55 protein-coding genes (1 of these 55 only partly in view) are annotated in these 57183 nt (G+C 55.4%); 11 read left to right on the forward strand and 44 right to left on the reverse strand.

What is annotated here, in order from left to right; translation table 11 throughout:
• Positions 1-125, reverse strand: the start of a protein-coding gene (locus tag ACR0B3_RS10440) for a LacI family DNA-binding transcriptional regulator (protein ID WP_480809000.1). The gene continues 913 nt to the left of window position 1, outside the view; only the first 125 of its 1038 coding nucleotides appear in the window; the start codon lies at positions 123-125; its stop codon lies off the left edge, out of view.
• Positions 126-573: 448 nt separating this feature from the next.
• On the opposite strand from ACR0B3_RS10440, the gene ACR0B3_RS10445 reads away from it, so the two are divergent.
• The 3 genes from ACR0B3_RS10445 to ACR0B3_RS10455 all read left to right on the forward strand — a co-directional run bounded on the left by ACR0B3_RS10445 (position 574) and on the right by ACR0B3_RS10455 (position 3033).
• On the forward strand, positions 574-1560 hold the full coding sequence (locus tag ACR0B3_RS10445; RefSeq protein WP_480809001.1) for a fatty acid desaturase family protein: 987 nt from the start codon (positions 574-576) through the stop codon (positions 1558-1560).
• Positions 1561-1584: 24 nt separating this feature from the next.
• A complete protein-coding gene (locus ACR0B3_RS10450) occupies positions 1585-1893 on the forward strand; it encodes a MocE family 2Fe-2S type ferredoxin (RefSeq protein WP_480809002.1) in 309 nt (102 codons plus the stop codon).
• Between the two features lie 87 nt (positions 1894-1980).
• On the forward strand, positions 1981-3033 hold the full coding sequence (locus ACR0B3_RS10455) for a hypothetical protein (protein WP_480809003.1): 1053 nt from the start codon (positions 1981-1983) through the stop codon (positions 3031-3033).
• Between the two features lie 21 nt (positions 3034-3054).
• On the opposite strand, the gene ACR0B3_RS10460 is transcribed toward ACR0B3_RS10455, so the two are convergent.
• The 29 genes from ACR0B3_RS10460 to ACR0B3_RS10600 all read right to left on the reverse strand — a co-directional run bounded on the left by ACR0B3_RS10460 (position 3055) and on the right by ACR0B3_RS10600 (position 35378).
• Positions 3055-6552: a sialidase family protein gene (locus ACR0B3_RS10460; RefSeq protein WP_480809004.1), complete on the reverse strand. Its 3498-nt coding sequence runs from the start codon at positions 6550-6552 to the stop codon at positions 3055-3057.
• Positions 6553-6599: 47 nt separating this feature from the next.
• Positions 6600-6911 carry a hypothetical protein gene (locus ACR0B3_RS10465; RefSeq protein WP_170686334.1) on the reverse strand — a complete coding sequence of 104 codons (312 nt, stop codon included), beginning with the start codon at positions 6909-6911 and terminating at the stop codon, positions 6600-6602.
• 244 nt (positions 6912-7155) lie between these two features.
• Positions 7156-8382, reverse strand: coding sequence for an MFS transporter (locus ACR0B3_RS10470; RefSeq protein WP_480809005.1), 1227 nt, complete (start codon positions 8380-8382; stop codon positions 7156-7158).
• A 366-nt stretch (positions 8383-8748) separates the two neighbouring features.
• Complete coding sequence (locus tag ACR0B3_RS10475) at positions 8749-10041, reverse strand: TAXI family TRAP transporter solute-binding subunit (RefSeq protein ID WP_480809006.1); 1293 nt, start codon at positions 10039-10041, stop codon at positions 8749-8751.
• Positions 10042-10160: 119 nt separating this feature from the next.
• The gene (locus tag ACR0B3_RS10480; RefSeq protein WP_480809007.1) at positions 10161-11177 is read right to left on the reverse strand and encodes a LacI family DNA-binding transcriptional regulator; all 1017 of its coding nucleotides are present in this window, start codon (positions 11175-11177) and stop codon (positions 10161-10163) included.
• A 5-nt stretch (positions 11178-11182) separates the two neighbouring features.
• The gene (locus ACR0B3_RS10485; RefSeq protein ID WP_480809008.1) at positions 11183-12352 is read right to left on the reverse strand and encodes a dihydrodipicolinate synthase family protein; all 1170 of its coding nucleotides are present in this window, start codon (positions 12350-12352) and stop codon (positions 11183-11185) included.
• Between the two features lie 4 nt (positions 12353-12356).
• Positions 12357-12665 carry a Dabb family protein gene (locus tag ACR0B3_RS10490; protein ID WP_480809009.1) on the reverse strand — a complete coding sequence of 103 codons (309 nt, stop codon included), beginning with the start codon at positions 12663-12665 and terminating at the stop codon, positions 12357-12359.
• Between the two features lie 2 nt (positions 12666-12667).
• Positions 12668-14254: a GMC family oxidoreductase gene (locus ACR0B3_RS10495; protein WP_480809010.1), complete on the reverse strand. Its 1587-nt coding sequence runs from the start codon at positions 14252-14254 to the stop codon at positions 12668-12670.
• Between the two features lie 16 nt (positions 14255-14270).
• Complete coding sequence (locus ACR0B3_RS10500) at positions 14271-15029, reverse strand: 3-ketoacyl-ACP reductase (protein WP_480809011.1); 759 nt, start codon at positions 15027-15029, stop codon at positions 14271-14273.
• Positions 15026-16516, reverse strand: coding sequence for an FAD-dependent oxidoreductase (locus tag ACR0B3_RS10505; protein ID WP_480809012.1), 1491 nt, complete (start codon positions 16514-16516; stop codon positions 15026-15028). The genes ACR0B3_RS10500 and ACR0B3_RS10505 overlap by 4 nt, the downstream gene beginning before the upstream one ends.
• Positions 16513-17625 (reverse strand): ABC transporter ATP-binding protein, encoded by a 1113-nt coding sequence (locus ACR0B3_RS10510; protein ID WP_480809013.1) that lies wholly within the window; start codon positions 17623-17625, stop codon positions 16513-16515. The genes ACR0B3_RS10505 and ACR0B3_RS10510 overlap by 4 nt, the downstream gene beginning before the upstream one ends.
• Before the next feature lie 6 nt (positions 17626-17631).
• Positions 17632-18513: a carbohydrate ABC transporter permease gene (locus ACR0B3_RS10515; protein ID WP_170614506.1), complete on the reverse strand. Its 882-nt coding sequence runs from the start codon at positions 18511-18513 to the stop codon at positions 17632-17634.
• Complete coding sequence (locus tag ACR0B3_RS10520) at positions 18513-19406, reverse strand: carbohydrate ABC transporter permease (protein ID WP_170686349.1); 894 nt, start codon at positions 19404-19406, stop codon at positions 18513-18515. Before ACR0B3_RS10520 ends, ACR0B3_RS10515 begins: the two co-directional genes overlap by 1 nt.
• Positions 19407-19506: 100 nt before the next feature.
• Positions 19507-20757, reverse strand: a complete 1251-nt coding sequence (locus ACR0B3_RS10525) for an ABC transporter substrate-binding protein (protein ID WP_480809014.1) — start codon at positions 20755-20757, stop codon at positions 19507-19509.
• 56 nt (positions 20758-20813) lie between these two features.
• Positions 20814-22337 carry an aldehyde dehydrogenase family protein gene (locus ACR0B3_RS10530; RefSeq protein ID WP_480809015.1) on the reverse strand — a complete coding sequence of 508 codons (1524 nt, stop codon included), beginning with the start codon at positions 22335-22337 and terminating at the stop codon, positions 20814-20816.
• A gap of 4 nt (positions 22338-22341) precedes the next feature.
• On the reverse strand, positions 22342-23109 hold the full coding sequence (locus ACR0B3_RS10535) for an enoyl-CoA hydratase/isomerase family protein (protein WP_480809016.1): 768 nt from the start codon (positions 23107-23109) through the stop codon (positions 22342-22344).
• The gene (locus tag ACR0B3_RS10540) at positions 23106-24677 is read right to left on the reverse strand and encodes an acyl CoA:acetate/3-ketoacid CoA transferase (protein WP_480809017.1); all 1572 of its coding nucleotides are present in this window, start codon (positions 24675-24677) and stop codon (positions 23106-23108) included. The genes ACR0B3_RS10535 and ACR0B3_RS10540 overlap by 4 nt, the downstream gene beginning before the upstream one ends.
• A complete protein-coding gene (locus ACR0B3_RS10545; RefSeq protein WP_480809018.1) occupies positions 24677-25678 on the reverse strand; it encodes a Gfo/Idh/MocA family protein in 1002 nt (333 codons plus the stop codon). The genes ACR0B3_RS10540 and ACR0B3_RS10545 overlap by 1 nt, the downstream gene beginning before the upstream one ends.
• A 206-nt stretch (positions 25679-25884) precedes the next feature.
• Positions 25885-26706: a TauD/TfdA dioxygenase family protein gene (locus ACR0B3_RS10550; RefSeq protein WP_480809019.1), complete on the reverse strand. Its 822-nt coding sequence runs from the start codon at positions 26704-26706 to the stop codon at positions 25885-25887.
• Positions 26707-26923: 217 nt separating this feature from the next.
• Positions 26924-27340: a universal stress protein gene (locus ACR0B3_RS10555; protein WP_170758712.1), complete on the reverse strand. Its 417-nt coding sequence runs from the start codon at positions 27338-27340 to the stop codon at positions 26924-26926.
• A gap of 119 nt (positions 27341-27459) precedes the next feature.
• Complete coding sequence (locus ACR0B3_RS10560) at positions 27460-28638, reverse strand: UxaA family hydrolase (RefSeq protein ID WP_480809020.1); 1179 nt, start codon at positions 28636-28638, stop codon at positions 27460-27462.
• A 12-nt stretch (positions 28639-28650) separates the two neighbouring features.
• Positions 28651-28956, reverse strand: a complete 306-nt coding sequence (locus ACR0B3_RS10565) for a UxaA family hydrolase (RefSeq protein WP_170758714.1) — start codon at positions 28954-28956, stop codon at positions 28651-28653.
• A gap of 18 nt (positions 28957-28974) precedes the next feature.
• Positions 28975-29937 (reverse strand): zinc-dependent alcohol dehydrogenase, encoded by a 963-nt coding sequence (locus ACR0B3_RS10570; RefSeq protein ID WP_480809021.1) that lies wholly within the window; start codon positions 29935-29937, stop codon positions 28975-28977.
• Positions 29934-30671, reverse strand: a complete 738-nt coding sequence (locus ACR0B3_RS10575) for an SDR family NAD(P)-dependent oxidoreductase (protein ID WP_480809022.1) — start codon at positions 30669-30671, stop codon at positions 29934-29936. The genes ACR0B3_RS10570 and ACR0B3_RS10575 overlap by 4 nt, the downstream gene beginning before the upstream one ends.
• An 8-nt stretch (positions 30672-30679) precedes the next feature.
• The gene (gene hisD, locus ACR0B3_RS10580) at positions 30680-31987 is read right to left on the reverse strand and encodes a histidinol dehydrogenase (protein ID WP_480809023.1); all 1308 of its coding nucleotides are present in this window, start codon (positions 31985-31987) and stop codon (positions 30680-30682) included.
• A 36-nt stretch (positions 31988-32023) separates the two neighbouring features.
• Positions 32024-33355, reverse strand: coding sequence for a TRAP transporter large permease (locus ACR0B3_RS10585; RefSeq protein WP_170686360.1), 1332 nt, complete (start codon positions 33353-33355; stop codon positions 32024-32026).
• Positions 33356-33370: 15 nt separating this feature from the next.
• A complete protein-coding gene (locus ACR0B3_RS10590; protein WP_480809024.1) occupies positions 33371-33886 on the reverse strand; it encodes a TRAP transporter small permease in 516 nt (171 codons plus the stop codon).
• A 103-nt stretch (positions 33887-33989) separates the two neighbouring features.
• Positions 33990-35135, reverse strand: coding sequence for a TRAP transporter substrate-binding protein (locus ACR0B3_RS10595; RefSeq protein WP_480809025.1), 1146 nt, complete (start codon positions 35133-35135; stop codon positions 33990-33992).
• Positions 35136-35168: 33 nt separating this feature from the next.
• Positions 35169-35378, reverse strand: a complete 210-nt coding sequence (locus tag ACR0B3_RS10600) for a hypothetical protein (RefSeq protein WP_480809026.1) — start codon at positions 35376-35378, stop codon at positions 35169-35171.
• A gap of 153 nt (positions 35379-35531) precedes the next feature.
• On the opposite strand from ACR0B3_RS10600, the gene ACR0B3_RS10605 reads away from it, so the two are divergent.
• On the forward strand, positions 35532-36566 hold the full coding sequence (locus tag ACR0B3_RS10605) for a LacI family DNA-binding transcriptional regulator (RefSeq protein WP_480809027.1): 1035 nt from the start codon (positions 35532-35534) through the stop codon (positions 36564-36566).
• A gap of 231 nt (positions 36567-36797) precedes the next feature.
• Here ACR0B3_RS10605 and ACR0B3_RS10610 read toward each other — a convergent pair whose 3' ends face one another.
• The 8 genes from ACR0B3_RS10610 to ACR0B3_RS10645 all read right to left on the reverse strand — a co-directional run bounded on the left by ACR0B3_RS10610 (position 36798) and on the right by ACR0B3_RS10645 (position 43617).
• A complete protein-coding gene (locus tag ACR0B3_RS10610) occupies positions 36798-38726 on the reverse strand; it encodes an amidohydrolase (protein WP_480809028.1) in 1929 nt (642 codons plus the stop codon).
• 361 nt (positions 38727-39087) lie between these two features.
• A complete protein-coding gene (locus ACR0B3_RS10615) occupies positions 39088-39747 on the reverse strand; it encodes a DUF2461 domain-containing protein (protein WP_480809029.1) in 660 nt (219 codons plus the stop codon).
• A gap of 12 nt (positions 39748-39759) precedes the next feature.
• Positions 39760-40104, reverse strand: coding sequence for a TfoX/Sxy family protein (locus ACR0B3_RS10620; RefSeq protein ID WP_480809030.1), 345 nt, complete (start codon positions 40102-40104; stop codon positions 39760-39762).
• The gene (locus ACR0B3_RS10625; protein WP_480809031.1) at positions 40104-40502 is read right to left on the reverse strand and encodes an MAPEG family protein; all 399 of its coding nucleotides are present in this window, start codon (positions 40500-40502) and stop codon (positions 40104-40106) included. Before ACR0B3_RS10625 ends, ACR0B3_RS10620 begins: the two co-directional genes overlap by 1 nt.
• 24 nt (positions 40503-40526) lie before the next feature.
• Positions 40527-40913, reverse strand: coding sequence for a VOC family protein (locus ACR0B3_RS10630; protein WP_480809032.1), 387 nt, complete (start codon positions 40911-40913; stop codon positions 40527-40529).
• A gap of 68 nt (positions 40914-40981) precedes the next feature.
• Positions 40982-42217 carry an RNA polymerase sigma factor gene (locus tag ACR0B3_RS10635; RefSeq protein ID WP_480809033.1) on the reverse strand — a complete coding sequence of 412 codons (1236 nt, stop codon included), beginning with the start codon at positions 42215-42217 and terminating at the stop codon, positions 40982-40984.
• Positions 42218-42220: 3 nt separating this feature from the next.
• A complete protein-coding gene (locus ACR0B3_RS10640) occupies positions 42221-42592 on the reverse strand; it encodes a YciI family protein (protein WP_480809034.1) in 372 nt (123 codons plus the stop codon).
• A gap of 146 nt (positions 42593-42738) precedes the next feature.
• Positions 42739-43617, reverse strand: a complete 879-nt coding sequence (locus tag ACR0B3_RS10645) for a LysR substrate-binding domain-containing protein (RefSeq protein ID WP_480809035.1) — start codon at positions 43615-43617, stop codon at positions 42739-42741.
• A gap of 119 nt (positions 43618-43736) precedes the next feature.
• On the opposite strand from ACR0B3_RS10645, the gene ACR0B3_RS10650 reads away from it, so the two are divergent.
• The 6 genes from ACR0B3_RS10650 (at position 43737) to ACR0B3_RS10675 (ending at position 50160) form a co-directional block, all read left to right on the forward strand.
• Positions 43737-44486: an SDR family oxidoreductase gene (locus ACR0B3_RS10650; protein ID WP_480809036.1), complete on the forward strand. Its 750-nt coding sequence runs from the start codon at positions 43737-43739 to the stop codon at positions 44484-44486.
• A 17-nt stretch (positions 44487-44503) separates the two neighbouring features.
• Positions 44504-44893, forward strand: coding sequence for an ectoine synthase (locus ACR0B3_RS10655; RefSeq protein ID WP_480809037.1), 390 nt, complete (start codon positions 44504-44506; stop codon positions 44891-44893).
• 391 nt (positions 44894-45284) lie between these two features.
• Positions 45285-46016 carry a hypothetical protein gene (locus ACR0B3_RS10660; protein ID WP_480809038.1) on the forward strand — a complete coding sequence of 244 codons (732 nt, stop codon included), beginning with the start codon at positions 45285-45287 and terminating at the stop codon, positions 46014-46016.
• Between the two features lie 249 nt (positions 46017-46265).
• A complete protein-coding gene (locus ACR0B3_RS10665; protein ID WP_480809039.1) occupies positions 46266-48188 on the forward strand; it encodes a DUF3604 domain-containing protein in 1923 nt (640 codons plus the stop codon).
• 158 nt (positions 48189-48346) lie between these two features.
• The gene (locus ACR0B3_RS10670) at positions 48347-49177 is read left to right on the forward strand and encodes a peptidyl-prolyl cis-trans isomerase (RefSeq protein WP_480809040.1); all 831 of its coding nucleotides are present in this window, start codon (positions 48347-48349) and stop codon (positions 49175-49177) included.
• Positions 49174-50160 (forward strand): HupE/UreJ family protein, encoded by a 987-nt coding sequence (locus ACR0B3_RS10675; RefSeq protein WP_480809041.1) that lies wholly within the window; start codon positions 49174-49176, stop codon positions 50158-50160. The genes ACR0B3_RS10670 and ACR0B3_RS10675 overlap by 4 nt, the downstream gene beginning before the upstream one ends.
• 7 nt (positions 50161-50167) lie before the next feature.
• Here ACR0B3_RS10675 and ACR0B3_RS10680 read toward each other — a convergent pair whose 3' ends face one another.
• The 6 genes from ACR0B3_RS10680 to ACR0B3_RS10705 all read right to left on the reverse strand — a co-directional run bounded on the left by ACR0B3_RS10680 (position 50168) and on the right by ACR0B3_RS10705 (position 56230).
• Positions 50168-50863 carry an ABC transporter ATP-binding protein gene (locus ACR0B3_RS10680; protein WP_480809042.1) on the reverse strand — a complete coding sequence of 232 codons (696 nt, stop codon included), beginning with the start codon at positions 50861-50863 and terminating at the stop codon, positions 50168-50170.
• Positions 50856-51587 carry an ABC transporter ATP-binding protein gene (locus tag ACR0B3_RS10685; protein WP_480809043.1) on the reverse strand — a complete coding sequence of 244 codons (732 nt, stop codon included), beginning with the start codon at positions 51585-51587 and terminating at the stop codon, positions 50856-50858. The genes ACR0B3_RS10680 and ACR0B3_RS10685 overlap by 8 nt, the downstream gene beginning before the upstream one ends.
• Positions 51575-52516 (reverse strand): branched-chain amino acid ABC transporter permease, encoded by a 942-nt coding sequence (locus ACR0B3_RS10690; protein ID WP_480809044.1) that lies wholly within the window; start codon positions 52514-52516, stop codon positions 51575-51577. Before ACR0B3_RS10690 ends, ACR0B3_RS10685 begins: the two co-directional genes overlap by 13 nt.
• Positions 52516-53442, reverse strand: a complete 927-nt coding sequence (locus ACR0B3_RS10695) for a branched-chain amino acid ABC transporter permease (protein WP_480809045.1) — start codon at positions 53440-53442, stop codon at positions 52516-52518. Before ACR0B3_RS10695 ends, ACR0B3_RS10690 begins: the two co-directional genes overlap by 1 nt.
• A gap of 30 nt (positions 53443-53472) precedes the next feature.
• A complete protein-coding gene (locus ACR0B3_RS10700; RefSeq protein WP_480809046.1) occupies positions 53473-54765 on the reverse strand; it encodes an ABC transporter substrate-binding protein in 1293 nt (430 codons plus the stop codon).
• A gap of 91 nt (positions 54766-54856) precedes the next feature.
• Positions 54857-56230, reverse strand: a complete 1374-nt coding sequence (locus ACR0B3_RS10705; protein WP_480809047.1) for an F-box protein — start codon at positions 56228-56230, stop codon at positions 54857-54859.
• Positions 56231-56284: 54 nt separating this feature from the next.
• Between ACR0B3_RS10705 and ACR0B3_RS10710 the strand changes: the two genes are divergently transcribed.
• On the forward strand, positions 56285-57052 hold the full coding sequence (locus ACR0B3_RS10710; RefSeq protein WP_480809048.1) for a copper chaperone PCu(A)C: 768 nt from the start codon (positions 56285-56287) through the stop codon (positions 57050-57052).
• The last annotated feature ends 131 nt before the right edge of the window (positions 57053-57183 follow it).

Genomic DNA, 57183 nt, shown 5'->3' on the forward strand with positions numbered 1-57183 from the left:
GCAGCGCGCATAACGCGTTGCCGGTTGGCCGCGCTGACCCCTTTGCGCCCGTTCAGGGCCCGGTCAACCGTTGCCGTAGAAACCCCCGCCCGTTCAGATATATCTGCGATTGTGGCGCGCACCATGCGTTTGAGAATCCCATTTCTGTGAGGCCATAAATTCCCATCTTACACGGAAACGGAAATTCGTCTTGATCCTTACACGTCAGATTACATCGGTAATCAGGACTGGGCGCCAAAAGTTGGTCTGAAATAGCTCGCGACAATCGTGATCGGTGACCCAATTTGATGTAATCTGATGGAGGTTGGGCTTGATGCTTTGGCACAGGTTTTCAAAACTGGTTGTCTGTACGCCAGCCGCTATCGTTGGCTCTTTAGAGCTAACAGACTTGGGAGAACCCTGAAATCCATTGAGCCTGTACATATGACTGATATCCAACAACCAGTTTCGAGGCAGGTCGCGAACCGGGACTATGCGCTAACGGGTGCAACTGGCAAAAAAGCCCAAGAAATCGGGCTTGCAGCGGCAGAGTGGTACCACAGCGAACTCCCTCGCAAAACGATGAAGTCCCTTATGAAACGCCGCGATGCCCCGGCCTTGCGCGACACGGCAATTTGGCTTTTGCTTCATTTCGTGTTCGCCGCAGGCGGCATATATTTTTGGGGAAGCTGGCTCTCGCTTCCGTTTTGGCTGGCATATGGGGTGGTCTATGGCTCTGCCTGCGACAGTCGCTGGCACGAGTGCGGTCATGGAACCGCTTTTCGGACACGCTGGATGAATGACGTTGTGTACCACATCGCCTCATTCCAGATTATGCGAAACCCAGTGAACTGGCGCTGGAGCCACGCACGTCATCACACTGACACGTTGATCGTTGGCCGTGATCCGGAAATCGCATGGATGCATCCAATCAATTTGATGCTGAAGGCAATCGCTTTTGTCGGCATTTATGACACTTGGCAATCGCTCGGGGTCTTATTTCGCAATGCGTTGGGCCATCTATCACCGGACGAAATGGATTACATCCCCAAGTCCGAATGGCCAAAGGTCGTCTTTTGGGCCCGGGTTCACATGCTTGTCTACGCAGTTGTCTCAGTCGTTTCGGGAACCATGTTCGCAAGCGGCATGGGATGGCGATCAACGATCCCAATCTTGTTGATCGGAGGCCCCAGAATTTACGGCTGCTGGCATTTTGTCATGACCGGATTGCTTCAACACGGTGGTCTGCCCGAGGATGTCATCGACCACCGGTTAAATTCCCGCACGGTCTATATGAACCCCATCAGCCGCTGGCTGTACTGGAACATGAACTACCACGTTGAACACCACATGTTTCCGATGGTGCCATATTATGCGCTTCCCGCCTTGCACGAGGAAATCAAGGATGATCTGCCTGCTGCAAATGCCTCAATCTGGGAGGGTTACAAAGAGATGATGGGCGCAGTGATGCGGCAGCGTGCGGACCCGAGTTATACACTGGTCAGAACGCTCCCCACGACCGCGCGACCATACAAAGCCCATCTTCATGCGCATGTGCCGGATCGGAGCGGTGAGGATTAGAAATTCCATAGGCTGGAGGGACCAATGCCTTGGATCGAAGCAATAGCCGTCGATGATGTTGAGGAAGAAGATGTTATTCGTTGGGACCATGCCAACAAGACCTACGCGATTGTCCGCAGCGCCGATGAGGAGTTCTTTTGTACCGATGGGTTGTGTACGCACGAGCAGGTTCACTTGGCCGATGGTCTTGTGATGGACAATGAGATCGAATGCCCAAGGCACAATGGGATATTCGATTATCGGTCAGGTGAAGCTTTACGTGCCCCCGCCTGTGAAAAGCTGGGAACTTACCCAACCAAGATCGAAAACGGTAAGGTTATGATCCTTGTCTGACACGGCCATGAACAGATATGCGGTAAAAGCGATTGTGCCGGGCAGCACCAAGAAAGTTACATCTAATTCGGATGGAAACCCCTTGTGATGATAGACTTATTTACGAACAAAATCCGACTGTCCTTCGATCCCGAAATCGGCATGATCAATAGCTTTACCGTGACGGATGGCGAAGCCGAAATTTCTCCGCTGCATCGCGCCACTTGGGTCGGATCAGACGAAGCTCTGCCAGAAGGTTTAGCGCCGCATTTGTACAAACTCGGGGGTGATTTTTTCTGTGCCCCATTTGGGCAGGAAAAAGATGGGGCTCCGTTGCACGGGTGGCCTGCCAACGCGCCCTGGTCAGTCACGGATTCATCCAGCGATCGACTTTCGGCCCGACTGGAGCATCGAGTGAATGACGCTGAGGTGATCAAAGAGCTATGGCTTTCCCCAGGTCATCCCTTTGTCTATCAGGAACACAGTTTCATAGGCGGCGCCGGATCAGTTCCCGTGGCAAACCATGCGAATATCTCACTGCCAAACGGGGGGTTAATCCGCACGTCTTCTAAATCCTGCTGGATGACGCCTCCGACACCGCAGGAATCCGATCCGAAACGCGGAAGATCAGGCTTGATCTACCCCGCATATAGTGAGGACCCAACTCAGTTCCCGGCGATTGATGGCAGCGCAGATTTGACACGCTATCCTTGGTTTCCACAACACGAAGACTTTGTGGTCGGAATAGATGCACCAGGCCAAGAACTGGGATGGACGGCAGTAACCCGACCGGTTGAGGGCGACGTGTTCATCTCACTGAAACATTCAACTTCGCTCCCGATGACGATGCTGTGGCATTCAAATGGCGGGCGGGATTTCCCGCCCTGGTCGGGCCGCCATTACGGATGCCTGGGAATCGAGGAAGGGTCTGCTGAACATATCTTAGGCCCGGATCGCGATGTATCGCTTGGTGGACCGGGTGCCTTGGCTCTTTCCGATAGCACAACAAGAATTGTCAAACATGCGATTGGCGCCATCGCCTGGCCCTCGGGGTCTGCCATCCGATCGCTCGACCTTATCGGGGATCAAGTGGAAGTGGTCGGAGAATGCGGAACCAGAAAACGCGTTGGGTTTCACCCAGGATTCTTCAACGCTTCATAACGCCTTAGCATCGATAAGCCATTAACCCCAGTGGGGCCTCGGCGCATACCGGAACACAATCTTCTCGGGGCGTCTGTGATCATCGGGGTTAGCAAACACCGCAACAAGAATACGCTCGCGCCACGCTGTTTCAGCTAGGTCTTCAATGGTATGCTCCCGGCTTTCGAACCGTAACTTGCGACCGCCGGTGTCCAGAACAAACCCTTCGAAATCCCCCCAACGATCATAAAGCAATGAGATCACTTTACCTTCGGCAGATCGCCGCGGTTTGGTCAGATCTGGGCCGTCTGGATCTTTGATGCCGAACCCGCCCGGCAGACCGTTTGGATCAGGTTTCACCGATCCCGGATCACCGCCAAAGCCCCCAACTCGTTGTCCGATTTCGGCAACATAGCGCTTGAAGGGCAAGAACCAGCGATCACCGGCAGGAATGCCGCCTAAGATCCATCGCAGGACTGACAGAAGCCTCGTCTCGGGTTCAAATAACAAGGCTCGGGTGGAAACAGGGATCGCAACTTCGAAGGCGCCTGTAACCTCCTCCCAGATCGCAAATCTGCTTGTCGGCTTCGTCGCGGCGGCGACTGTGGCGGTTGTCGTGACCGCTGCCAGCCCGACAACGGCATCGGTTGCCGTGTCGACTGCCCCGTTGGTGGACTTCCGCGCACGTGCCTTATGGGTGAGCTGACGCACGACCGCGCGGAACGTCTGACCGCGTTTCACACCTTCGGGCAAATCGATCGTCAACAATCCGGCCTGAGGCAACGAAGTTCCCGGCGGGATGGGGATATAGCTGATACCCCCAGCGTTCAGCTGGATGGTATGCGCATCCACACGCGTCAGATCACGTGCCCGATAGAGGCGCTTGGCGAGGTCCAGCACTTCATCCGGTGCCGTGCCCGGCAGGTAAACACGCCCAACAGCGCCTTGAGGCACATTCCCCCAGTCGATCATCAATTCGTCATGGAAACCGGCTGCGGCATGTGTGGTTGGCGTCGGCTTCACCTCGAAAGTATTTGGAATTCTCCGAGAGCCAATCGCGCCGGGATTGTCGGATTCGACCTGTGTCAGATTGCGCTGCGCCAGCTTGTCTGAGGTTGAAGGCGTCTGCCCGGTCTGAATGGCATCAGGGTCAAAAGCGATCTCGGCCACCAGACACTGGTGTGCGTTGCGTGTCAGCGCCAGAATCGACTGCAGCGTGCCGCCAAAGGGCCCATCATTCGTTGGGTTCAACGGAAACTCTGTCTGCCCCGGCTGATTGACGTCCAGGATGCAGCCAAAGAAAGCCTCAACCTCAACCCCAGTGGGATCATGTATGATGTCCTGTACATTTGCAGGGTCGGTCTGGGTTGTCATGCTGACCGAAGATGCGTCGACCCGTGGCTCTGCAAAGCAGGGAATGGAAAGGATATTGCTATTAACCTGTCCAAGCAGCGGGATCGCCTGACCATTCAGCGCGCCATCCGAGAACCGCCGGTAAGTTGTGCTCTGATCAAAGTCCAGTGACACGGCAAGCGCCGGGAACAGACGGAAGAACACCCGGACCGTTTCGGCGTCATCAACCAATGCGCGGTAACGCACGCGCGCCAGTGCAAAGTTGAAAACTGCAGTGCCCGAACTATCAGTTTGGTAAAGCGCAATCTCATTTGCGGAATTGGTCGGGAGGTTGTCAAAGTCATCGGTCGTCGATCCGTCGTTAAGATTGGAAATCGCCGCCTTGATGTAATTTGAGGCCGCACCGATCGATGACCCTGATAGCGTCGCACCAAACCTGCCGTCGCCATCTTTGACCTGAAAGACCCGCAGGTCGGTGGACAACCAGTGGGTTTGACCATCCACTTCATAGGGGTTGGGCTCTTGCCGAAGCTCAAAGACAGCCGCCGCTGTGGTGCCTCCGATAGAAGCCGATAGACCAACGTTCACTAGCGTTGCAGTGAAATCAGCATCGCTGCTTACCGTGATGTCATAGACCCACGTGAACCGCTGGGTCAGGTTTGTTGGCAGCGAGGAATCTTCGGCGATCAGTTGGGTGGGTTCACCGAAGGAAATTCCGCTCAACGCCGGAGTCGTCGTGAGATTTGGCCTGGTCGTCGGTACCCCGCTTAGATCAGACGCGGTAATGCCCAATTCGGATGCCGTAAAACCATCCACCACGACATAGACGCTCGCCGATAAGTTGAACGGGCTCGCCTGCGCAAGCATCGCATTGACCTCATCCTGACCCAGCGATGACCGATCCAGAATGAAATAGCTCTGCTTAAGGACCAGCGATAGCCGGTCGCTCCAAATCTCTTCAACGCCATTACGAAAGTCGGTCCAGCATGGGTAGAAGGTGCCGTGATGGCCGTGCAGCCCGTCATAGTCACCATAACCAAACCCATTCGGGTCGACCGCAGCACCGGTCGCATCGCTGGGTTGGGTCGTGATTTGAGTTGCCGCGCTCCAGGTCTGCCCGTCATCAGACGAGGTCTGATAGTAGACATGGCTCTCAATCCGGTCCGAATCTGCCACCGTGTCGTGATAGGTCACGACGATCAATCCATTGGACTGATCAACGCAGAGACGGGAATGGAATTGATCATTCAACCCTGACTGGTTGTTGATCATCACCGGCGCTGACCAGGTGTTACCCCCATCAGTGGAACGAGTGAACCAAACCCTGGTTTTGCAGGTGGACGTGGCATCCGAGCCGGGCCCTCCTCCGGTGGTACATCCGGTTTCCCCACTCAGATCAGACCAGACGGCATAAACCATGTTCCTGGTCGCGGTGCGATAAGCGTCAGCAGAGACATAGACACGCAGCCGCCGCGAACTGCCGGCCGGGATGTTCAACCGCCGTGTGTTGGCGAATGTCGTCGCAATCACCTGAGGCGCGGTAAAAGTATTCCCACCATCGACCGAGCGCACGAAGACGATATTCCTGCTTCCATCTGCATCCGGCCAGAAGACGAATACATCGCCATTTGCGTTGGTCCGTACATCCGCGCCGATACCAACCACCGTTGTCTCGGCACCACTGATCTGAACCGGCGCCGACCACGTGCCTCCGGGTCCGGGGGTACGGCGCGAAAAGAAGACAGGCGTGCCATTGTGCCAAACCGAGTAGACCTGATCGCGGAACGGCGAGGTCGGGCTTTTGTCAACCCAGATGATTTGCCGGTCAGCAGCCAGTTGTGCGCCCGAGACGGTTGCGTCAAAATTCCAGGTCGCTCCGTTGTCTGGTGAGCTAAACGCATAGTTCCGAATATTGAATGAGCCATCAATACCCAAGGCCAGTGACCAGGCTGTACCGTCCGAGGCCCAATCCACCTCGGGGTCGGATTGTGCTATGTCCCCTGCTTGCGCGGGTAAATTGGTCGTGGTCCAATTTGCACCGCCATCGGTCGAGACGAAGTGCGGCATAGTCGTATCGTTCAAATCGTTCGAAGCGGCAATCACACGGTCAGAATCATATATGTTTAGTCGAATGTCTGATTCACTGCGATCGTTGCTGGACGCGCCGGAAATTCTGAAATCGGGCATAACATTTCTCGCTGAATAAAAATTACGATTGGGCTGTGCACCCGGGCTTATTTCTGCTCGGATTTATCCGGCAGATTAAGCCAAGCCTTGTTTGGTTCGGCGACCATACGTTTATGGATTTGCGACAGAGCCTCTGGATACGCCGCACCTGGATTTGTGTCGGGCATCGTGATTTCAGGATGCTGCTTTCTCCACAAAACACGCAACCACAACGGCAAAGAGTAATCGTCGTCGAACTCGGTGGCGCCCAGAACGTCGAAATCCTGATTGTCGCGTATGAGCGTCTCTAGGTTGCTGCCTTTCGGAGCCTTCGCAGCCCGGATTTGTGCGGCAACAGTCGGTGCTTTCTTATCGGCCATTCTATCCCCCATTGCCCCACCGAGCACGACTTGCGAATTCTCAGCAAAGGGGCGGTTAAATAGTTGGAAACGATACCATAAGTAACTGATATATATGTACTTTTAACAAAAAATTAATCTAGATACCCTATCACGATTCGGGACATTTTGCAATATTGTCTGCACATAAGACACTTACGCTCCGTTCTTTAACCGATGAAACCCGCCATTCAATCCCTGCCAATGTCCGGCCGTTCAGACAGGATCATCCATCTCTCAGCTTGGCGGGTTCAGCCTCTGATCTACTGAGCAGGTTTAGCTTCAGATAAACCATCGGAGCGAGAGCGATCAACGGGACAACAGCCAGTGCTGAAAAGGCAAATGGAGCGGAGAAAAATGTCGTGAGGCCACCCGCGGCTATTGGGCCTACAATCTTTCCCGCATTGCGCAGCGACCCAATGACACCATATGCCAGACCAAGATGTGGAGCAGGTACGGTGTTGGCAATACTCGATAATGCAGCGGGTCCAAAGGCACCCTGCCCGCTTCCGATCAGCACCGCAGCGATCAACATCGATGCACCTTGTCCAGTAGCGGCGATAGTCAACAACCCCGCCGACACAAGGATCAGACCCAAAACCATAGGTGTTCTTGGCCCCATACGATCAGACAAGCGCCCCATGACCGGGCGTAAGATCGCTGCTACCGCCTCTTGGGTGGCTAGGAAGGTCCCGACAGCGATGGGATGGCCCCCGCTCAATAGCATCAGGACAGGGGCAAATCCCTTCACAGCATAGATCGCAATGTGCACCGTGAATTCAACTGTACCGATTAAAATGATGGTGCGATTGGCCGCTTTCAACTGCCGCCATCCGCCACGCAGCCCGGTGCGTAGACGCGACTCCTGTTGCCGTTTAGGTTCATTGAGCGGTAGCAGGAAACAAAAGGCAACCGCTGCAAAGAAACTGGTGGCGGTGTAGATGCTTTCTGGTTCGGCGATCATCAACGCCGCACCGCCGATCATGGGACCCGAGATATTCGCAGCAGTACGCGCAAGGCCGAACCATCCGAATGTCTCGGCCACACCTACACGGCGCGTCGCAGCAATATAAGCCAGCGTGATTGGGCCATATATTGCGGTGGCCAGACCGTGGAACAAACGCAGCGCAACAAGGTCACCAGGCGTTTCGACAAAATTGTAGAGCAGCGGTACCCCGGCAAAGAGCGACGCGCCAATGATAAGCCAGATCCGACGCCCAATCCGATCAGACAGCACACCGAATACGGGTTTGAGAAAGAAACCGGTGGCCGTGGAAATCGACGCAATGGTCCCTAAAAACAGCGGCGCCATGTTCAGGTCGATCGCTACAATTGTCAGAACCGGAGCCTTACCGATCTGATAACTTGTTCGAACGATCAAGTCGGCGCAAAACAACGCCAATATTGCCGCACTACCATCAATCGCGTGGCTTCTGATCCACCGATGCGCCATCAGGACATCACCAAATTATGACACAGCAGTGGGCCTTCAGTAATCGCCACCGGCAGCGGATCGCATGAAATTTTGCGGTCAAAAAAAGTTTTATCAACAGTCATGAATTCGCTCCCTTAAAAACGAAACGCATTCAAATCGCATAGAATGAAATACTCGCACGAATGCCTAAAGACTGCCGTTAAACGTGCGTTGCGTCAACAATGACGGGTGAGGAGGCGAATAATCCCGAATTAGTTTGATATCCGATGCTGATGGTCGAAGCCTTGACCAAACAGATCAACACCCAGCTCAAGTCAGGTCGTGATGACAAATGGCTTTGTGTTTTGGACACCCTTTTTGCCGAGCGCCAATCCCGTGTCTGCCTCACATTTTACTACGCAATTCCGGTTCACTAAGCTGGCTCGACCGCCGCCGCTCAATATCTTGACTGATCAACTCAATATGAAGTCGCGCGTCATAGGCTTTCTGGCGATAGGCGAGAGGCAAATTCAGACTTGCGAGTGTTGCCGCAACCTCGTCCAGTTTTTTTGCGACGGCATCGATCTCATCCGTCGTGGTCGCATCTTCAATCGCAGCCTCAAGCGCGGATATGCGCTGATAATGACGCCAAACTCTTCTGTTTTGGAACCATACGTAAATTGCCGGAACGAATCTCAGCAATGGCGCAAGGAACACCAGTGGCAAAAGAAACAACAATACTCTGCCAAACTGGGCCGCAATCCAAAATGGAAAAATGTCATGAAGAATGCTTGGGCCAGAGTTAATCATGTGCCAAGCAACATCGTTAATTGGAGCCGGTGGTGAGTTGGTGTTGGGAAACTCTTTTGCCTCTTGTAGCACGGTGCGATCGCCGTGAATTTTATTCGCACTGTGAACAAGCCGGTCAACAATCGCAGGATGTATCTGGCTGGTCGCAATCATGGACGCGGTCAACGTTAGTATTTTGACATCCTCAACCGGTCGTGGCGGTGCCAATATGGTTGATCCTGCTGGCACCACTGCAGAATGGGCGCTGGCAAAACTGAATGAAAGCGCATCAATCAAGGCCATCTTGATCATGTCCAGTTCTGGATCAATGATTGCCTCGGTCAAGTATGGCGCCTCAAGCGGCGACACGAACAAAGCCGCGTCCACTTCCCGAGTGCGCAGTGCATCGATAGCTTCAAACCCACCAATTTCCTGCAATACAATCCCAGAATCTTGGAGGCCTGCAGCCTCGATTAGCGCAAGGGCTGCGGCCCGCGCGCCTGACCCCTCTCGCCCCGCAGCCAAGCGAAGCCCACGCCAATCGCCAGGGTACCGGCCAACCTGCGCCGCGGTACGTTTGAAAATGACCAGAGGTTCCGGAAAAAGCGCCCCGAGAGATTCAAGATCGTGTCCCTTAGGAAGCGGGATACCCCCCTGCACAAAGGCGACATCAACCTCTCCGTCTGCCAATTTTTGGATGTTCTCAATTGAGCCCGCTGTCTCGATCAACTCCAAAGAAATGTTATCTTTGGCAAGCTTAGCTCGATATTCTGCTCCTATCTTCCAATAGCCTCCATCCTTAGGCCCGGTCGCAAGACGTATTTTGTCGGGTGGCGTAAGACTGCTGATGAGTAGAATGACCAGAACAACGACAAGGACGGGTACAAGAAGGGTCAGAAAGAGTCGCATCCGTATTCTTCGCAGTTAATGAGGACCGATCAATGCTTTGCTATGGAGCGACTCTTTGTCAATTGTAGAACGTTTAATTCCAGAATTTGATAATCCCACCTCACACCGTTTGGTTTAGCTTACCTTGGCGGTTCGATGGCCTTGGTGGTTTGCCTCAATACCAAACGGGTCGCTGACTTCCTGTGTTTTGAAGGCGTCGTTCCATCCTGCAGCCATCGCAATACGGTATCCGCAACCAGTTCTCCGAATTCAGAAACTCCACAATGCACAGTAGACAGTGCTGGCCAGCATTCTGAGGCTTCCTTGATGTCGTCGAAACCGATAATTTGAAACTCTTCACCAATCTTAATTTGAGTTTCATGGCAGGCATTGATCATGCCGAAAGCCACCAGATCGTTGAAGCAAACCGCAGCATCGCATTCCGGATGCTGGCGGAACAATTCGGTCGCGGCAGAGTGCCCAAATGATCGGCTTGATTTTCCTGTTATTACGATAGGATGCAGGCCATTTTCCTTCATCGCCTTCAGATAACCTGAAAGCCTTTCCTGCGTGACTTCAGCGCCTTCAAGCCCTCCGACAAACGCGATCTGTCGTGAACCGGTTTCGATCAGGTGTTGAGTGGCCTCTTGCCCGCCCTTGGCATAATCAGGAGCGATAAAAGGGAACCTGCCCGTTTCGCGATCAACTTGCCGCAGCACCTGCATGGCGGGAATGCCCGCGCGCTCGACGGTCGATAGGGTGTTTGACACATCGCCATATGCCGGGGAAAGTATGAGCGCCGACACGCCGTGTTCCAGCATCGCGCCCACAACCTGATCCTGGATTTCAGGGTCTTCATTTGTATTGGCAACGACAACTGCATAGCCCCGAGATCCCAGCGCCATCTGCAGCGACGTTGCAAATTCGGTAAAGAACGGGTTGGTCAGGTCGTTGATGACCAAACCGATCAACGCGGTTCCCGTCGATCGCAGATTGGCCGCAGACCTGTTATAGACATACCCAATCTGTTTCATCGCGGCATGAACCAGCTTGCGCGTCTCTGGCTTCACCTGCGAACTGCCTTGCAACACAAGGCTGACCGTCGATTTTGAAACGCCTGCTGTGCGAGCAACATCTATGATCGTCGGTCTGCGCATTCAGGCTATTGTTCGACTCCGTGCAAACTGAGAAGCGTCGTAATTCGTGCTTTAGCCAGTTCCGGGTCCGATAGCAAACCGGCCTGATCCGCCAGCCGGAAAACCTGTGCATAGTGACAAATGTCGCGGCTCGATTGAAAACCACCCGGCATAATGAAATGAGATTGGGATCCGTTGAGCCACGCCAAATAGGCAATTCCAGCCTTGTAGAACCGGGTTGGAGCGCGAAAAATCTCACGGCTGAGAGGCACAGTTGGTGTGAACAGTGCATGGTAGCGATCCATGTCGTTCTGCGCCAGTGCTTCCAGCGCCTGACTTGCCGCCGGGGCGATGGCTGCAAAAATCCCCAGAAGCGCATGGGAGTAGTGATCCCCATCCCCGGCAATAAGATCAGCATAGTTGAAATCATCGCCGGTATATAGGCGAACACCTTCCGGCAACCGCGCGCGGAAGGCTTCTTCATGCGCCTGATCCAGAAGTGAGATTTTGATCCCATCCACTTTGGCAGGGTTTTCATTGATCAATGACAGCACAAAATCACTTGCCGCGTCGACATCTGTGCTGCCCCAATAGCCGGTCAGGGCGGGATCGAACATATCCCCCAGCCAATGCAGGATGACCGGTTCAGCCGCCCCGTCGATCAACGCGCGATAGACGTCATGGTAGGTGTCCGGGCCAGCATTAATCGCCGGGAATGCGCGAGACGCCATTAAGATCAGTTGCCCTCCGGCGGCTTCAATCGCCGCTGCTTGATGCTCATAGGCTGACAGGATTTCGCCTGCGGTATTCAGCGCGCTCAGCGGCAGGTGATCGGTGCCTGCCCCGCAAGCGACCCGTGGTGACAAATGATGTGCCCGCGCCGCCTTCATGGTGCGCCGGATCAACTCTAATGCTGTTTCCCAATCGACTCCCATACCGCGTTGCGCGGTGTCCATGGCCTCGGCCAGACCCAACCCTTGATCCCACAGACCCTGTCGGAATTGCAGGGTCGTGTCCCAATCCACTGCGGGTCGGCCATCCCATGGGTTGCGTTCGGCTAGAGGATCCGAGACCACATGCGCCGCAGCAAAAGCCGTCCGTGTCAGGGGAACTTTCGGCGCGCGCGGTATCAGCGGGGTACCAGTCAACGCATATGTCTCCAGCCGTCCATCCTGTGTTGGCAATACCACTTGCATCGACTTAGACCTCCAAATCCAGAACCAGAATACCGTCGATACCGCCCACGGCGTTTTCGACGAGCTGCGCACCCAGTGCCTTGTGCGTTTCGTTATTCTGATAGGTTTCCAACGCGGCCCAATCTTCGAAATCAATCACGAAGCCATGCATATATCCGCGCTCTATCTGTTCGGGGCTTTTGCTCCGACCCCCGGTAAATCCGCTGGCACCCGGCAGGGCCTCGGACAGATCAGCGAGACATTTGTAGATGGTCCCGATGGTCTCTTCAGTCACATCGGGTCGAAATTTGGTCAGTACAATATGACGGATCATTTTCAGAAACCTTGGTCTTGTTTGATCATGTCAGCAGCCTTCTCGCCGATCATGATGGTTGGAGCGTTGGTGTTCGAAGAATTCACGGTCGGCATGATCGATGCGTCGGCGACACGCAGCCCCTCGATCCCATTGAAACGTAATCGCGGGTCCAGGACTGCCTCGGGATCGCTGCCCATCCGGCAGGTTCCTGCACAATGGTGAGAAGTCTTGGAGTGTACACAGATAATGTCGAAATATTCTTGCTCGGACTTTACGTTCGGCCCCGGTAACCGTTCAGCAAGGATGTAAGGTTTCAGCGCGTCCTGGGCCAATATGTTCTGCACCAGTTTCAGACCCCGAATGGACATTTCGCGATCATATGGGTCAGCCAGATAGTTCGGGTCTATCAGCGGCATGGCCGTAGGATCAGCGCTTTGCAACCGGACGGTACCTCTGGACCGAGGGCGCAGGAAACACGCATTGAGGGTCACGCCGCCATTGGGCATTGCTTCGACCCCCGCTTCGATCCCGGTGCCGAGCCCAAGGTGCATTTGCAGGTCTGGTGAGCGCGCATCAGGGTCGGCGTACCAGAACCCGCCTGTTTCAAACAAGCTGGATGCCACTGGTCCCTTGCGTGTGAACAGGTATTGCAGACCCGCCAATGCCGATAGTTGCAGCTTGGCAAAACGGTCATAGGTATGCGGCCCTGTTACTTCGCATATCGAGTATAAATCCAGATGGTCTTGCAGGTTCGCGCCCACCTGAGGCTGATGATAGACTGCATCGATGCCAAGGCTGTCCAAGTGATCCGCCGGGCCAATACCCGAAAGCTGCAGCAAGCGTGGCGAGCCGATGGCTCCAGACGACAAGATGACCTCTTTAGAGGCAGTGATCTTGTCGCCGTTCATCATCTCGATACCGGTCGCCCGGCCCTTGTCCACAATGATACGGCGTACCTGAGCCCCTGTTCGGACCGTGAGGTTCTGGCGACTACGATTGGGTGCGATAAACGCCATTGCGGCAGATGATCGCCGAGCGTTGCGCTGGGTCAGCTGATAATATCCCGCACCATCTTGTTTCGCGCCGTTCACGTCGCGCGTTTCGGGAATTCCCACTTCCCCAGCGGCCTTGATATAGGCATCGCAGATCGGCAAAGGCGCTGCGGGCATGGACACACCCAGTGGCCCGCCCTTGCCATGGAACTCATTTTCGTAGGTATCGTTGTCCTCGGACTTCTTGAAATAAGGCAACACGTCGGCATAGCTCCAGCCTTCGCACCCCATTTGCCGCCAGTCATCATAATCCTGGGCTGCGCCCCGAGTGTAGATCTGCGCGTTGATCGCTGATCCTCCGCCGATCACCTTGGCTTGGGTGTAGTTGAAGATCTTGTTCTGCATGTGCTTTTGCGGAACTGTGGACCAGCCCCAACTGCCAATGCCCTTGGTCATCTTCGCGAACCCGGCTGGCAAGTGGAAAAACGGATGGCGATCATTTGATCCTGCTTCAAGCAGCAGCACTTTCGCCGAGGGCTCTTCGGACAAGCGCGCGGCGATGACCGAACCCGCCGATCCACCCCCGATGACAATGAAATCAAATCCTTCAGACATGCTGATGCGCCCTAAGCTAAAGACGTGAGATCGACAGGCCACCATCCACCGGGATGGCTGCACCGGTCGCAAAATGCATCTGGCCCTGTACCAACGGAACGACGACGGACCCAATATCCTCGGGCTCACCCCAGCGCGCAGCCGGAACAAGGCCACCTTCGATGCGGTCGGAATATTTGTCGCGCACGCCTGCGGTCATTTCGGTGGCGATAATACCGGGCCGCAACTCGAACACGCCGATGCCATGCGGGGCCATGCGCACCGCAAACAATTGCGCCATCATCGCCGCGGCCGCTTTGGACGCGCAGTATTCGGCCCGTTCGATCGACACCATCGTAGCGCTGACCGACGTAACAAAAGTGATCGACCGATAGGCATCACCCGACTGCTCCAGCATGCGCCGCGCGACGTCTTGCGCCAGAAAAAATGCGCCGCGCAGATTGATGTTCTGCACAAAGTCCCAGTTCTCGGGCTTCAGATCCAACATGTCACCGCGCACCGGTGCCCCGACACCTGCGTTGTTGACTAATGCAGTGATTGGTCCCAGTTGCGCCTCAACCTGATCCAGCAATGCAGGCACGTGATCGATGTCGGACACATCATGCTGCAGATAGATCGCGTTTGGACCCAGCTCGGCCAACGCCGCTTGCACAGCCGGTTTGTCGGGGGCAGAGCGTGAGGCCACCGCTACCTTGCAGCCTGCCGCAATCAAGGCGCGCGCGACCCCAAGACCAATGCCCTGCTGCCCTCCGGTCACCAATGCTGTTGAGGTCATGCGGAAAACTCCGTTTCAATAATGTGGCGGCCCGCCCTGAGGGCCAGTGCGGCTATCGTCAGTGCCGGATTGACCGCTGCTGAGGTCGGGAGAACCGACGCGTCGACAATGAACAGGTTCTTGTGGTCATGGCCGCGGCAATAGGTGTCGACAACGCTGGCCGTAGGGTCATTTCCCATCCGGGCCGTGCCACATTGATGTGACGGTGTACGCCGATCAAAAGGTCGAGACAGAACCACAGGGAATCCTGCTTGCTTCAGGTGGCCTTTAAGCCGCGCGACAAGTGCCTCATGCGCCGCCCAGTTCGAACGTTTCCAATCAAGCCGTATCTGATCGCCTTCGACCGTCACCCGGCTATCGGGGTTGGGCAAGTCTTCGGACATGGTGTAGAAATCAAAGCTGCGGTTGGCGATCATCGCTGCGATTGGTCTGGGCAAATGGGTTTGTGACGCAAGGATCGGTCCGGTGATCTTGCCCAGCATCTGAATGTTGCCCAAGGGCAGGCCGCCCCGCCCGTCGCTGTTGTAATAGTCGTTGAACATCAACGTCTTTTGATAGACGGCTCTGTTTCGACGAAAGGGATGCAACGCCATCACGGCCGAGCAATTGTGGTTCATGAAATTCCGCCCGACCTGATCGGACCGGTTGGCAAGGCCCGTTGGGCAATTGTCGTTCGCAGATTGCAGCAACAAGGCTGAGGACTGTACCGCACCCGCTGCGAGGACGACAATCGGCGCATTAAATGTACCGAGTCCATCGACGTCTACGTTCGCTATCCGACCGTCATCGCCCGCATACAGCTTTCTAACGCGTGCGTTGGTAAGCAGCTCAACATTCTTGTGTTTCAAAGCCTTAGAAAGCGCATTGGTTTCGGCATCCATTTTGCCGCCGCATGTGTTTGGATAAGCGTCCCAGGTTGTCTGGCCCCCTGCCAGCCACTTTTTGATGTCCACTCCCAGCGGAACCGAAGATGGATTCAGACCAGCACGGCTTAACCGAACCCTCAGGTCCGCGATGTCCGGTTCATCTGGCACGGGCGGGAATGGGTAGTTCCCGCTATGTGGCGGTTCGGTAGGGTCTTCTTGGGTGGTTCCACGCACATCGTAAAATGCTTCCGCCGCTGAGTAGTCGGCTTCCAAATCGTCGTAGTGTATTGGCCACCCCGGCGCTTGACCGCCCATATGCTGACGCGGCTCAAAATCCTCTTTTCTGTAGCGGATCAAAGCCGCGCCGTAGAATTTGGAATTTCCACCGACGCAGTAGTAGTTTCCAGGATTGAAGGACTGCCCTGCCCCATCCAACCAGGTTTCATCCGGGCGAAAGTGTCCGTTGGCAAAGATGGCCTGCGGATCCCGATCTTGTGGCGAGGGCTGCAGGCGCTCCCCTCTTTCCAGAACAAGGATGCGGCGGCCCGACGGAGCCAAGGCAGCCGCCAAGGTGGCACCACCCATTCCGGACCCAATAATTATGACGTCGGCACGTGTCACGGAAGAATCCGCATCTCGCTTTCGGGATCAAAGGCCACCGCCTTTTCCATGTTGACGGCAAAGGCAAAATCCTGACCCGGAGCAACTTCGGCATCCGAACGCATCCGCGCGATCACGTCGCGCCCACCCAATTGCATTGAAACGAAAGTATCCGATCCAGCAGGCTCGGTCACGACGATCCGATTGGTCGTCTGTGCGATGTTCGAAGACTTTCTGTCGGCACCATCCATGTCAGTAATCGTTTCCGGGCGAATGCCCAAAAGAATCTCGCGTCCATCCCAGGCGGCCAGATTGTCCTGACTGAACGGAAGCTGCGCCATCGACCCATCATGAACAGCAACCTCGGCATGTGGGCGTCCGTTCAACATTGTAACCTTCGCAGGAACCACATTCATCGCGGGCGAACCCATGAACGTTGCCACAAAGATATTGGCCGGGGTGTCATAGATTTCCTGTGGCGTCCCCAGCTGTTGCACATAGCCGCCATTCATCACAGCGATGCGGCTGGACAGAGTCATTGCTTCGATCTGATCGTGCGTGACGTAGACAATGGTGGTACCAAGATTCTGGTGCAGCTTCTTGATCTCGGTCCGCATGTCGACACGTAGCTTGGCATCTAGGTTCGAGAGCGGTTCGTCGAACAGAAACACATCGGGGTTCCGCACCAAAGCACGACCCATCGCTACGCGCTGACGCTGACCGCCCGAAAGTTGACCGGGCTTACGATCCAGCAACTGTTCGATCTGCAATAGCTTCGCGACTTCCTGCATCGCAGTGTCACGCTCTGACTTGGGGACGCCATGCATCTCAAGCCCGAAGGTGATGTTTTGCCCGACCGTCATGTTCGGATAGAGCGCATAGCTTTGGAACACCATTGCGATGTTGCGGTTTGACGGGTGCACCCCGTTCATCACTTGATCCTTGATGCGAATCTCGCCGCTAGTGATTTCTTCGAGCCCGGCAATCATGTTCAGCAAGGTAGATTTGCCACAGCCCGACGGACCGACAAGAACCAGGAACTCTCCTTCCTGCACTGAGATGTCGACCTTGTGCAGCACCTCGACCAAACCGTAGGATTTAGTCGCGTTATCTATGTCCAGAAAACCCATCAGGCCTTATCCTTTCACGGAACCCGCCATCAGGCCGCGGACGAAGTATCGACCGGCCACGATGTAGACGAGCAGAGTTGGCATGGCGGCCAGAATGGCGCCTGCGAAATGAACATTGTATTCTTTCACACCGGTTGACGACTGCACCAGGTTGTTCAGAGCGACCGTCATCGGTTGACTGTTGGCATCTGCAAAAGACGCACCAAACAGGAAGTCATTCCAGATGTTGGTGAATTGCCAGATGATCGACACCACCGCGATCGGCCCGGAACTGGGCAACAGGATGCGCCAGAAAATCTGGAAGAATCCGGCGCCATCGATTTGGGCGGCCCGGATCAATTCAGTCGGGAAGACGGCGTAGTAGTTGCGGAAATAAAGCGTCGTGAAGCCGATCCCGTAGACCACATGTACCAGCGCCAGCCCCCAGGTGGTACCTGCCAGCCCGATGATACCCAGCATCCGCGCCATAGGAATAAGCACGATCTGGAAGGGAATGAAGCATGCAAACAGCATCAGGCCGAACAGAATGGTGTCGTATTTAAACCGCCACTTGGTCAGTACATAACCGTTCAACGCACCAAGAATGGTCGAGACGATCACGGCCGGAACCACCATCTTAATCGAATTCCAGAAATAGGGCTTCAACCCGGTTGGATCGACGCCGATCTGGGCCGAAGACCACGCCTTGAACCATGGCTCCAACGTGAAGACCTGCGGCAAGTTCATCATGCCGCCACCGGTGATTTCTTCCAGTGGTTTCACCGAGTTCACCAGCATCACATAAAGCGGCAGCAGGTAGAACAGACCGAACAAGAGCAGCACCAGATAGATCAGCGTGCGCGTGACCCGGCCCGTGCGAATTGCGGTATCCTGAGTTGCTTGGGACATCAGCGTTTCTCCCGCAATTCGGCGTAGAGGTAGGGGATCATGATCGCCGCGATGGTCATCAGCATGATGGTGGCCGAGGCCGCGCCGATACCCATCTGGTTCCGCGTGAACGTGTAGGAATACATGAAGGTTGCGGGCAGTTCGGTTGCGCGTCCTGGCCCGCCTCCGGTCAGAGCGATCACAAGGTCAAAGGTCTTGATCGCGAGGTGGCTTAAGATCACGAAGGCCGACAGGAACGCTGGTCGCAACTGTGGAATGATGATCCGACGATAGAGGTTCCAGTTCGAAGCTCCGTCCATCTGTGCTGCGCGCAGAATTTCGTTATCGATCCCGCGCAAACCGGCGAGAAACATTGCCATCACGAAGCCGCTGGTCTGCCAGACGGCGGCCAGAACGACAGTATAGATTGCGTAGTCGCGGTTTTTGATCCAGTCGAACTCGAAGCTCGTCCAACCCCAGGTGTGCATCACGTTCTCAAGGCCGATACCGGGGTCAAGGAACCACTTCCAGGCGGTACCTGTGACGATGAAACTCAGCGCCATCGGATACAGGTAAATCGGACGCAACAGCCCCTCACCGCGGATTTTCTGATCAAGGAAAATGGCAAGCCCAAGTCCGATACAGGTGCAGATCACGATATAAAGGCTCGCGAATATCCCCATATTGATCAGTGAGGTTTCCCAATGACTTAGGCGCCAAAGTTTGTCATAGTTTTCCCAACCGACCCAACCATAGGTCGGCAGAATGCGGCTGTCGGTGAAGGACAGGTAGACCGAAAACAGAATGAATCCGTAGACAAAGACCAGCATCATCGCCAGCGATGGTGACAGGACCAGCTTGGGTATCCAGTTCTGAAGGCGTGTCTTGAAATCCGCGTCGGCTGAAGCAGCCATGGCGCGCCCTCCTCGTTCGAGTTTGCAAGATCAGAGCTTATGCGCCCTTTGGGTGACAGGGCGGCCAGGCCGCCGCCCCGTCGGGAGGATCACTTTGGGATCACTTGGCGATAGACACAGCGTCGACCAGTTCAACCACGGCTGTTTCGCTGTCATATTCACCGTTGAAGTGTGCGGTCACCACGTCATAGACCGCGTTCTTCACCGACGCCGGTGCGGCGTGGCCGTGGGCCATCGATCCGAACAGGTTGCCGGACGAAGCCGCAGCCGCCAGATCTTTCATGCCTTGTTGGCCGCATGCATCCAGATCGCTGCCGTCCACGTCAGTACGAGCAGGAACCGAACCCTTCACCTTATTGAAGGCAATCTGGAACGATGGCGACAGGATCGCGCTGGCTAGTGCGGCCTGCTCAGCCGACACCTCTCCGCCCTGGTCGAACATCGCAAACTGGTCTGCATTGAATGTCACCTGATCGGCTGTACCGGGGAAACGGAAGCACAAAAAGTCTTCTCCGGGCACCTTACCCGCGTTCAGGAATTCGCCCTTGGCCCAGTCACCCATCATCTGGAAACCAGCCTCGCCATTGATGACCATCGCGGTCGCCAGGTTCCAGTCACGACCCGAGAAGTTCTCATCAACATTGTCGCGAATGAAAGCCATCCGGTCGAAAGCCTCTTTCATGGCATCGCCACCCAAGGTCGCTTCGTCCAGATCAACAAAGGCCGCCTTATAGCCATCTGGACCCAACGTCGACATTGCGACCGCGTCGAATATGGTTGCGTCCTGCCATGCCTGACCACCATGTGCGATCGGCGTTATACCTGCGGCTTTCAGCGCATCAACTGCCGCGACAAATTCGTCCCAGTTGGTCGGTTGCGCAATTCCGTTTGCGTCCAGAACTGCTTTGTTCGCCCAAACCCAATTGGTTGAGTGCACGTTTACCGGGGCAGAAACCCACTTGCCGTCATGCTTGGCAAACGACTTCAGTGCGTCCGGAACGACATCGTCCCATCCTTCTTTGGCAGCAACCTCGTTCAGATCAGCCAGCGCGCCCTGATTGGCCCAATCCAAAATGTCAAAACCCAGCATCTGGACGGCGGTTGGCGCATTCCCTGCAGTAACGCGGGCGCGCAATACGGTCATGGCTTGCTCGCCACCTCCGCCTGCGACCGGCATATCGGTCCAACCGACACCCTGCCCAGCCAAGTCCTCTTTCAGCACGTTCAGTGCCGCGGCCTCGCCACCGGCGGTCCACCAGTGCAGAACCTCAACCTCTTCGGCTTGCGCCAGGCTGGTCGTGCAGAGCAGACCCGCCACAATCAACGATTTTGTCTTCAGCAGATTACGCATTCTTGTATCCTCCCTTAATGCGTTCTTCTTTTTCGGACCCAATTCAGTGCCCTGTCTTAGTCTTGCGGAACCCATGGCGCGCGGCTGTTGCCGATGCGCATGACCACTGATTTCACTTCGAAAAATTCCTCGAACCCGTAGCGTCCGATTTCCCGCCCCTGCCCGGATTGCTTGAACCCACCGAAAGCAACCTCGGGGAATCCGTCCATCCAGGTATTGGTCCAAACCGTTCCCGTTTCTGCACGACGGGCAAATTCCAGGCAGGTATGAACGTTCTCGCTCCAGACCCCTGCCGACAGACCGTAAGCGCTATCATTGGTCAGCGCGATCGCTTCGTCCAGTGTTTTGAACGTCAAGACTGACAGGACCGGTCCAAAAACCTCGTCGCGGGCAATCGGCATATCGGGTTGAATGTTGGTAACAATGGTAGGCTGATAGAACTGATTGCCCAGCCCCTCGACTTGTATTGTATCACCGCCCAGCTCAACCGTTGCGCCTGCCGCTTGAGCATCTTTGACGAAGGCATCAATCTTGGCGTTATGCTCAGGTGTAACGATCGCTCCGACCTGCGTCGTCGGATCCAAGGGATCGCCAAACTTGACCCGGCGCGACAATGCAATGATGCGTTCGCGGAACTCATCGGCAATGTCTTCGTGAACGATGATGCGGCTGCTGGAGTTGCAGCATTGGCCAACGTTGAAATAAACCCCGAAAACCACTGCGTCGGCTGCCGCGTCCAGATCGGCATCTGGAAAGATAACCTGCGGGTTCTTTCCTCCTAGCTCCAGTGCGACTTTCTTCAACGTATCCGATGCAACTTCGCTGATCTTCTTGCCCACCGCTGTTGAGCCGGTAAAGCTGATCATATCCACGCTTTCATGGCTGGACATCACGCTTCCGACGTGAACGCCGTAGCCCAGCACAATGTTGCAAACTCCCGCGGGCAGACCCGCCTCGATCAGCAACTCTCCCAGTATCAAGGTTGTTGATGGCGTCATCTCGGATGGCTTGACGACAACGGTGCATCCCGCAGCCAACGCAAATGGCAGTTTCTGGCTTAGGATCCAGAACGGGAAGTTCCAGGGCGTGATAATTGACACCACACCGATCGGCTCTTTCAGCACGACACCCATCATGTCAGCGCCTAACGTATTGTGGCTGTCGCCATGGGTGCTGCGCGCAAGTGAAGCGGCGTAACGCCAGAGATCCGCTGCCCCACCGACCTCGCCCTTCGACTGGCTGATCGGCTTTCCGCTTTCCAGCGTTTCGATCAGGGCGATCCGCTCCACGTTTTGCTCGATCAGGTCTGCAACCTTCAGTAAGACGGTTGCGCGTTCCTTACCTGACGCGCGGCTCCAGGCCCCGCTGTCGAATGCTTTGCGTGCACCATTGATCGCCGCCTCGGCATCTGCCTCACTGCCCAAAGCGGAACGGCTGACAATATGCCCATGCGAAGGCGAGCGGCGCTCGAACTTTTGACCCGAGGCGCTGTCTTGCCAAACGCCATCAATGAGATGACGGCCTTCGAACAACGGCGGCAACTCAAACGGGATGGCAGGGTTAATGGTGATATCTTTCATGTTGTCACAGACCCGAGAAATTGGGGTTTCGTTTTTCCATGAAGGCGGCAACACCTTCTTCGCGGTCGGCTGAGGCAGCAATTGCGGCGCTGCCCAAAGCTTCGACAACCGCGTGGGCGTCTTCACCAACCGCAGCATGGATCATGTTTTTTGAGATTTCTGTCGCGCGCGGCGATAGCGAGACAAGTTCGGATGCAATCTCAAGCGCCCGTGAAAGGGGGGCTTCCGCCAATTCTGTCACATAGCCCAAGGCCAGGGCGCGATCGGCGCCGATCCGGCGTCCGAACAAAGCCATTTCCTTCACCGCAGTTTCCGAGATCAGCCGCGTCAGCCGCTGAGAGCCGGACCATCCCGGAACGATCCCCACACGGGCTTCAGGCAAGGCAAGCGTGGCGCGGGGTGCCATCAGGCGCAAATCGCAGCAACTTGCAAGCTCCAGCCCGCCCCCGAAAGCATGTCCATTGATCGCCGCAATCGTCGGCTTTCCGATACGGGCCAGACGGTCGAAAATGCGATGACCATCGCGCACCCAGTGGCGCGCGAACTCTGCTGGGCTGAGGCCGCCCCATGCACCGATATCTGCGCCGCAGCAAAACGCCTTTTCGCCAGCTCCGGTCAAGACGATAGCACGAATTGAAGTGTCGCGCTCAACCTCAACCAAGCGAGTTTCCAATGCATCCAGCATATCAAGGGTCAGGGCATTCAACTTGGTCGCATTGTCCAGCGTAAGGACAGCAGTTCCATCCTCAATATGAAACCCAAGATTGCTCACAGCTTCATCCCCATCGGACCTTCGGTGAACAGAGATATCGGCATCTGAAGAGCATTTTCGGCGACCTTGACCCGCCCATCGGACGCTTGAACGATGTCGCGCTGCGCATCGATGCCTGGCATGATTTCCGTTGCAACCAAGCCCTCGTCCGTCAAGCGAATGACGCACCGTTCGGTCACATAAAGCACGTCCTGACCGGTTTCACGCGCGCGGCTGCCAGAGAACGTGACATGCTCCACCTTATCCACCATCTTGGTGAACTTGCCGGGCGCACCGACCTTGATGCCGTCATCAGTCAGATCAATCTTGGCACCAGCTTCGAACCATCCTGAGAACACGATTTTTTTGGCGCGCGCGGTGATATCGACAAAGCCACCGCACCCTGCGGTCAGATATGGCTTTTTACCCAGTTTCGAGACATTCACATTGCCTTCGACATCAACCTCGAGGAACGAGAGGAACGACATGTCGAACCCGCCCCCCTGAAAGTAGATGAATTGCTGCGGGGATGGCACATATGCATGTGCGTTGGATGCGCACCCAAATGCAAATCCGGTCAATGGTACACCACCCACGGCACCTTGTTCGATTGCCCAAGTCACGGCCTTTGGATGACCTTCCTCCAGCAGAATGCGCGGTACCATTGCGCTGATGCCGAAACCCAGATTGGCGCTCATGCCGGCGCGCAGCTCTTGCGCGGCACGGCGGGCGATGATCTTTTCCACACCGTGTTCGGCCAACGAGAAACTATCCCATGGGCGCATAATCTGGCCGGAAATGGCAGGATCGTAAGGCGTTTCGGTTGTCTGCATCTGCTCAGGGTCTTCAACGATCAGATCGACCAAATGACCCGGAACACGCACGTTATGCGGGCGCAGGCTGCCCTCGGCTGTCACGCGCTGCACCTGCGCGATCACCAGCCCGCCGTGATTGCGCGTGCTGATTGCCTGTTCCAGCCCACCCAAATAGGCCCCTTCGTGCTCATATGTCAGATTTCCGAACTCGTCCGCCGTTGTCGCGCGCAGCACACAGACATTCGGGTTGATGTTGGGGAAGTGCAGCCAAGTCTGACCGTCGAATTCTCTTCTGGACACGATGGGCTCTGCCGCGCCACGCGCATTCATCGCGCAACCCTCACGCACGGGATCCACGAATGTCTCAAGCCCGACCTGCGTCAAAACACCGGGGCGATGCGCGGCGGCCTCGCGATGCATATCGAACAAGATACCCGAGGGCACGTTGTAGGCCGCAACCCGATCCTCGACGATCATCTTCCAGATTTCCGGCATCTCAAGATTTGAGGGGCCCGAGGGATATGACCCGGCCAGTACGCGGCTTAACAAGCCGTCCTGCGCCAGATAGTCCATCCCCTTGACCCCATACATGTCTCCGGCGGCAATCGGGTGAAGCGTAGTGATATTGCGAGGATGTCCTTCAGCGCGAAACCGCTCGCCCAGCGCCTTGAGGACAAGGTCTGGACATCCCAGAGCCGAGGACGACGACACGGTCACAACCGCATCGTCGGGAATACGGGAAACGGCCTGCGTGACTGACACAAGCTTGGACATCAGAAGCCACCATAATCGACGTCGACGCGCTGGCCTGAGGCTGCAGCCTCACGAACGCTGAGAGCTATGGAAAGTGACTTTATCCCATCCGGACCATCGGCCGCCGGGCGCCCACTACCCACTGTCGCGGCAACGAACTCTGACACGCCCTGAGCGTAAAGCGAGTGATCAGAAAATGGGACGTCTTCACGACCAGCATCTGTAACCAGTTCGATTTTTCCAACCGGGCGCTGCGTCATCACTCCTTCCGCAAAGATCGACCCCTTGGTTCCATGCACCTGAAGACCTGTCCCGGCAAATGGGTGCGTAAAGCTTTCATGGGCCATAACCATCGCGCCCGAAGGCATGGTCCAGACAGACATGCAGGAATCTTCGACCCCCTGCCCCATCCCCGAACTAGCCATTTGCGCAACCACCGAAGCTGGGTCTTCGTTAAGCAGGAAACGGGTGACATCGGCGTCATGGACGACGATATCGGGGATCACACCACCGCCAGCATCGGCAGAATTGATACGCCATCCTTGCAAGCTCTCAGGCAAATGCACAGCGTGATGAATGCGGAGTGAAAGAACATCGCCGATACGTCCATTGGTAATGAGGTCGCGAATGGCGCGATGACTGCCTGAACAGCGCAGGTGATGATTTGTACCAAACGTCACGCCTGCAGCCTGGGCAGCGTTCACCATCTCGAGAGCTTCAGCTTGGGTCATCCCAAGCGGCTTTTCGCATAGAACATGCTTTCCAGCCGAAATGGCTGCCATCGCCTGTGAATGGTGTTTTTCGTTGGTGGATGAAATGTAAACGGCGTTCACAGCTTCATCTGAAAGCGCCGCGTTCAGGTCTGTCGTGGCGTTAGGAATATCGTGGTCTTTGGCCCAGTTTTGAACCCGATCAGAAGAATTGCTGACGATCCACTTTACTTGGTTGCCGCCCTGCTGACGTACCGCGTCCAACATCTGTTGCGAAGCTACGGTGCTCGCTCCGACAAAAACCCAGTTCATCTTTTTCTTCCCCAATAGTTGGAACGTTCCAAATTTATTAGTGGAACGTTCCAATTAATGCAAGTTAAAACTCAGCGAGCGCTCCGGCTCCATGAAATAATGCCTCAATGCGATGCGTGACGCCTCATTCAACATGCCGCCACGAATCGAGGGAACGCTTTAAAGCCAAGTCCCGACTGAATCGCAGAAACCAAGATTCTGGATCACTAGGACAGGCCGCACCCCTCAACCGTGACCCGGTGCATTAGACGTCGGTACCCGTGATAGTCGTTAATCGCCTTGTGCCAGGTGGCGCGGTTGTCCCAAATCGCGATATCCCCTGCTTGCCAGCGAACACGGCATTGGAATTCCGGTTGTCTGCAATGATCATAAATCAAATTCAGCACCGCAGCAGATTCATCCATATTTAACCCCTTGATGTCGGTGGTGAAAACAGGATTGACGAACAATCCACGCCTACCGCTCAGCGGATGCGTAATCACAACAGGATGCAAAGCGTCTTGCGTGGCCGCTTGGGCATTGCCCAGCCGACCGCTTTTAGCAGCCTCTGAGTCCATAGTGTTGGCGCCAAACACATGGCGCGAGGAATGCACCGCCCATAGTCCATCCAGAAAACCCCGCATTGCAGGCGACAAAGCCTCGTAAGCGGCAGCCATGGAAACAAACAGAGTATCACCACCATAGGGCGGAACCTCCAAAGCGTGCAGGAGCGACCCCATCGCAGGTTCTTGATCGTAAGAGTGGTCGGTGTGCCACCCTTCTCCCACTGCCTCTTTCTGATCTTTCTCTTTCAAAACCGTCGCGATCTCTGGATGCCCATCCACTGGCTTAAAGAAGCGGTTCACATTGATCGGTCCGAATCTGCGTGCAAATTCCAGATGCTCTTTCGGGCTGATGTGTTGGTTTCTCAGGACAATGACGGAATGCTCAGCGAAGGCGGATTGGATCTCATCAAACTGATCTTCGCACCGGACATCCGCCCCGGTAATCTCGGCCCCCAGCCCACCCGTAAGAGGTAAAACATTCATGCTGGCTCTCCCGGATCATTGAATTCAGATCGATTAAATGCCGATTGACTTATCAATGCCAACAATATCTGGGACGATGAAATTACCCTATATCGAGCACCAAGTTCGAACCAATCGGCAAAGACACCGCCTGGGCTTACATCGGATTGAAGTCGCCTAAACGACAGCCTTCTCGGCTGGCTTGATTACAAGTGCTACCTAACGCCTAGCAGTTCCCTCAGGTCTGAGGGCGCTGGATCAAGACGGAACACGATGCCCGGCGCGATACGCGCGCAGCTGTAGAACCAAGGAAATAGTCCATCGCCGAAGGGTGATGTGCCCCGACAATGATCAGATCAGCGCCGATCTCGCGCGCGACTTCGGTGATACGTACCCCGGGCTTACCAGTCTCGACCTGACAAACAACATCGGTTTCTTCTCCGGCAATCGATTTGAGAGACCCCATGATTTTGTCGGTCAGATGGTTCTCGGACTTTACGGTCACGAACTCTGCAGCAAAGCCCGGTATCTGTTCCAAAACAGTGAGCAATGTAATCTTTCCACCTGCGGCCAAGAGCTTGCGCGCCGTGGCGATTTTGTCGGCAACCAGTTCTTCATGATCGATTGCAACGGGGATCAAGATGGATTTGTACATGTAGGGCACTCCTACTGGGTTGAGGTGACGTCCAAGACCAGGGCATTATTGCTATTTCAATGGGATTTCCCAAAGATACGGGCGGCCACTGCAATTGCAGATGACCGCCGCGCGGGTTCTTAGGCGCTGCGGTACAGCTTGGTCATTGAGAACTCTCGATGCCCCAGTGCTTCCGCCGCTGTGTTGCGACCGTTTGCGGTTCGACGGATCATATCGATCAGCGCATCGCCAGCCTCATCAATGGTTTGCTCACGGCGCAGAATGCCCGAGACATCAACATCTACATGCTCGCTCATAGTGCGCACCGTGCGCGGGTTGGCGGTAATTTTGATGACCGGAACGATTGGATTGCCCACCACGTTCCCCTGCCCTGTTGGGAAGGTATGGATCACCGCACCACCTGCGGCCATCAGCGTCACGCATTCCGCCGCCGCCGAAGAGCTGTCCATGAAGTAAAGCCCTTTGCCCGAGCTCGGCTGTTCGGCTGGTTCCAGAATATCAATGTATTGCGAGGTGCGACCAATCTTTTCGAGATTGCCCAGCGCTTTTTCCTCAATCGTGGTCAGGCCACCCTCGATATTGCCCTTTGTCGGTTGGCTGTCGCTCAGGTCATCGGTTTGATGCGCGAAAATCACATCGTCCTGATAGGCCTTCCACATCTTGTACCAACGCTCGCCGACCTCTTCGTTGATGGCACGTTTCTGGCAGATATGTTCCGCACCAGTAATCTCGGATGTTTCACCAAAGAACCCGGTGATCCCTTCAGGCAGCAACTTGTCATACATGTTGCCAACGGTCGGACAAGAACCCAGACCCGTCGTCGTGTCACTCTCACCACATTTGGTCGAGATCCACAGCTCGTTGATCGAGCATTCCTCGCGTTGAACCTCGGTTGCCTTATGGACAAAGTCCTTGGCCGCCCAAGAAGCGCGACGGATGGTTTCGAAATCGCCCTTCTGTTCGATAGAAAACTCGGCCACTTCCTTGCCGGTCTCGCGGATGCCGTCTGCAATGCGCTTGGTCCATCCGGGCTCGATCCCGATGACGACTACCGAATGCACATTCGGGTTGGCTCCGGTGCCGATCATCGTGCGGAAATGAAGTTCGAGGTCTTCGCCAAACTGCAGTCGACCATAGGCATGCGGGATCGCCAGCGTGCCTTTGACGTTATTGGCCACCGCTTCGCACGCAGCATTGGAAATGTCATCGACGGGCAGGATCAGCACGTGGTTTCGCACGCCAACGCGGCCATTTTCGCGCCGGTAGCCCATGACGGTCATGTTCGAATATTTGCTCATGATATTAGCCCCTTACCAGCGCTTGGTCTTACAGTTATGCGTATGGACATGCCCGCCTTGCGGAATGTCTGCGATGATTTTGCCGATGTCCTCGCCGTACTTGATCGCGGTATCCCCGTCCTTGAGGTCTTTGAGCGCAATCTTATGGCCAATCGGAACATCCGCGCCTGCGGTCAGGCGAAAGGTCGAATTGTCGTGAGTAATACAACACAGCATGTCAGTGCCCGCGGTCAGGCCTTCGACCACCACAACACCGACATTGTCTTCATCTTCATGCACCAAAAGGTGCGGTATTTCGTTTGGGGCTGGATTTGACATCAACGTCTCCGGTTTTCGCTATGGTTTAAGGATGGTTTTCGGCGCAAGCGTTCGGCCTGCGCGAATGTCTGCAAAGGCAGCGGTCCCGTCGGACAGCCCACGCGTTTCGACCCAGTCAAGCGGGCCAAGGCGGCCATCAAACATGGCGCTGCAGGTGTCGCGGAAGTCCTGTGCGGTATAAGTGTAAGTGCCGATCAGGGTGATTTCCTGCAGCGTAATACGCCGGATATCGAGGCCCCCTTCAGAACTGCCAAGGCCGATATGCAGGATCACCCCGCCGGGGCTAACGAGTGCCGAGGCAACGGCGCGGGTGGCTGCGAAACCCACAGCGTCGATCACCAAGGGGATGTCCTGCTCTGGCGGGTCCACCACGTCGATCCCGCAGTGTTCGCGCAGATATTCAGCGCGGACTGCATTCGGTTCTGACAGAGTGACTTTCTTGACCCCCATCGCGTTTAACGCCAGCGCTGCTGCCAGACCAATGGCGCCGCCGCCGATCACATGCGCCCGTCGTTCATCTGCCGGGTGCAAGGCTGCGAGCCCAAGCCGCACCGCATGCCAACTCACGGCTATCGGTTCGGCCAGCGCAGCCTGTTCAAGCGTGACGTGTTCAGGCACTTCAATCAGATTGCGCTCTGGTACCGAGACATACTCGGCAAAAGCGCCTTCGCGCGGTGGCATAGAGATGATCTGTCGCGACGGGCACAGATTCTCGCGCCCGGACCGGCTTGCGGCACTTCTAGGGTCAGTCACCAGCGGGTTGATCGTCACGCGGCGACCATCAGCCGTCACCCCTGCCCCTTCATGGCCGAGGATCAGCGGTGCGGGTCGTCGGTCATCATGGCCCAGATAGGCGTGCATGTCGGACCCGCATATCCCGACGCTGGCGATGCGGACAAGAACTTCACCGGGGCCTGGTTCCGGATCTGTGAAATCGCGGTATTCAAGCGTTTCGACATCGGTGTAGACCAGAGCTTTCATTTCGCCGTGAACCCCCCGTCGACCATCAGAACCTGTCCGGTCACGTAGGCGCAGGCATCGGAACAAAAGAAAAGCAGTGGGCCATCAAGGTCTTCGGGTTCACCGTTTCGACCGATGCAGGTTTGTGCAGCGTTGCGGGCGGCACGTTCAGGATCATCGAACACCGCAGCCGTCAGCTCGGTTCGGAAGAACCCCGGGCCGATTGCGTTTACGCATATCCCGCTTGAAGACCAGGCCTCGGCCATTGCCCGTGTCAGTTGCGCTATACCACCCTTCGACGCGCCATAGCTAAGCCCTCCGGGAAAGGCTCTGCTGGATTGAAGCGAAGCGAAATTGACGATCCGCCCCCAACCCTTGGTCTTCATTTCAGGCACAAGGTGCTGCGACAAAAAGAAAGGAACCGTCAAGTTTAATCCCAGTGTGATGTCCCACCCTTCAGGCGATACATCATCCGCAGCCTCGCGCGTGTTTATCCCGGCGGCATGTACCAGAATATCCGGGGGCCCAAACGGCTGTGATGCGGCAGCGGCCAGCTCTGCCAACCGATCGCGATCCGAAAGATCCCATGGCAGCGCATGAACCTGATCCAGCTCGGCCAACGCTTCTGCACGTCGCGCGACGCCCACGACCTTAACGCCGGCATGCGACAATACCTCTGCCGCTCTGCGTCCAAGGCCGGAGCTGGCCCCGGTCACAAGAGCGGTATGTCCAGTGAGATCAGGATGATAGGTCACGGGTTGGGTCAGTCTTCGGCTGTCAGGTCAAAGTTTTCATCGGGGAAGAATTTGGCCAGCCGAATATCCGCGGTACGCGCATGCCCCTCCATACCTTCAAGACGCGAGATACGGGCGGTCGCCTGCGCTATCGGCTTCATCGCATCGACGGTCGAGCGCTGCCACGTTACGATCTTCATGTATTTGTGCACGCTGAGACCACCCGTGTACGTGGCCGCTCGACTTGTTGGCAGCACGTGATTGGTGCCCGAGGCCTTGTCGCCAAAGGCAACCGTGGTCTCTTCGCCCAAAAAGAGCGACCCGTAGCAGGTCAGTCGATCCAGCCACCAATCAAGATCATCCGCCATCACCGTGAGATGTTCCGGCGCGTATTGATCCGATGTCGCGGCCATTTCTTCGCGATCCACGCACAGGATGACTTCGGCATAGTCACGCCACGCAGCGGTTGCGTTTTCGCGGTTCACCTCGGGCAGGTCCTCGATCAAGACGGGCACCAGGCGCATGACTTCTTCGGCCAGATCGCGATTGTCGGTGACCAGCCAGACCGGTGAGTTATACCCGTGCTCGGCCTGCCCAACGAGGTCGGTCGCAACAACCATCGGGTCAGCGGTGACATCCGCAAGCACAAGACTGTCGGTCGGCCCCGCGATCATGTCGATGCCGACACGCCCGAACAGTATACGCTTTGCTTCGGCCACAAACTGGTTGCCGGGGCCCACAAGAATATTGGCTTTGGGAAGGTCGAACAGCCCGAAGGTCATAGCCGCAACGCCCTGCACGCCACCCATGGCCATGATCTTATCCGCGCCACAGATATGCGCCGCGTAGACGATCGCAGGCGCGATACCAACATCCGGGCGCGGCGGTGAGCACGCGACAATGTGCTTACATCCCGCCACCTTTGCCGTGGTGACCGTCATGATCGCGCTGGCGATATGGCTATAGCGTCCGCCTGGGACGTAGCAACCGGCTGCATCCACCGGGATCATCTTTTGGCCGGCAGTCAGGCCCGGCACGACCTCGACCGCGATGTCGGTCATTGATGCCTTTTGCGCCTCGGCAAAGCGTTTGACGTTGCTGTGACTGAACTCGATATCACGCTTCAGCTTTTCCGGGACAGCATCCATCGCAGCCTGAATTTCGTCATCGCTGAGAATGACGTTGCCTTCGTAATTGTCGAATTTGGCGGCGTATTCCAATGCCTTAGCATCGCCACCTGTTTCGATATCAGTCAGGATTCCCTGAACAATTTCGCTGACATCCGACGCTCCGCTGCGCGCGGTCAGCGTGGCTTTCTTCAGGTATTCACGGGTCATTAATTAGGTCCTTTTCTTACCGCGTCTTTCGGCGGCTTATCGATAGACATCAGGCAACAGCGAAGTAGAGAACGCCGGGATATAGGCGATCATCAACGTCACGATCAGCATGAAGAAAACAAACGGGATGGCGCGGTAGGCGATCTTGAGGATCGATTCCCCCGTGATCCCCGACACAACGAACAGGTTCAGCCCCAATGGCGGCGTGATGAAGCCCACACCCAGCGCCGTGATCATCATGATGCAGAACTGAATCTGGTTCATCTCGATCTCTTGCGCCAATGGGTACAGGATCGGCGCCAAGATCACGATATTGGGCGTCGTCTCCATGACACAGCCCGCAATGATCAGGATCAGAACCATCATAGCAATCAGTACGAATTCGTTACTGCTGACGGAGGTCAGAGCTCCGACAAATCCCTGCGGCACGCCGATGATCGCTAACGCTTCGGCCAGCGGAATCGAGAAGGCGATGATCGGAAGAATTACGCCGTTGACCTTGGCCGAACTGACCAGCATCGCCGGGAAATCCGAAAGCTTCAGGGTGCCAAGGATAAACCCAATGAATATGGTCACAACGACCGCCACAGCGCCTGCCTCGGTCGGGGTCAGTTTACCCGAGAAGATGCCGTAGAAGATGATGCCGGGGACAAGGAAAGCGTACCAGCCGGACTTAACCGTCTTCCACAGGTTCGCGCGCCATTCGGCTGCGGTCATCATCCCGCCACCTTCCCAAAGGTTCAGTCGGTTCATCACAACATTGGTGATGAGGATCGCCGTCAGGATCAGAAGGCCGGGGATCAGCGCGGCGAGGAACAAGGTTGAGACTGCTATACCCAGCACGAGGCCAATGATGATGTAGGCGATGGAGGGTGGGATAAGGATTCCGGTACAGGCCCCCGCCGCGACCAGCGCACAGGCGTATGGGCGAGGGTAACCGCTCTCAACCAGTCGGTCGATGGTCATGCGTCCGACCGCAGCCGCACCTGCTGCGTCCGATCCTGAGATCGCCGCGAACATACCACAGACCAGAACAGTGGCCGATCCGAACCCACCCTTAGCCCAGCAGGTCAAAGCTTCGGCCACATCAAGGAATTTCCGACTGAGCCCGGTTCGGACAAGCACGTCACCTGTCAGGATAAATAACGGCACAGCCGTTAGTGCAAAGGCGTCGATGCCTGAGAACAGCTTTTCACCAACGAGGCTCAGCGGAAGCGCGCCCGACATGAGAAGCATCGTGATCGAAGCTGCACCGATTGCGGCCCAAACCGGTACGGCGAGCGCCACTAGAGCGACGAAAAGAATGACAGAGGCGTAGAAGTCCCATCCAAGTTCCAGCGTTTGACCGCCGAGTTGTTGCCACATCATGGCTTAGGCCCCCCTTTAATCGAACAACTTGTCGCCTTCGTAAACGGGACGGCCCGTTCGAAGGTCGGCAACATCGCGGAGGAAAGATTGCACCAGCCGGAAGATGACCAGTGCGAAACCAAACGGCACCGCCATGAGGAAAAAGACCTGGCTGATCCGTAGACCGTGCGTGACGGATCCGAATTTCCAGGACACGTGAACCGTCTCCCACGACCAGTAGATCGCGACGAGCGCCACGATGAACATAACGATGTCGCCGAAGATGTAGAGCAGCGTTTTGACCGTGCGCGGGACATAGTGCATCAGAACATCGATGCGGATATGCCCGCGTTCCTTGACCGCGGCGGCAGCACCGATCCATGCGAGATAGATAAACGCGTACCGGACGATTTCTTCGCCCCAGATGGACGAGTAGGCAAAGACCTCGCGCCGGACCACTTCGATGAACATCGTGCCGACGAGCATGACGTAGAAGACTAACAGCAGCCAACGTTCAGCATTTTTATCAATCGCTCGAAAGAGCTGAGACATAGCATCCTCACTACCGCCGCGCGGGGCCGACGTGTTCTAGTGGTGTTTTGGGTGAGCAAACATCTGGTGAGCCGACGCCCAAGGCGTCGACCCAGAGACGCGATCAGGCGTCGTGCACGTAGTATTTCGCACGCGTATCTGCGGCTTCTTCCAGCTTGGCGAACGCATCCATCGATCCGGCCAGCTCGGTCTTGAAGCTGTCCCATTCGCTGCGCTGATAACCACCGGCCTCTTTCCATTCGGCCAATTGATCTTCGCTGAGCGAGTGGAACTCCACACCGTTTGCGATCAATTGAGACATCGCATAGGCCCGTGCCGAAGGTACTTTGGACAGGTTCTGCTGCTGGGTGACTTCGCCCGCAAACTCGATACCTTCCTTGACGTCCATCGGTAAACTATCAAACCATTCAAGGTTGATCGAATAGACCTGACTGTCAGGCACCGCTTGAGTGAAGGTCACATGGCTGAGGATCTCACCAAAGCCAAAGACATGCAGCGCGCCCACTGAGGGATCAAGCGCATCTGCGACGCCTTGCCGGATCGCTGACGGCGTTTCACCCCACGCAACAGGCGTCGGGTTTGCACCCACCATCCCGTAATACTGTTGCAGCATTTTCGAGCCAGGCACGCGGAATTTCACACCAGACATATCTCCGGGCGTGATAATCGCGTTGCCCCCCTTGCGAACCGCGACGACTCGTGGGTCGATCACGATATACATCAGCGCCTTGAACCCTGATGCCGCGATCTTGGGGTCAACTTCTGCTTTCCACGCTTCAGATGAAGTCAGGTTGGTGAACCGCTGATTGGATCCACAGAAATACGGAAGGTTGATCAGATCAACCACGCTCGCGAAAGGCGCGAAATTCGAAAGCGAATGTTGCGCGGCTTGAATGGTTCCACCTTGCACAGCCTGCGCCAAAGCGCCGCCAGCGCCCAGCTGACCGCCGGGGGCAAGTTTCACGTAGATCTTACCATTCGTCATGTTCTGGATGTTTTCTTTCAGGTCCAGCTGCATGATCGGATAACTACGAGATGCGCCCAGTACATAAGCCGTCGCCAACGTCATTTTGAATTCAGCAGCGTTCTCGCGATCACGCTCCTCGGCGGCCGTCTGAGCTGCTGCCTCGCTGGACCACAAAGTCCCGGCTGCACCCGCCACCATGGCAGCTGTGAACGAACCCGTGCCCGCTAGCTTTAGAAAATTTCGCCGCTCGGCCGACGCGAGCTCCTGTTTGGTCTTGTCCATGTGTGTTCTCCTCCCGTTTGGACTTTTTCGGATTTATTCCTTTGGTTTTTCCTCCGAAATTTCTTGTGCTTCGCTGCGAAGAATGCCGACCGAAAAGGCGATGGCCGCCGCAAACAAAATCAGCATTTCCCAGACATTATTGACCAGAGGCGCTTTCGTGACCGCTCCGATCACCACGTTCGCAACAAACGCGAGCAGTAATATTGCTGCTATCAAGTATGGCATGTGTCCTCCCAAACCCATCCACGGTCTCGCACTGAGTCGCACGCAATGTAAGCGCTTACATTTTATGATGCAAGCGCTTACATTGCGACTATGGCACACTTGTCAATAACTTCATCCTTTTGCTGAAACGTGACTTGGGCTAGGAGCCAGTCCATAAAGACAAGATTGATCATGGCTCAGAACGGAAACGAAAACCCAGTCCCGACCCTTGCTGATGTCGCACGTCTGGCAAACGTGTCGACCGCAACGGTCTCGCGCTGCTTGAACTCACCCGACCGGGTCGGACATGCCACACGCGAACGCGTGCTCGCGGCGGTAAACGAGCTTGGGTATGCGCCAAATTTCGGCGCGCAGGCCCTTGCGGCGCGCCAGACAAACACCATTGCTGCCGTGATCCCAACTATGGAAAACGCCGTTTTCGCGCGTGGTTTGCAGGCGTTCCAGGAAGAACTGGTGCGGCACGGAAAAACCCTGCTGGTCGCATCTTCGGCCTACGATGCCGAACTTGAAGAGCAACAGGTGCGCGCCTTGGTGGCACGGGGTGCAGACGGGCTTTTGCTGATCGGATATGATCGCGCGCCTGGCATCTATGAATTCTTGGAGAAGCGGCAGGTTCCGACACTTATCTCCTGGTCGTTCAACTCCGATGAGGCGCGTCCAGCCGTCGGTTTTGATAACCGAACCGCGATGTCGGCTCTTGCGCGAGAGGTCATCGCACAAGGGCACCAACACATCGCCTGTATTTCTGCGCCGATTGGTTCAAATGATCGGGCACGGGGACGCGTAGAAGGCATTCGCCAAGCAAAGGCCGAGGCAGGACAAAACCCTGGCTCGCTGCTAATCGTTGAAACTCCTTACGGCGTCGAGACTGGCGAAATCGCTTTTCGCGACATCATGGCAAGAGCACCTCAAACGACAGCCGTAATGTGTGTGAACGACGTTCTGGCTGTAGGGGCATTGCGCGCGGCCCGAGCAATGGGGCTTAAGGTGCCCAAGGATATCTCAATCACAGGTTTCGACGATATCGAAATTGCAATGCTAGCTGAACCAGCACTTACGACTGTCCATGTCCCGCACCGCGATATGGGCCGTCGGGCAGCCGGCATGCTCATCCAGATGTTGCGGGATGGTACGAATGCTCAGAGCGTTGAGCTTCCAACGGAAATTCGGTTGCGTCAGTCGTTGGGCGCTCATCGCACTGTGTAGAGGCCAACAGGTTACAGTCATCTGCAAGTTGTCGAATTTCAAGCGTGCGCAAGGCCCCATGTCGCTTTGAGGCAATACCGATAGCGACTTTACTAAGAGCAGTATCCGCTGCCTAAGCTGTGTTCTATGCCTCGACTGTTCAAGAGGCCTCATTGCTTACTAGTAGGCGCCCCCTATCCAGGCATTGAAGATCAATGCGCGACCAGCACAGTTTGGCTTCCCTGTGTTCAGCTATTGGCTATCACTAGCTGTTACAATAAGCGATGCCGTAACAATGTCCCCTAGCGTGCCTACCACACAAGCACCCGAATGCGGTGCGCGGGACAGAACTGATGGACGTATCCGGCTTAGCGCGCCGGGCGAGTTTTGCATCTCTTGGGCAATTGCAAACGACCGCAAGAAATCCGCATAGGGATCGTTGCCATTGCCGCGTGGTCTATAGTTCAGATGTCCTTCTCGTATTCCTTCTTCGAAGATTGTTTCGTCTTCTTTGATTGTGGCAACGACCCGGTTCTGATCCAGCGTTTCAGGATCAATAGCGGTAGGATCTTGTGCCAGGAGGACAAAATCCGCGAGCTTTCCCACCTCGATCGAGCCTTTTTGGTCCTCCTCGAAATGCTGCCAGGCAGGCCAGATCGTTAAAGCCTTCAAGGCGGTCATTACATCAACGCGCTGGTGCGGCCCAAGAATGTCCCCTGAACGGGTCCGGCGTGTGACAGTTGCATCAAGAATGCGCATGCTGTCCGGAAACGCCACCGGGGCATCATGGTGCGATCCGAACTTCATGTCTCGTTGAACGAGCCAACCTGTGGGTGAGATGTTTTCCGCATTGATTGGCCCAACAGTGTGGTCCCGATGCCAATCCCCCCAATAAAAAGTGTGCATCGGAAAAAGCGACGGAAACACGCCAAGGCGTTTGTAGGCATCCACCTGATCTTCCCGCATGAACTGACCATGGATCAGTACCGGGCGATTTCCCGGGTCACCGTATTTGGCTTGTGCAACCTCCAACGCCGCGATCAGCATATCCGAGGCACCTTCGCCATTGGCATGCGTTATGATCTGGAAGCCGTTCTCGTAACACCAGTTTACAGCCTCCTGTACTTGTTCCATCGTTACCGCAGCATAGCCGGCATAGCCTGCCGGGTAGTCGCCCACCGGATTGTAGTAGGGCCGATCCCGAAGCGCCGTAAAACCCTGTGGTGACCCATCAATAGTCAACTTACAGCCGCCAACGCGAATACCGTCTGAGTAGTCGGCTGAGGCGTTTTCGGCGATATAGTCTTGTGCCTCCAAAACGTCGGGAAACGCCACGACATCGATCGGGATTTTGCCCTCGGCGGCAACGGCTTTGAGGGCTTCAACAACCTCTGCCGAAGAGCGCCCATCCTGCGCCGTCGTATACCCAAAACTCGCCCAAAGCTCGGCGCCCGCTTCGGCGAATGCCAACAGGGCTTCCGGCCCTAGTTGGCCCAGAATTGGGACAAGCGCACCGAAGAACGCATATTCCTCAAGAACTCCATTCGGTTCTCCGTCGCCGTCTCGTTGTATTATGCCACCTGCCGGATCCGGAGTGGACGCATCAAAGCCAACAAGTTCAAGCGCTTTGGAGTTGGCGACCCCGAGATGACCGGATTGATGCACTATGATGATAGGCAGATCAGTCGAAACTGTGTCCAGGTCCGCACGGGTCGGATGCCGCAGCTCTGCAAGTTGCGCGTTATCGTATCCAAAGCCAATAACAACACCTGTACGTTCGACTGCTTCGGTATTTTCGCTTAACCAATCGCGCAGCGTATCCTGAAGGCTTGCTATGTCCGTTACACCTCCGTCAGGCGGAGCCAGTAAATTGGCCGAGAGCGCTTGCAAACCACCAAACACAACGTGCCCATGACTATCGACAAACCCCGGGAGCATCGTCCGGCCATCCAAATCGAACAGTTCGGTAGCATCACCCTGGGCATTCATGACTTCTGCAAGATCACCTACCGCAAGGATACGTCCGTCTTTGACGGCTACGGCTTCGACTGTCGGCTGTTCATCATTGATCGTTAAGATGGGACCACCCGTGTAGATGGTGTCAGCAATCTCTTGTGCTGTCGAAGGTCCTGCGACAATCGCGGCAACAGCAACTGCTGATCTAAAATACTTGTAGTACATCAGTTCGCTCCTTCAATTTATTCCAACATAATCCCAGAAAACCGTCAGAATGACCTACTGGTCGCGCTTTCAATCTCAGGCAGCAAAGTAAATGGCTGCGTGGAAACAGAGGTGAAACATCAAGGGTTTCTAACCCAACAATAACGGTATCTTCTGTCGGATCGGCATTTCTAATACGTTGATTAACCACTGCGAGACCGTCCCAATCAACATAATTCCGTCACTTATGGGCATCGCCTTGGGCTAGGTACCCGGTTTGAACGCCGTGTGGAGACAACACCGGGCGTCGGGCCGCCGTGATCCACGGCTTCACCAGCTGCAACCTGCAGCTATTGCTGCTCATAGAGTGCATGCATTCGGGCTACTTGATCTGCGAAAGCAGCTGAAACACCGGCAAAAGCTCGGCGAACGCGGCGGTTGTTCGCTCTGTAAGTTTCGGCTCAAGAACGAAAGTGGTGGAATCTATGTCCCTCCAAACCGCAAAACCTTTGCGCCGTAACGCCTCTTGATGGGGATGATCTTTGTCAAAGCCAGAAGGAACGCGTTTCAAGTCTGGCTCACCGATCCGGAAACCCTGCTTTTGCATCTCTAAGGTGGTCTCGATCAACTCGCCGCCCAGAGGACCTGCCATCGCATCGCGGAACGTGTCCAAAGCCCCTTTGCCATACTGAAACACCCCACAACCGAGGGACAGCTTTTCTGGCGAAAGGCCAAAGAACCACATCGGAGGCTGAACCGCCTGTCCGGTCGGAATGAATGCTATGTGCAGGTGCGCGTTGTAGGGCGTCTTGTCCTTCGAAAATCGAACATCGCGATGAATGCGAAAGATCTTGCTGCCATGATCCTGCCCGGTCAGGTCACGCAGGGCCAATTCCATATCCTCGACGAATAGCTTGCCGGGCGCCTTAAGCTGGGTCTCATACGTCGCTTTGTTCGCTGCAAACCAGTCCTTGGTGTTGTTTGCCTTCAACTCTCGCAGGAAGCCTATCGCTTCTGGAGCGAAACAATCGAATTGGGCCATAAGTTTCTCCGTTCAATCTTTCATGGGCAGCGCCGCAGCGTGTTCAAGGCACAGGTGCAGCCACCGCAGCAAGGCCGCATCATCGCAATCTGTTTCGTCCACGCGGACAAAACCACCCAGCTTGCGGGCTCCATGAATCACAGCCTCTGCGGTGGGGTCCTGCAATGCGGCAGGTTCGTTATTCTTTCCCACCCGGAACATGAAACGGCCCACGCCATCCTGTTGACGCCGTGCACCACACAGCATGTTGCCGTTCAAAAAGAAGCACGTACCACCCATCATTCGCTTTTCTGATATGCCCACATGCGAGGCTAAAGCGTCTCGCATGCGGGCGTTGAGTGCTTCATCCACTGGCATCAGTTGCCCAACCAGAGTTGCCAGAGTATCGCCAGCGCAAGTACCAGCATGGACAAGGTCGTCAGCGCCGCCCCAACCGCACGGCCTTTGCCGTTCACCGAAGTGCTAAGGCTGAAATAGTGGACAAGGCGAGCAAGCAGCAGCACTGCACCGCAGGTCGCGACCAGCCAGGGCGCAGTTCCCGCGATCTCGGCCCCTGCTAGGGCCAGCAGCGCAAGTGGCACATATTCGATGAAGTTGCCATGCGCCCGCATCAGCCGCAGCAAACTTTCATCCTCGCCGTGGAGCAGAGAAATCCCGGTCTTGGTGCGGCGCACACCAACGGCTATCGCCATCGGAATGCTCATCAAAACGAAAATGGCTATGACAACCAGCGCGATCTGCGGAACCTGTTCCATATGATGCCTCCTTTCCGGCCGTGCTTAGGACGCCATGCTTTCGTAGGTGATCAAAGCAAAGCGTGCCCCCTGCGGGTCAGTCAGAGTGGCCATGCGGCCAACCCCCGGCATGTCCATGGCAGGTTGAACAATCGCGGCACCTTTGGCCTTAGCCTTTGCGACACTGGCGTCCACGTCGGCCACGGTAAAGAAGATGGTCCAGCTTCCCTGATCCTCTGGCATTGGGGAAAAGCCACCAATGGCAGTTTCGCCGACGACAGCAGCAGAATAGCTCGACCCATCCTGCATTGGCATGTCGTTGATCGTCCAGCCCAGCACTTCCTGATAAAAGGCTTTGGCTTTACCCTGATCTGGGCCGGAATGTCCGATCCAGCCAGAGTTTCCGACGGTGGTCATTTCTAAAATACTCATGGGTATCTCCCTTGGTTTCGCCCGTCACATACGGGTCTGATCCAAGGACGCGCGACGCGTGGCCACGCCTACATGCGGCGCAAATTTTCTTTGCTGGTTGCAATTTTTTCCATGATCGCAACACGTTCGGGCGCAGTTGGGCCAAGTGACATCACCGTTTCAAAGGCTGCGATCGCTGCCTGGTGTTCACCGGTTTCCTGCAAAAGCCCTCCACGCATTGCATGGAACCAGCGATAGGTGGACAAATCCTGCGCCAGAAGTTCCATCGCTTTCAGCGCATAATGCGGGCCGTGCAGCTTGGCCTGGGCCGCGATCTGGTTGAGACGGATAACGGGCGTTGGCTGCAACACATATAGGGCAGCGTAGTGGCTTTCGATCGAAGCCCAGTCCGTGTCGGCCACAGAAGCCGCACGGGAATGCGTTGCAGCGATTGCAGCCTGTGTGATGTAAACACCATGATGACCGGTTCGCTGGGCCTTCTGTAAAAGACCCGTCGCCTCGGCGATGTCCGCGCGGTCCCAAAGACTGCGATCCTGATCATCCAACGGGACAAGCTTTCCGTCTGTATCAATGCGCGCATGTCGCCGAGCGTGCTGGAAAAGCAATAATGCTAGTAAGGCGGCCTGTTCCCCCATCGCCGGAAACAGCGCCGCCAGTAGACGGGCCAGCCGGATCGCTTCTTCGCACAAGGTAAGCTTGATTTGTTTTGGACCGGCCGAGGTTGACCATCCTTCGCTGAACATCAGGTAGACCATCAGGGAAACTTCGCCCAAGCGCGCCCCCCGCTCTGCCGGGCTGGGTGTTTCGAAAGCAATCGGATTGCTCGCAATCTTCTTTTTGGCACGGGTGATCCGCTGTTCCATGGTCTTGGGCTTGATTAGGAAGCCGCTCGCGATTTCGTCCACGCTCAGCCCCAAAACCACGCGCAATGCGATGGCAATCTGGTCTCGCCGGTCTAACTCCGGATGGCAGCAGATAAACAGAAGCCGCAACACGTCATCACGCATTTCGTCAGGATCTGGTGTCTCAGTTGGCATCGGCTGAAACTCCTCTACATGACGGGACAGGATTGCGGCGCGGCGTTGTGATTTGCGCACATGATCAAGGCCAGAGTTACGCGCAGTCGTCAGCAGCCACGCCAACGGATCACGAGGGGCCCCATCTTTGGGCCAAACCGTCAGCGCCTTGAGGCATGCATCCGAAAACGCCTCTTCGGCCATGTCGATATCCCGGAAATACCGGGTCAGGGCCGCAAGCGCACGCGGACGGTGCAGAGTGAAAGTGGCCTCAAGCCAGTCAGACATGATCTATTCCGACGAGATCACGCCGCCAGCCCAGGCCACTGGTCGCACTTCAAGCCTTGCAACAGGGGACGAAATCATTTTTGCGAATTCCAATGCCTCGTCCAGGTCTTTGAATTCGGCAGCATAAAACCCAAGGAAGTTCTCCTTGGTTTCGGCAAATGGGCCGTCGGTGATCAGCGGCATTGCGCCTTCTGACGAAGCGGGCTCGACCATTACAGCAGAGGTCGGCGGCATCAGCTTCATCGATACGAACTCCCCGCGTTCGGATAGCGCCGATTGCAGCGCGCCATGGCCTGACATTACTTCGTCCTGTCGCTCCTTGGGCAGCGCTTCGAACACGCCCGGCTCTCCATAGATTGTGATTGCATATAACATTCTTGTCTCCCTGCATTGCTCACATGGTGCAAGGACGCGCGAAGACTTGCAAATCCTACAACTGTCCATTTCGTTGCTAGTCGCTTGCTCACGTTTGCATGATTGCAGCGCCGAAGGATCGGCTTGGCACTTAGGAAATCAGACGGTTAAATCGACATGAGCCATTCTTTGAATAATCTCTCGTTGACCCGATCTTGGTCGCCGGGCCGACAGACGAAATAGAGCCCGCGATCCAAGGGAACGCGGCTTTCGTCCAGACGGATCAACCGGCCGAGTTCCAAATCCCTTTCGGCCAAGAGATGCCTTGCCAGCGCAACGCCCTGCCCGTCTATCGCGGCCTCCAAAAGAACCGCACTATCCACATATTTGATGTTTTGCGATCTGACCCGATCAGCGCTCAGCCCAACCTGCGCGGCCCAGCTTTCCCAACCGACGTTGAATGCATCGTGTAGCAGTGGAAGATTCGCCACATCCTCGGGCCTCATTGGTAGCTGTCTGTCTTCAACAATTGAGGGTGCTGCGACAACAATAAGTTCTTCTTGTCTAATTCGCTCGTGATATAGCCCGCCCCAATTAGGTTCTCCGAACCGCAACGCGACATCGACCTCGGAATTGTCAAAATCCGCAAAGGTATCGTTGGTATCCAGCAACAATGAGATGCCGGGGTGCGCCTGTTGAAACGAACTGAGCGAAGGCACAAGCCACTTAAGCGCCAAAGAGGTGGATAAAGACACAGTAATCGACTGCCGGTGATGCAGCCGCTTTACCTCCATTACGCCCAATTGCAACGCTGAAAACGCACCGCGCGTTGATTGGTACAGCCGTTCCCCAGCGTTGGTCAGTTCTACACCGTTGGGGCGGCGATGAAAGAGTGTCACACCAAGGTGAAGCTCCAGCAGCTTGATTTGCCGGCTGATTGCCCCATGCGTTACGTTCAACACATCCGCAGCCTTCGTCAGGCTGGAATGGGTCGCCGTTTCATCAAATGCCTGAAGCGCACGAAGGTGTCTGAGGTTTTCAGCCATATGAGAAAATCTAACAGTAATGCCCCTTAAATTCGATAGGTGGTTTTATTTCAAAGACGTTACACTGACGCCAGTCCGAAAAACCTCACACCGCCTTAGGCTGGAAGAAAGGAAACCCCATGCCCCAAGTCAAAGTCGCGCTGATGACATGTACAGGACAGGGCATAGGCCGGGGCTGTGCCATCGAAATGGCCAAAGCTGGCTACAAGGTCTCGCTGATGTCGCCGTCCAATCGTTCGGTAGAACTGGCCGAAGAGCTTGGAGGCATTGGTCGCCGCGGCTCGGTTTTGGATGTTGAAGATCTGCAAGCGATGATCGACGACACCATGAGCAAATATGGCCGGATTGATGCAATCGTCAGCAATATGGGTCACGGTGGAACGGTGCCGGAAGCAATAAAAACGGTTGGTTTCGATCCTGATTTTGACGGGCCGCTTTTGGAATTGAGCGACGAGTTGTGGCACGAAAGTCTGGATATGTACGTGCTGAATGTCGTCAAGATCGCCCGGATCGTCACGCCCATATTAATCGAACAAGGCGGTGGCGCTTTCGTAAACATCTCATCCATGAACACAATCGAACCGCGCGCGCCCTACCCCATGAGCATGTTGCGCGGTGCCTTGCACAGTTTCTCAAAGTTATACGGAGATCGTTATGCGCGGCACAACATTCGAATGAACAACCTTCTGCCTGGATTCTGCGAGAACGTGAACCTTTCAGAAAGGGCACGCCAAGAAATCCCGGCGCAGCGGCCAGCCACGTTTGAAGAAATAGGACAAGCCTGTGTGTTCCTCGCCAGCGACGGCGCTCGATATATCAATGGGCAGAGTATATTGTCTGACGGCGGGATGAACCGCGCGGTTCGATAGCGATAAGGCAGCAAAGCATGATTGTTACAACCCTCAACGATGTACTTGGCACCGATCGGGACGTTTCCGGCCCGGGCTGGAGAAGCAGAAGGCTACTGCTTGCCTCGGATGGAATGGGGTATACGATGACGGATACAATCATCGAGCAAGGTACCGTGCTTGAGCTTGAATACACGCATCATCTGGAGGCCTGTTACTGCATCGAGGGTAAGGGGCAGATCAGAGCTGCAGATGATGAAACCTGGCACTCTCTCGAACCATTCACCCTGTATGCACTGGATCAACATGATCGACACATTGTGCGGGCTACCGTGGCCGATTTGAGGCTCGTCTGCGTGTTCACCCCTCCACTCAGCGGGCGTGAAGTTCATCGAGAAGATGGAAGTTACGCACCAAATGATCTTTAATAGAGCAGAGCGTGCGTTTGCCGCTTAGTCCTTCAGGTTCGTTTTTTCGACAATGCGAAATGTCCTGCTAATCACGGTTTTCATTCTCGGGCTAACGACGCCTCGGGCATTGTACGCATGCGGGGTCTGTTTTGAGCTTCCCGAGGCATCAGTCGCCGATCACATACTATCAGCCCAAGTTATCGTGTTGGCAGGCCCCGCCTCAGATAACCCATTCCGATATGGTACTCGCAAGATTCTAAAGGGGACTAGCGCAAACCTCGAAGCTGCGCCTGATATACCGTTTCTGGTCGACAGTGTCACTCGACGTGCTTTTAAGTCTGAACCGACGACGACTGTTCTGCTGACCTACGGACCAAACCAAAGCAACGACCCAAAACGTGGCCTTTCAATGGCTTGGCAGCGCATTTTCATTATGAATCCAGATAGAAGTGAGTTTCTTGAAAGGCTTCGGACCACCAGCTCATTTTGGGCTGATGGCGTAACAGATAAGCCCGAGCGGGTTTCCTTCTTTGCTGATTATTTGTGGCACCCTGATCAAGCGCTTCATGATTTGGCGTTGATCGAACTTGATCGCGCGCCGTATGCGTTCGTGCGCTCGATTGAAATCAAATCTTCAACTGGTCAGATTCTTTCAGAGCTGGGTGACTTAAGCCGTATTGCATTCAGATCGGTCGCAATCCGGTTACTTGGGTTGCAGACTGATCCGGAAGCCCTTTCAATCGTGCGCTCGCGCTTTGCGCAGTCGTTGAAAGCTGGCGGTCTTGACTCCCACGCATGGGCGCTTGCCGGCATAGAAGTGGAAGGTCCAAAGGCGATTGGGGCAATTGGTCTCACGCTTGGAAGGTTGCAGCGGACATCGGAAGACAGAAAATCTCTGATACGCGCCTTGACTGACGCTGGTTCAGCACAGTCGGGGTTAAGGCCAAAGATAGCACCAATTCTGTCCGAGGCGCTGCAGCGTGACCAAGGATTGGCCCTCCAAATTGCGCTTGAGACGCGGAGTTGGAGCGAAGCGGTGCTGCATCAACAATTCAGGGCTTTAGCTACGCAGGAAGAAACTGATCCAGCGACGCAATTTGCAGTAAAAATGGTTCTTGGGACTGACGTAACATCCGATTAGCTCGGGCATGAGTTATGTCTTTATTCGCGCTTCGTCCCCGTTCGCTCGAAACGGCCGCACAAAGAGAGAGATGCCTGGCCGCTCAGAATGCTGCTGAACGCACAGGTCAAACGACCTGAACATAGCGAAAGACCTGTTGAGAATTAATTCAACACGCACACTCCAGATGTGATATAAACAAAATCGAATATAATAGGGCCGTGATAGGCTCTGTGATTTCGTTAGGTCATATTGCTTTGGGGGGCCACTATGTATCGAACTTCCGCTTTTATACTATCGCTACTACTCACACCGACAACTTTGTTTGCCGACGCCGTCCCAAGCGAAGAAGCCGCAGAAGGTCTGTTTTCAGATCAACCATACTCCCCCTATGCGCAGCGCTCTTTCCCGGAACGTCCGCTCTGGGGCGACACACATCTGCACACTGGGTTGTCGCTTGATGCTGGGGCGTTTGGGAACACTTTGCTTCCGGATGAAGCCTGGCGCTTTGCCAAGGGCGAACAGGTTATTTCCTCGACAGGACAACCTGTAAGGCTGGCTAGGCCATTGGATTGGATGGTTCTGACAGACCACACAGACCTCATGGGATTTGCCCCGGACTTACAAGCCGGAAAACCCGGCGTTCTTGCTGATCCAAAAGGTTTGGAATGGTACGAAGGTTATAAAGCGGGTGGTGAAGAGGCCGGAAAAACTGCCTTTGATATCATCACGAATTTCTCGCAAATGACACTGCCAGAAGTCCTTTTGGAATCGTACAGCCCCGGCGCTGACGCCTTTGCCTTTACTTGGGAGCATATTGTTCAGGCGGCTGAACGTCACAACGACCCCGGCAACTTTACGGCGTTCATCGGATTTGAATGGACCTCGGTGCCAAAGGGTTTCAACCTGCATCGGAACGTTATGCTGCGTGACGGACCAATCCGGGCTTTGCAGATGGTGCCACCCGTCACGCAACCGCCATATGGGGATACCGACCCCAAATCCCTCTATGCTTGGCTTGAAGAGTATCAAGAAAAAACAGGCGGTCGTGCGGTTGCCTTTGCGCATAATGGCAACTTGTCAAATGGATGGATGTTCCCAACCGAAGACACCTATCACGGCGGCAAGGTTGATGAGGAATACGTAGCCGCACGCGCGAAATGGGAGCCCCATTATGAGGTCACGCAAATAAAAGGCGACGGCGAAGCGCATCCCTTCCTAAGCCCCGATGACGAATTTGCCGACTATGAAAATTGGGACGTCGGCAATCTCGACATTACCGAGCTCAAGACAGATGACATGCTGGCTGGTGAATATGCCCGAGAGGCGTTGAAGCGCGGCTTGATGTTGGAAGAAAAATTCGGCGTGAACCCCTACAAATTCGGCATGGGTGGCGCAACGGACAGCCATACCTCTTTGGCGACTGCTGAGGAAGACAACTTCTTTGGCAAGTCCGTTAGCGTCGAGCCCTCAGCCACTCGTATCAAGCATCCGTTCATCGCGAATGATCTTGGTGAGATCCCCGGTGACCTGCTGGTTGCATCCGGATACACGGCGGTTTGGGCTTCCGATAATACGCGTGCTGCGATCTTTGATGCTTTCAAGCGGCGCGAAACCTACGCAACCACCGGCCCTCGGATCGGCCTACGGTTCTTTGGCGGATGGGACTTTAGCGACGCTGACGTGGAAACCCGCTTCATTGCTGATGTTGGGTATACCAAAGGTGTCCCGATGGGCTCGGATTTGCGCCCGCGCGAGGGTGACGGTGCGCCCTCGTTCATGATCGCTGCGCTGCGCGACCCGATTGGTGCCAATCTGGATCGCGTTCAGGTGATCAAGGGGTGGCTCGACTCAGAAGGCGCGTTGCAGGAAAAGGTCTATGACGTTGCGTGGTCGGATAACCGTGTTGCCGATGAAAATGGAAAGGTTCCTGCGGTCGGAAATACGGTCGATGTGGACACTGCCAGCTGGACTAACACAATCGGTACTGCGGAGCTTGTGACCGTTTGGTCTGATCCTGATTTCGATCCAAATGCACGGGCGTTTTATTATGTCCGCGCCCTCGAAATCCCGACCCCGCGCTGGATCTTGTATGACAAACTGAGGTTCGGCGCTGAATTACCAGAGGGTGCAGTGCTTACACATCAGGAACGTGCGTATTCGTCCCCGATTTGGTACACACCGGCCGAGTGATTGGCCATTCGCGGCTATTGGGAAACCGAGGTAGTGAAAACTGCCTCGGTTTTGCAACAAGCATAGCAAGCGCGTAAAGCATCAATTTTCTTGCAAAGCCCTACCCGCCGATGTCGAAATTGACCCCTAGAACCTGAGCGTATCACGCAGGAGCCTTCATGCGCATTCTAAGAGAACCATTGTTCCATTTCTTCTTGATCGGGGCGGCTATTTTCTATTGGTTCCAAATTGTTACGCCGGGAAGTGCGATCGCCCAAGATCCTGAGGTGATAACGGTCGACGCAAAAGCTGTTGCGCTTTTGTCTGCCCAGTTTGAAGCGAGGTGGAAACGCCGTCCAAACAATGCAGAATTACAGGCCTTGGTCGATGCGTCAATTCGCGAAGAGGTACTGGTTCGCGAAGCAAGAAAACTTGGACTGGATCGCGGGGATACCGTGATCAGGTCCCGGCTGAGTCAGAAGATGGATTTCTTGACCGAAGCGGTCGCCACATCGGCTGTTCCTGAAGACCAGGAATTAGAGGCGTTTCTGAACCAAAATCCCGAACGCTATGCGACACCTGACAAAGTGGCGTTCACGCAGGTCTTTCTGGGTGAAACGCCAAGCGAGGATGAAATTGCGCGCACGTTGGAGGCAATCAACGAAACGGGTGAAATATCTGAGGTGGGCAACCCTACTCTGCTGCCTTCTTCAATGCCTTTGACCGCTACTAGAGTTGTGGACTCGGTATTTGGAGCAGGGTTCTCAGAAGGCCTCACAGAAGTCGAAACAGGTCTGTGGACTGGTCCGTTTCAATCAGGCTATGGGCTCCACCTTGTTCAGGTGACCGCGATTGAGCCCAGTCAAACGCCCGCTTTGTCAGTGATCCGTGAAGACGTGCTGAGGGATTGGCGTCGCGCAATGAGCGAAGATTTGGCGCAGGCACAGTATGAAATACTTGCCGATACCTACGAGATCGTGGCCCCCGACCTCACGGGCCCAGCGAAATGAAGCATTTAATCTGTCTGCTTTTTGTGCTGCTTACATGGCCGGGAAGCTATGCCAACGCGCATGCGCTTGATCCTGGCTATTTGGAAATACGCCAAATCGCATCAGACAAATGGAGCGTTCAATGGCGAAAACCGGACGTTAACGGCCAACCTATGGCGATTGATGCGGTTTTGCCTAATGGTTGCTCTCCGGCGCGCGGGCCTGGGCCAATATCAGATGGTCGGGCTTGGGTAGCATCCTGGGTCATGGAATGCAGCGAAGATATCGCTGGGCACCCCATAGCGATTGAAGGGCTGGAGGCACAAAGGAATGATGTGTTGGTGCGCGTGCATCCATTAAATTCCGCGCCCACAACCCTTCGCTTCACGCCTGACACAGCTATCCAGAACATCCCTTATGAGCAGACGACATGGTCCGTTTTCATCGGATACTTCCAGCTGGGGTTTGAACACATACTGGAAGGCTGGGATCACCTCTTGTTTGTCTTCGCGCTTTTCATTCTGGTGCGCGATCCTTGGAGGTTGGTAGGGGCAGTAACAGCCTTCACTCTGGCCCACTCAATAACGCTGGCGCTGGCAACCTTCGGCGTATTGAATGTGCCCGGTCCACCGGTTGAAGCCGTCATCGCGCTATCTATCGTTTTTCTGGCAGTGGAGATAGTCAAAGGCCGCGACGGTCGTTCCCGGCTTTCTGAACAGAAACCCTGGATTGTGTGTTTCGGGTTTGGGCTTTTGCACGGTCTTGGTTTTGCTGGTGCTTTGGCTGAAATCGGGTTGCCCGCGAACGATATTCCTGCGGCGTTGCTTGCATTCAACCTTGGGGTCGAGGCTGGTCAACTGTGCTTTGTCAGTGCATTGGCGGTAGTCGTCGCGATCTGGCGCTTGATTGCGATTCCCATGCGACAGGGGGCAACCGTCATTGCCGCCTATGGTATCGGCTCGATTTCAATGTATTGGCTCATAGAGCGAGTTAGCGGCTTTTGAACCAATCTCAGACACCAAGGTATTTTGTAAGGATCGTTTTATCTGCTGCGACATCCGCGGGTTCGACAGTTTCGCGATCCTGGCCATTTTCGATAAATGTAATGCAGTCAGCAATCGACAAAACCGCATCAATCCGTTGCTCGACGAGAACGATGGCATAGCCCTCAGCCTTCATTTTCACCACGACCTGCCGGATCTGTTCGATCATCGAAGGCTGTAGGCCCTCGGTTGGTTCGTCCAAAAGCAAGACCTTGGGGCGCAGGCATAGCGCGCGGGCTGTCGCCAGCATCTGCTGTTCACCACCTGAGAGTGTGCCAGCAACTTGACCCAACCGTTCCTTGAGACGTGGAAAGAGCTCAAGCACCCAATCCCGCGTATCCGCGCCCTCACCCCGCGTCATAAGCCCCATTTCGATGTTTTCTGCGACTGTAAGCTCGGGAAAGAGCCGCCGCCCTTGTGGGATGTAGCCGATCCCACGCTTTGGCACGAGATGCGCAGGCAGACCGCTCAGGCGTTCACCATCCAGGATAACCTCGCCCTGGCTTAACGGCAGTTGCCCCATGATTGCCTTGAGAAGCGTCGTCTTGCCCGCCCCATTGCGGCCCATCAGGCAATGTATTTCCCCGGCATTGACGGCCAGAGACACTCCGAACAGTACTTTCACCTTGCCATAGCCGGTGTGGATATTCTTGACCTCAAACATCGGCGGGCGTCCCCAAATACGCGGCTTGTACGGCGGCATTCGCGCGCATTTCGTCGAAGGTACCTGATGCCAGAAGCCGCCCCTGATCCAGCACCGCAACATGATCAGCGGTTTCGGCAACCACCCGCATATTGTGTTCGATCAGCAGGATCGTAGTTTCTTCGGCCATCGTCCGCATCAGCTTCACGAAGGCCTCAACTTCGCCTTCAGCCAGTCCTTGGGTTGGCTCGTCAAGGATGAACAGCTTGGGGTCCTGTGCCAGGCCCATGGCAATTTCGAGAACCCGTTGGTGACCATAACTGAGGTCCGAGGCGATTTGATCTGCGCGATCTTCCAAGCCGATTTTCTGCAAGACTGCGGTCGTTTTTTCGGCATGGGCCGCTTTGTCGTGCGCAAGCCTGCGACCTGCCGCAAGGGCAACGTTGTCTTCAACCGTAAGCCCGGGAAAGATCGAGGTGATCTGGAACGTATAGGCCATCCCAAGCTGGATGCGTCTATGTGCAGGCAAGTGGCTAATGTCCTTGCCCTCGAACGAAACGCTGCCACGGGTCGGCACTGTTCGTCCACTGACCATTCCGACAAAGGTCGACTTGCCGGCGCCATTTGGGCCAATCAACGCCGTGATTGCATTTCGACGCAGGGAAAAATCTACGTCGGTGTTGGCGTGCAGCCCACCATAGACTTTGGTCAGGCCTCTGGTTTCAAGAATATTCACGGCAACCATGACACAGCTCTCTTGCGTATTGTGCCTGCAATGCCTTGGGGGGCAAACAGAGTCAGCAGAACCAGAGCAATGCCCGCAACAAGCATATACGCGTTGGTGAAACTGCTGGAGATATCGATCAGATAGAACATGAAGATGACGCCGATGAGAGGCCCAATCGTGGTCCCCGCCCCACCCAGCAAGACCCATAGCAGCGGGAAGATCGAATAGTGCACCGCGGCAAAACTGGCACCGACATAACCGAACAGCATCGCATAGGCGGCCCCTGCCACGCCTGAAAACAGGCCTGATACGACCAGCGCGTTAAGCTTCAGCCGCCCGACATCATAGCCCAGCATCCGGGCACGCTCTTCGTTTTCCCGGATCGCGACCAGACGCTTGCCAAATGGGCTTTGAACCAAACGGGCCATGATAAGAAAGCAGATGGCGAATAGGGTAAACGCCGTGAAATACCGCGCCGTTTCTGTCGTTAGGTCAATTCCAAAAAGGTTGCGCTGAGCCTGTTGGATGATGAAACCTTCATCACCTCGCGTGTATTCGCCAAAATAGAGGATTACGAGATAGAAGGTTTGCGCGAACATCAGCGTGACGATCATAAACGCCACACCGATGGTCCGCAGCGCCAGAAAGCCGACGGCAAGGGCCAGCAGTCCGGCGGCTAGGATGCCAACCGTGAAAGCGGGCAGCACTGTCAGCCCGCCGAAATTCATGCTCAGCCCGAACCCGTACATTCCGGCGGCAAAGAACATGGCGTGGCCAAGGCTCAGCAGGCCGGTATATCCAAACAGCAGGTTAAATCCGATGGCATAGATCGCCAGCACCATGATCCGCGAGAAAGCTCCGACGTGATAGGCGGGCAGCACGAAAAACAGCGCAAAAAGCACAAGCAAGGTACCTAGATGCAAAGCGGTTGTTCTGGACACGTTCATCAAGCCGCCACCCGCCCCATCAGACCTTGCGGCCTGAACACCAGCACCATTGCGACAAGGAAGGTCGCGATGATTTTGGCCAGAGTTGGTGAAAAAAAGACCGATATGATGCCATCGCTCATTCCAATGAGCACCGCAGCAATCACCGTGCCCGGCAGGCTTCCGAGACCTCCAATAATCACCACGATAAAGGCCAGCAGTAACGGATCTCCGCCCATCAGATAATGGGCCTGTTGGATCGGAACCACCAACACGGCGCCCAGTGCAGCTAGCCCTGCACCCAGGCCAAAGACCCAAGAGTACACGCGGTTAACGGGCACTCCAAAGGCCTGAGCCATTTCGCGGTCCTGTTGTGTCGCCCGCATGATCAGCCCGATCCTGGTACGCGTCAGCACAAACCAAAGCACGCCCAGAACGAAAATCGCGGCGACAATCACGAACAGTTTGTAGGTCGTTACACTCAGCCCCCAGGGCCAAATCAGCTGGAACCCGTCCGTGCCAAGTTCGAACCAGGGCAGCGCCAAACGGGTGTTGAACGGTGGCGCGACAGGCCGTGCCTCAGGCCCGTAGAGCATTAGCGTGGATTGCTGAACTATATACAGCACGCCAATCGTCGCAACGATGGTTCGGTCCACGTCATAGTCGATCCGCTTGAGGATCAACTGATCAACTCCAACCGCGATGCAACCGACCAACACTGGTACGATAATCAGCATCGCCACGAAACCGAAAGCAGCGTGGCCTCCGATCGTCGTGCTTACCGCCCAGGCAAAAACTGCCCCCAGCATGAAGAACTCGCCATGGGCCACGTTCACAACACGCATGACGCCGAACACAATGCTGAGCCCCATTGCGGTAAGCACAAGAATAGCCGAGATGACCGCCCCCTCGATGGAGGCGAGCATCAGGTGAGGCCCAAAGTCCATACCCAGTCTCGCTTTAGCCTGAAGTTGGGATCAGAAGGATTGCGTGGTGTAGTCCACCTCATCCTCGTAGAGGCCATCCTCGATGGACGCGGTATGCACCACATCAAGACGACCATCCCCGACCTTCGAGATATACTGTTTACCAAAGGCCTGATGGGTCTTGCCGTTAAAGACCTTTTCACCCTGCGGATGTTCGATGGATTCCGGCATGTCAGTCATAGCCTCGACCGCCTCGATCAATTTGGCGCGATCTGCAGGGCCTTGGTAATCCGCCGCTTCCATGCCAGCTTTGATAATATGCATCGTTTCCCAGCATCCGAACATATGGGCGTATGTGGCGACATTGGATGGGTCATCAATCGCGGCCCCACTATCATTCACGCCAACAGCGGCACGGTAGGCCGTGGCCGCCTCTGATTCGTTGGCCTGTTTGTAGCGCGGCATGCCTTCCCAGAAATATGTACCTTCAAGAAACTCAAGCCCCGGGCTTTGAACATCAACCGCTTCCAGGCTGTCGATGAAGCCAAAAATCTCGGGTCGGCTGGGCCCAAAGAACTCGCCCATTTCCTTGACAAACGTCAGCACGGCCGGACCCACCATCACGTGATAAATCACCTCGGTTTCGCGCGGGATGCTTGGGAAATAGCGGGTGAACGTTGTCTCGGTGGGCGGGATCGCAATCTTCGCGACGACTTCGCCGCCCTGCGCCTCAATCGCCTGAGAGAAGAAATCGCGATGATCGTGACCAAAGGCAAAGTCAGGATAAATCATTGTGACCTTCTTACCCAGATTATCAGCCACAAAAGGTGCCATAGAAATGACCTGGCTTTTCACATCGGTGATGCCGGGTTGCAGCGTATATCGGTTTAGCATGCCGCTGGCGACGTGGTGACCTTCGGACACAACAAAATAAGGCAGTTTCAACTCGCCCGCACGGGGTGCCGAACCGATCACCACGTGGCTGAACAAGGTGCCAAAGGCAACGTCAACCTCATGTTGGTTGGCAAATTTCTCCAACACTTCGGCACCACGCCCGGGATCAGTCGCGTCGTCTTCTGTGATGATTTCAACCGGACGACCATTGATGCCGCCCATCTCGTTGATGCGCGCAGCGGCGGCATTCGTTGCCACATCATACCACCGACCATAAGCGGCCCCGATGCCAGTCGCGTGCTTTTGGAATCCGATCTTGATCGGTGCCGAGCTTTGAGCTTGCGCAAAACCAAGAGATCCCGGTAACACGCCGCTGGTGGCCAGAGCACCTGCACCGGCCCCCAGGCCAAGCAGTGTACTACGGCGACTGATCTTTGAAATCTTTGTCATGGCGTTCATCTCCTCTGTTGTTTTTGGGGCGATGTTTCGCCTCTCATTTTTCATTTAGTTTGTATGTATGCTAACGAGTTGTCTACATATTTTAAGCCCCGCGCGGGCTGGCAAGCAGCCACAGCCCGAAAATCGTATAGAAAATCATCAAGATCGACAGGCCCAATTGCAACACCAAGATGTCCCTGCGTGACACACAAAGATCCTCAGCCGTTCGGTGGCTTAGAATGACCGCGAGGACATGAGACAGTACCACAACACCCGCCTGAGTGAGCCAAATGAGCTTCACGGTTCCTGGCACTGTCAAAAACCCAACCATGACGCGTCGATCACCAAGCCCGAACAGGTTCCAGCCAAGCGCGAAAGGATCGGCCAGAGTTGCTATCACGACCTGAATCTGGACCAAAAACGTCGTAAAATAGTGTGCAAAGTGATAGCCGATCGCAATCGGCAGCAAGGTGATGGAAAACTGAATGAAAGCGGTTTTGAAGGGAACAGCTTCGCGGACCAGTGCGGTTCCCAAAAACACGACCAATGCAAAAACACATGTCAGCAGCAGCATGCTGCCATAGAGGCCGAGTGTTGTCGGCCAGATCAGTGCTGTGCGCCCCGGATACTCCAATGGGTTGACCCCGATCTGATCCAGCCACCAGAAAGTCTCGTAAAGGCCATCAAAGCTACCAGCCGCAAGGATCACCAGCACAAAGACCGCGTGGCTCAGATCGAACCTCGTTCCGTCAAAGACTTGCCATCCAGGCAAACCGAAAGTGCCGCCGCGGGCTGCCCTGATCGTGCCGATCAACGCAAACAAAACCGAAAAGCACTCAACTTGACGCAGCCAAGACCTGCGCCCAAACAGCGTCATACCTAACAGGGTAAACGCCCAATACCCGATCGCAAACCGTGCAAGCCGACCCGGATCGTTCGGTGCCGCATCAGCAAGGATAAAACCCTGAAACGCCGCCATAAGAATGACCGCTGGCCAGATAGAAAGCTGTTCAGGAAGGGTCCAAGGTGATTTGTGGTCTGGGGCCAAAAGGCGGTGGAGGCCAGGCCAAGGGTTGACCCATTTCCAGACATCGAAGATCAATGCCTGAACAACAAACAGCAGCATCCACCAAATGGTCCACAATACCAACGGCATCAGATTTGCTTGCGGATCGGTTGGCCCTCTCAGGCCAATCAGGATCAGCAACGCCAGACAGATCGAGGCCGCGATCTGTGCCCAGTGGTGCCATTTTCCCCCGCCGCGCCAATGGATCAGCGCGACGGGTCGCAGAATGGTTTCAAGCTGCCCCGGCCTCAGACAAACGAGTAATAGTATGGTCGCAACCACAGTCAATGTGCCGCCCGTCATGTAAGCCGTAGTGGGTAAGAGAAGTACAAAACCTTGCTCGGCAGCATGCGCGAAAGCCGGTCCTGCAGCCAAGAGGGCAACAATAAATGCAGCTAGAATGAGCTTCACAATCGGCATCACTTCGTTAGCATGCACACAACTTCTTGTAAGGAGGCATCTCAGATGAGCAAACGCTGGTTTGCTGTGGCGGGCATCGCAGCCGCGCTGAGTATCGCTTACATTTTCACGGGCACGCCGCAAATTGATGTGAAAGCCAGCGACGGGCGCGCCGTGCCGATGGGGGCGTCGGGATCGCGGTTCATGGTCACTCTTAACCTGCAAAATGACGGTGACCCCCGCATTCTTCAAAGCGTCACGTCGCCGTCTGGAGCCCAAACGTCATTGATGAACCCTGGCCATGACAGGCCTCTTGTAGTCCCTGGCAGTGATACAGTGCAACTGGCAATGGATGGTGCTCATATCATGTTGCAAGTGCCGGACGGCAGCTTTCCCGAAGGCACCTACCACGCGTTGGCGCTTTCATTTGACGATGGCAGCGAAGTCGTGGCGCGCATCTTCCATACAGAGACAACCAGTGGCGCGACAGCAATGGACCACAGCGTTACCAACGGCATCGAAATCTCGCCCAGCCCGGCAATCACACTGGTTCAGGAGCCGGACGTCAGCGCTGATGGGTTTTCCGTTCAAATCAGCGTCAAAAACTTCGAGTTCGTGATCGTCGAGGACAGTGCGCCGCATGTCGATGGCCAGGGCCATGCCCATATCTATCTGAACGGAGTGAAGCTTGGCCGACTTTATGAAGACAGCTTCGAGGTCGGCTCGCTGACGCCAGGCGATTATGAACTAACAGTGGCGCTGAATTCCAATGACCACCGCCCTTACATGTCCGATGGCGCGCCCATCGCTGTCACTTATAGATTTAGTCTATGAGGTTAGGCGCTGTCGTCAGAGACACCAACCATCAGGCCTTTCTTTTCAGCTTTGGAGCGCCAGCTTTCTTCATTTAAACACAAATGACAATACTGAGGCAAACCGGCCTGTAAATTGTCGAGTAACTTTAA

It is taken from the genome of Ruegeria sp. CE9 (assembly GCF_056537425.1).

Excerpts from the sequence above, each read along its gene's own strand:
- ACR0B3_RS10455 (WP_480809003.1), top strand. The coding sequence starts at position 1,981 with ATGATAGACTTATTTACGAACAAAATCCGACTGTCCTTCGATCCCGAA.
- ACR0B3_RS10525 (WP_480809014.1), bottom strand. The coding sequence starts at position 20,757 with ATGCGTAATCTGCTGAAGACAAAATCGTTGATTGTGGCGGGTCTGCTC.
- ACR0B3_RS10640 (WP_480809034.1), bottom strand. The coding sequence starts at position 42,592 with ATGTTATATGCAATCACAATCTATGGAGAGCCGGGCGTGTTCGAAGCG.
- ACR0B3_RS10540 (WP_480809017.1), bottom strand. The coding sequence starts at position 24,677 with ATGTCCAAGCTTGTGTCAGTCACGCAGGCCGTTTCCCGTATTCCCGAC.
- hisD (WP_480809023.1), bottom strand. The coding sequence starts at position 31,987 with ATGACCCGTGAATACCTGAAGAAAGCCACGCTGACCGCGCGCAGCGGA.
- ACR0B3_RS10685 (WP_480809043.1), bottom strand. The coding sequence starts at position 51,587 with ATGGTTGCCGTGAATATTCTTGAAACCAGAGGCCTGACCAAAGTCTAT.
- ACR0B3_RS10470 (WP_480809005.1), bottom strand. The coding sequence starts at position 8,382 with ATGGCGCATCGGTGGATCAGAAGCCACGCGATTGATGGTAGTGCGGCA.
- ACR0B3_RS10710 (WP_480809048.1), top strand. The coding sequence starts at position 56,285 with ATGAGCAAACGCTGGTTTGCTGTGGCGGGCATCGCAGCCGCGCTGAGT.
- ACR0B3_RS10485 (WP_480809008.1), bottom strand. The coding sequence starts at position 12,352 with ATGCAAGTGGTATTGCCAACACAGGATGGACGGCTGGAGACATATGCG.
- ACR0B3_RS10695 (WP_480809045.1), bottom strand. The coding sequence starts at position 53,442 with ATGGACTTTGGGCCTCACCTGATGCTCGCCTCCATCGAGGGGGCGGTC.
- ACR0B3_RS10670 (WP_480809040.1), top strand. The coding sequence starts at position 48,347 with ATGCGCATTCTAAGAGAACCATTGTTCCATTTCTTCTTGATCGGGGCG.
- ACR0B3_RS10450 (WP_480809002.1), top strand. The coding sequence starts at position 1,585 with ATGCCTTGGATCGAAGCAATAGCCGTCGATGATGTTGAGGAAGAAGAT.
- ACR0B3_RS10650 (WP_480809036.1), top strand. The coding sequence starts at position 43,737 with ATGCCCCAAGTCAAAGTCGCGCTGATGACATGTACAGGACAGGGCATA.
- ACR0B3_RS10585 (WP_170686360.1), bottom strand. The coding sequence starts at position 33,355 with ATGATGTGGCAACAACTCGGCGGTCAAACGCTGGAACTTGGATGGGAC.
- ACR0B3_RS10520 (WP_170686349.1), bottom strand. The coding sequence starts at position 19,406 with ATGGCTGCTTCAGCCGACGCGGATTTCAAGACACGCCTTCAGAACTGG.
- ACR0B3_RS10700 (WP_480809046.1), bottom strand. The coding sequence starts at position 54,765 with ATGACAAAGATTTCAAAGATCAGTCGCCGTAGTACACTGCTTGGCCTG.
- ACR0B3_RS10635 (WP_480809033.1), bottom strand. The coding sequence starts at position 42,217 with ATGTCTGACTGGCTTGAGGCCACTTTCACTCTGCACCGTCCGCGTGCG.
- ACR0B3_RS10545 (WP_480809018.1), bottom strand. The coding sequence starts at position 25,678 with ATGAACTGGGTTTTTGTCGGAGCGAGCACCGTAGCTTCGCAACAGATG.
- ACR0B3_RS10565 (WP_170758714.1), bottom strand. The coding sequence starts at position 28,956 with ATGTCAAATCCAGCCCCAAACGAAATACCGCACCTTTTGGTGCATGAA.
- ACR0B3_RS10590 (WP_480809024.1), bottom strand. The coding sequence starts at position 33,886 with ATGTCTCAGCTCTTTCGAGCGATTGATAAAAATGCTGAACGTTGGCTG.
- ACR0B3_RS10510 (WP_480809013.1), bottom strand. The coding sequence starts at position 17,625 with ATGGGTTTTCTGGACATAGATAACGCGACTAAATCCTACGGTTTGGTC.
- ACR0B3_RS10515 (WP_170614506.1), bottom strand. The coding sequence starts at position 18,513 with ATGTCCCAAGCAACTCAGGATACCGCAATTCGCACGGGCCGGGTCACG.
- ACR0B3_RS10645 (WP_480809035.1), bottom strand. The coding sequence starts at position 43,617 with ATGGCTGAAAACCTCAGACACCTTCGTGCGCTTCAGGCATTTGATGAA.
- ACR0B3_RS10560 (WP_480809020.1), bottom strand. The coding sequence starts at position 28,638 with ATGAGCAAATATTCGAACATGACCGTCATGGGCTACCGGCGCGAAAAT.
- ACR0B3_RS10530 (WP_480809015.1), bottom strand. The coding sequence starts at position 22,337 with ATGAAAGATATCACCATTAACCCTGCCATCCCGTTTGAGTTGCCGCCG.
- ACR0B3_RS10490 (WP_480809009.1), bottom strand. The coding sequence starts at position 12,665 with ATGATCCGTCATATTGTACTGACCAAATTTCGACCCGATGTGACTGAA.
- ACR0B3_RS10595 (WP_480809025.1), bottom strand. The coding sequence starts at position 35,135 with ATGGACAAGACCAAACAGGAGCTCGCGTCGGCCGAGCGGCGAAATTTT.
- ACR0B3_RS10460 (WP_480809004.1), bottom strand. The coding sequence starts at position 6,552 with ATGCCCGATTTCAGAATTTCCGGCGCGTCCAGCAACGATCGCAGTGAA.
- ACR0B3_RS10555 (WP_170758712.1), bottom strand. The coding sequence starts at position 27,340 with ATGTACAAATCCATCTTGATCCCCGTTGCAATCGATCATGAAGAACTG.
- ACR0B3_RS10675 (WP_480809041.1), top strand. The coding sequence starts at position 49,174 with ATGAAGCATTTAATCTGTCTGCTTTTTGTGCTGCTTACATGGCCGGGA.
- ACR0B3_RS10605 (WP_480809027.1), top strand. The coding sequence starts at position 35,532 with ATGGCTCAGAACGGAAACGAAAACCCAGTCCCGACCCTTGCTGATGTC.
- ACR0B3_RS10680 (WP_480809042.1), bottom strand. The coding sequence starts at position 50,863 with ATGTTTGAGGTCAAGAATATCCACACCGGCTATGGCAAGGTGAAAGTA.
- ACR0B3_RS10660 (WP_480809038.1), top strand. The coding sequence starts at position 45,285 with ATGGCTTGGCAGCGCATTTTCATTATGAATCCAGATAGAAGTGAGTTT.
- ACR0B3_RS10465 (WP_170686334.1), bottom strand. The coding sequence starts at position 6,911 with ATGGCCGATAAGAAAGCACCGACTGTTGCCGCACAAATCCGGGCTGCG.
- ACR0B3_RS10550 (WP_480809019.1), bottom strand. The coding sequence starts at position 26,706 with ATGAATGTTTTACCTCTTACGGGTGGGCTGGGGGCCGAGATTACCGGG.
- ACR0B3_RS10625 (WP_480809031.1), bottom strand. The coding sequence starts at position 40,502 with ATGGAACAGGTTCCGCAGATCGCGCTGGTTGTCATAGCCATTTTCGTT.
- ACR0B3_RS10480 (WP_480809007.1), bottom strand. The coding sequence starts at position 11,177 with ATGCGCAGACCGACGATCATAGATGTTGCTCGCACAGCAGGCGTTTCA.
- ACR0B3_RS10655 (WP_480809037.1), top strand. The coding sequence starts at position 44,504 with ATGATTGTTACAACCCTCAACGATGTACTTGGCACCGATCGGGACGTT.
- ACR0B3_RS10500 (WP_480809011.1), bottom strand. The coding sequence starts at position 15,029 with ATGACCTCAACAGCATTGGTGACCGGAGGGCAGCAGGGCATTGGTCTT.
- ACR0B3_RS10615 (WP_480809029.1), bottom strand. The coding sequence starts at position 39,747 with ATGGCCCAATTCGATTGTTTCGCTCCAGAAGCGATAGGCTTCCTGCGA.
- ACR0B3_RS10610 (WP_480809028.1), bottom strand. The coding sequence starts at position 38,726 with ATGTACTACAAGTATTTTAGATCAGCAGTTGCTGTTGCCGCGATTGTC.
- ACR0B3_RS10475 (WP_480809006.1), bottom strand. The coding sequence starts at position 10,041 with ATGCGACTCTTTCTGACCCTTCTTGTACCCGTCCTTGTCGTTGTTCTG.
- ACR0B3_RS10445 (WP_480809001.1), top strand. The coding sequence starts at position 574 with ATGAAACGCCGCGATGCCCCGGCCTTGCGCGACACGGCAATTTGGCTT.
- ACR0B3_RS10690 (WP_480809044.1), bottom strand. The coding sequence starts at position 52,516 with ATGAACGTGTCCAGAACAACCGCTTTGCATCTAGGTACCTTGCTTGTG.
- ACR0B3_RS10665 (WP_480809039.1), top strand. The coding sequence starts at position 46,266 with ATGTATCGAACTTCCGCTTTTATACTATCGCTACTACTCACACCGACA.
- ACR0B3_RS10570 (WP_480809021.1), bottom strand. The coding sequence starts at position 29,937 with ATGAAAGCTCTGGTCTACACCGATGTCGAAACGCTTGAATACCGCGAT.
- ACR0B3_RS10620 (WP_480809030.1), bottom strand. The coding sequence starts at position 40,104 with ATGCCAGTGGATGAAGCACTCAACGCCCGCATGCGAGACGCTTTAGCC.
- ACR0B3_RS10495 (WP_480809010.1), bottom strand. The coding sequence starts at position 14,254 with ATGTCTGAAGGATTTGATTTCATTGTCATCGGGGGTGGATCGGCGGGT.
- ACR0B3_RS10630 (WP_480809032.1), bottom strand. The coding sequence starts at position 40,913 with ATGAGTATTTTAGAAATGACCACCGTCGGAAACTCTGGCTGGATCGGA.
- ACR0B3_RS10600 (WP_480809026.1), bottom strand. The coding sequence starts at position 35,378 with ATGGGTTTGGGAGGACACATGCCATACTTGATAGCAGCAATATTACTG.